The 45,875-nt window shown below is 70.7% G+C and carries 40 protein-coding genes, 1 pseudogene and 1 riboswitch; of the genes and pseudogenes, 28 read left to right on the top strand and 13 right to left on the bottom strand.

Annotated elements, in window-relative coordinates; genetic code table 11:
• Nucleotides 1-232: 232 nt before the first annotated feature.
• From ABZY45_RS34335 to ABZY45_RS34380, 10 genes are all read left to right on the top strand, one after another.
• Nucleotides 233-841, top strand: a complete 609-nt coding sequence (locus ABZY45_RS34335; RefSeq protein WP_145812420.1) for a CDP-alcohol phosphatidyltransferase family protein — start codon at nucleotides 233-235, stop codon at nucleotides 839-841.
• A gap of 109 nt (nucleotides 842-950) precedes the next feature.
• A complete protein-coding gene (locus tag ABZY45_RS34340) occupies nucleotides 951-3,446 on the top strand; it encodes a mannose-1-phosphate guanyltransferase (protein ID WP_356746175.1) in 2,496 nt (831 codons plus the stop codon).
• Nucleotides 3,447-3,604: 158 nt separating this feature from the next.
• On the top strand, nucleotides 3,605-4,465 hold the full coding sequence (locus ABZY45_RS34345) for a DUF881 domain-containing protein (RefSeq protein WP_356746176.1): 861 nt from the start codon (nucleotides 3,605-3,607) through the stop codon (nucleotides 4,463-4,465).
• Nucleotides 4,462-4,794, top strand: coding sequence for a small basic family protein (locus ABZY45_RS34350; RefSeq protein ID WP_003970459.1), 333 nt, complete (start codon nucleotides 4,462-4,464; stop codon nucleotides 4,792-4,794). The genes ABZY45_RS34345 and ABZY45_RS34350 overlap by 4 nt, the downstream gene beginning before the upstream one ends.
• A 5-nt stretch (nucleotides 4,795-4,799) precedes the next feature.
• Nucleotides 4,800-5,624, top strand: a complete 825-nt coding sequence (locus tag ABZY45_RS34355; RefSeq protein ID WP_356746177.1) for a DUF881 domain-containing protein — start codon at nucleotides 4,800-4,802, stop codon at nucleotides 5,622-5,624.
• A 190-nt stretch (nucleotides 5,625-5,814) separates the two neighbouring features.
• A complete protein-coding gene (locus ABZY45_RS34360; RefSeq protein ID WP_356746178.1) occupies nucleotides 5,815-6,603 on the top strand; it encodes an FHA domain-containing protein in 789 nt (262 codons plus the stop codon).
• A 17-nt stretch (nucleotides 6,604-6,620) separates the two neighbouring features.
• Nucleotides 6,621-7,367 (top strand): MerR family transcriptional regulator, encoded by a 747-nt coding sequence (locus ABZY45_RS34365; RefSeq protein WP_356746179.1) that lies wholly within the window; start codon nucleotides 6,621-6,623, stop codon nucleotides 7,365-7,367.
• A gap of 53 nt (nucleotides 7,368-7,420) precedes the next feature.
• The gene (locus ABZY45_RS34370; protein ID WP_006123076.1) at nucleotides 7,421-7,894 is read left to right on the top strand and encodes a bifunctional nuclease family protein; all 474 of its coding nucleotides are present in this window, start codon (nucleotides 7,421-7,423) and stop codon (nucleotides 7,892-7,894) included.
• Nucleotides 7,895-8,062: 168 nt separating this feature from the next.
• Entirely contained in the window at nucleotides 8,063-8,680 is a 618-nt protein-coding gene (locus tag ABZY45_RS34375; protein WP_356746180.1) for a MerR family transcriptional regulator, read from the top strand.
• A 75-nt stretch (nucleotides 8,681-8,755) separates the two neighbouring features.
• On the top strand, nucleotides 8,756-10,216 hold the full coding sequence (locus tag ABZY45_RS34380) for a DNA polymerase IV (protein WP_356746181.1): 1,461 nt from the start codon (nucleotides 8,756-8,758) through the stop codon (nucleotides 10,214-10,216).
• Here ABZY45_RS34380 and ABZY45_RS34385 read toward each other — a convergent pair.
• Nucleotides 10,138-10,509: a PRC-barrel domain-containing protein gene (locus ABZY45_RS34385; protein WP_356746182.1), complete on the bottom strand. Its 372-nt coding sequence runs from the start codon at nucleotides 10,507-10,509 to the stop codon at nucleotides 10,138-10,140. The genes ABZY45_RS34380 and ABZY45_RS34385 overlap by 79 nt on opposite strands.
• A gap of 133 nt (nucleotides 10,510-10,642) precedes the next feature.
• A riboswitch (glycine riboswitch) is annotated at nucleotides 10,643-10,738 on the top strand.
• Between the two features lie 194 nt (nucleotides 10,739-10,932).
• On the opposite strand from ABZY45_RS34385, the gene gcvP reads away from it, so the two are divergent.
• On the top strand, nucleotides 10,933-13,818 hold the full coding sequence (gene gcvP, locus ABZY45_RS34390; RefSeq protein ID WP_356746183.1) for an aminomethyl-transferring glycine dehydrogenase: 2,886 nt from the start codon (nucleotides 10,933-10,935) through the stop codon (nucleotides 13,816-13,818).
• A 73-nt stretch (nucleotides 13,819-13,891) separates the two neighbouring features.
• Here gcvP and ABZY45_RS34395 read toward each other — a convergent pair whose 3' ends face one another.
• Nucleotides 13,892-14,098 (bottom strand): DUF5999 family protein, encoded by a 207-nt coding sequence (locus tag ABZY45_RS34395; protein WP_103759919.1) that lies wholly within the window; start codon nucleotides 14,096-14,098, stop codon nucleotides 13,892-13,894.
• Between the two features lie 288 nt (nucleotides 14,099-14,386).
• Nucleotides 14,387-14,983: a hypothetical protein gene (locus ABZY45_RS34400; protein ID WP_356746184.1), complete on the bottom strand. Its 597-nt coding sequence runs from the start codon at nucleotides 14,981-14,983 to the stop codon at nucleotides 14,387-14,389.
• Between the two features lie 491 nt (nucleotides 14,984-15,474).
• Here ABZY45_RS34400 and ABZY45_RS34405 point away from each other — a divergent pair, with 491 nt between their 5' ends.
• A complete protein-coding gene (locus ABZY45_RS34405) occupies nucleotides 15,475-16,980 on the top strand; it encodes a glutamate-cysteine ligase family protein (RefSeq protein ID WP_356746185.1) in 1,506 nt (501 codons plus the stop codon).
• A 93-nt stretch (nucleotides 16,981-17,073) separates the two neighbouring features.
• The gene (locus ABZY45_RS34410; RefSeq protein WP_356746186.1) at nucleotides 17,074-17,853 is read left to right on the top strand and encodes a type II CAAX endopeptidase family protein; all 780 of its coding nucleotides are present in this window, start codon (nucleotides 17,074-17,076) and stop codon (nucleotides 17,851-17,853) included.
• A gap of 28 nt (nucleotides 17,854-17,881) precedes the next feature.
• On the opposite strand, the gene ABZY45_RS34415 is transcribed toward ABZY45_RS34410, so the two are convergent.
• A complete protein-coding gene (locus ABZY45_RS34415) occupies nucleotides 17,882-18,703 on the bottom strand; it encodes a PhzF family phenazine biosynthesis protein (RefSeq protein ID WP_356746187.1) in 822 nt (273 codons plus the stop codon).
• Nucleotides 18,704-18,798: 95 nt separating this feature from the next.
• On the bottom strand, nucleotides 18,799-19,260 hold the full coding sequence (locus tag ABZY45_RS34420; RefSeq protein ID WP_356746188.1) for a helix-turn-helix domain-containing protein: 462 nt from the start codon (nucleotides 19,258-19,260) through the stop codon (nucleotides 18,799-18,801).
• Between the two features lie 85 nt (nucleotides 19,261-19,345).
• On the opposite strand from ABZY45_RS34420, the gene ABZY45_RS34425 reads away from it, so the two are divergent.
• From ABZY45_RS34425 to ABZY45_RS34440, 4 genes are all read left to right on the top strand, one after another.
• A complete protein-coding gene (locus ABZY45_RS34425; protein ID WP_356746208.1) occupies nucleotides 19,346-20,545 on the top strand; it encodes an MFS transporter in 1,200 nt (399 codons plus the stop codon).
• A gap of 186 nt (nucleotides 20,546-20,731) precedes the next feature.
• A complete protein-coding gene (locus ABZY45_RS34430; protein WP_356746189.1) occupies nucleotides 20,732-21,334 on the top strand; it encodes a PadR family transcriptional regulator in 603 nt (200 codons plus the stop codon).
• Between the two features lie 200 nt (nucleotides 21,335-21,534).
• A complete protein-coding gene (locus ABZY45_RS34435) occupies nucleotides 21,535-22,077 on the top strand; it encodes a peptidase (RefSeq protein ID WP_356746190.1) in 543 nt (180 codons plus the stop codon).
• 66 nt (nucleotides 22,078-22,143) lie between these two features.
• Complete coding sequence (locus tag ABZY45_RS34440) at nucleotides 22,144-23,151, top strand: EamA family transporter (RefSeq protein ID WP_356746191.1); 1,008 nt, start codon at nucleotides 22,144-22,146, stop codon at nucleotides 23,149-23,151.
• Nucleotides 23,152-23,179: 28 nt separating this feature from the next.
• Here the strand turns inward: ABZY45_RS34440 and ABZY45_RS34445 are convergent, their stop codons facing one another.
• Nucleotides 23,180-23,878 (bottom strand): pyridoxamine 5'-phosphate oxidase family protein, encoded by a 699-nt coding sequence (locus tag ABZY45_RS34445; protein WP_356746192.1) that lies wholly within the window; start codon nucleotides 23,876-23,878, stop codon nucleotides 23,180-23,182.
• A gap of 35 nt (nucleotides 23,879-23,913) precedes the next feature.
• Between ABZY45_RS34445 and ABZY45_RS34450 the strand changes: the two genes are divergently transcribed.
• Entirely contained in the window at nucleotides 23,914-25,245 is a 1,332-nt protein-coding gene (locus ABZY45_RS34450) for an aminotransferase class I/II-fold pyridoxal phosphate-dependent enzyme (RefSeq protein ID WP_356746193.1), read from the top strand.
• On the opposite strand, the gene ABZY45_RS34455 is transcribed toward ABZY45_RS34450, so the two are convergent.
• Complete coding sequence (locus tag ABZY45_RS34455) at nucleotides 25,236-26,288, bottom strand: DMT family transporter (protein ID WP_356746194.1); 1,053 nt, start codon at nucleotides 26,286-26,288, stop codon at nucleotides 25,236-25,238. The two genes, ABZY45_RS34450 and ABZY45_RS34455, sit on opposite strands and share 10 nt — an antisense overlap.
• Nucleotides 26,289-26,295: 7 nt before the next feature.
• Here ABZY45_RS34455 and ABZY45_RS34460 point away from each other — a divergent pair, with 7 nt between their 5' ends.
• Entirely contained in the window at nucleotides 26,296-27,225 is a 930-nt protein-coding gene (locus tag ABZY45_RS34460) for a LysR family transcriptional regulator (RefSeq protein ID WP_356746195.1), read from the top strand.
• An 8-nt stretch (nucleotides 27,226-27,233) separates the two neighbouring features.
• On the opposite strand, the gene ABZY45_RS34465 is transcribed toward ABZY45_RS34460, so the two are convergent.
• The 4 genes from ABZY45_RS34465 to ABZY45_RS34480 form a co-directional block, all read right to left on the bottom strand.
• On the bottom strand, nucleotides 27,234-27,722 hold the full coding sequence (locus ABZY45_RS34465) for a pyridoxamine 5'-phosphate oxidase family protein (RefSeq protein WP_356746196.1): 489 nt from the start codon (nucleotides 27,720-27,722) through the stop codon (nucleotides 27,234-27,236).
• Nucleotides 27,723-27,809: 87 nt separating this feature from the next.
• Complete coding sequence (locus ABZY45_RS34470; RefSeq protein WP_356746197.1) at nucleotides 27,810-28,265, bottom strand: Rieske (2Fe-2S) protein; 456 nt, start codon at nucleotides 28,263-28,265, stop codon at nucleotides 27,810-27,812.
• 62 nt (nucleotides 28,266-28,327) lie between these two features.
• Nucleotides 28,328-29,599, bottom strand: a complete 1,272-nt coding sequence (locus ABZY45_RS34475; RefSeq protein ID WP_356746198.1) for an SGNH/GDSL hydrolase family protein — start codon at nucleotides 29,597-29,599, stop codon at nucleotides 28,328-28,330.
• Between the two features lie 420 nt (nucleotides 29,600-30,019).
• Nucleotides 30,020-31,105 (bottom strand): ArsR family transcriptional regulator, encoded by a 1,086-nt coding sequence (locus ABZY45_RS34480; protein WP_356746199.1) that lies wholly within the window; start codon nucleotides 31,103-31,105, stop codon nucleotides 30,020-30,022.
• An 838-nt stretch (nucleotides 31,106-31,943) separates the two neighbouring features.
• On the opposite strand from ABZY45_RS34480, the gene ABZY45_RS34485 reads away from it, so the two are divergent.
• The 3 genes from ABZY45_RS34485 to ABZY45_RS34495 all read left to right on the top strand — a co-directional run bounded on the left by ABZY45_RS34485 (nucleotide 31,944) and on the right by ABZY45_RS34495 (nucleotide 34,077).
• A complete protein-coding gene (locus ABZY45_RS34485; RefSeq protein ID WP_356746200.1) occupies nucleotides 31,944-32,282 on the top strand; it encodes a hypothetical protein in 339 nt (112 codons plus the stop codon).
• 233 nt (nucleotides 32,283-32,515) lie between these two features.
• A complete protein-coding gene (locus tag ABZY45_RS34490) occupies nucleotides 32,516-32,965 on the top strand; it encodes a universal stress protein (protein WP_356746201.1) in 450 nt (149 codons plus the stop codon).
• A 50-nt stretch (nucleotides 32,966-33,015) separates the two neighbouring features.
• Nucleotides 33,016-34,077 carry an adenylate/guanylate cyclase domain-containing protein gene (locus ABZY45_RS34495; RefSeq protein ID WP_356746209.1) on the top strand — a complete coding sequence of 354 codons (1,062 nt, stop codon included), beginning with the start codon at nucleotides 33,016-33,018 and terminating at the stop codon, nucleotides 34,075-34,077.
• Nucleotides 34,078-34,248: 171 nt separating this feature from the next.
• On the opposite strand, the gene ABZY45_RS34500 is transcribed toward ABZY45_RS34495, so the two are convergent.
• A complete protein-coding gene (locus tag ABZY45_RS34500) occupies nucleotides 34,249-34,623 on the bottom strand; it encodes a VOC family protein (protein WP_356746202.1) in 375 nt (124 codons plus the stop codon).
• A 254-nt stretch (nucleotides 34,624-34,877) separates the two neighbouring features.
• Here ABZY45_RS34500 and ABZY45_RS34505 point away from each other — a divergent pair, with 254 nt between their 5' ends.
• Nucleotides 34,878-35,381 (top strand): DinB family protein, encoded by a 504-nt coding sequence (locus ABZY45_RS34505; RefSeq protein WP_356746203.1) that lies wholly within the window; start codon nucleotides 34,878-34,880, stop codon nucleotides 35,379-35,381.
• Nucleotides 35,382-35,759: 378 nt separating this feature from the next.
• Here the strand turns inward: ABZY45_RS34505 and ABZY45_RS34510 are convergent.
• A pseudogene (locus ABZY45_RS34510) lies at nucleotides 35,760-35,883 on the bottom strand (DNA cytosine methyltransferase); the annotation flags it as partial.
• A gap of 282 nt (nucleotides 35,884-36,165) precedes the next feature.
• Between ABZY45_RS34510 and ABZY45_RS34515 the strand changes: the two are divergent.
• From ABZY45_RS34515 to ABZY45_RS34535, 5 genes are all read left to right on the top strand, one after another.
• Nucleotides 36,166-37,725 (top strand): AMP-binding protein, encoded by a 1,560-nt coding sequence (locus ABZY45_RS34515; RefSeq protein WP_356746204.1) that lies wholly within the window; start codon nucleotides 36,166-36,168, stop codon nucleotides 37,723-37,725.
• Nucleotides 37,722-38,975 (top strand): type III PLP-dependent enzyme, encoded by a 1,254-nt coding sequence (locus ABZY45_RS34520; protein ID WP_356746205.1) that lies wholly within the window; start codon nucleotides 37,722-37,724, stop codon nucleotides 38,973-38,975. The genes ABZY45_RS34515 and ABZY45_RS34520 overlap by 4 nt, the downstream gene beginning before the upstream one ends.
• Nucleotides 38,968-39,480 (top strand): cobalamin-dependent protein, encoded by a 513-nt coding sequence (locus ABZY45_RS34525; RefSeq protein WP_356746206.1) that lies wholly within the window; start codon nucleotides 38,968-38,970, stop codon nucleotides 39,478-39,480. Before ABZY45_RS34520 ends, ABZY45_RS34525 begins: the two co-directional genes overlap by 8 nt.
• Nucleotides 39,481-39,518: 38 nt before the next feature.
• Nucleotides 39,519-40,820, top strand: coding sequence for a methylaspartate mutase (locus ABZY45_RS34530; RefSeq protein ID WP_356746210.1), 1,302 nt, complete (start codon nucleotides 39,519-39,521; stop codon nucleotides 40,818-40,820).
• A gap of 502 nt (nucleotides 40,821-41,322) precedes the next feature.
• Nucleotides 41,323-45,875, top strand: a 4,553-nt coding sequence (locus ABZY45_RS34535) for a beta-ketoacyl synthase N-terminal-like domain-containing protein (RefSeq protein WP_356746207.1), incomplete at its 3' end; no start/stop codon positions are given.

Raw genomic sequence — 45,875 nt, forward strand, 5'->3', positions numbered from 1 at the left:
CAGGGGGGACCCTGTGGGAGAGTAGGACGCCGCCGAACAATTATTCCGGGAAAGCCCCGTGCCCTTGTGGCACGGGGCTTTTCTGCGTTCCAGAGCGTTCCAGAGTGTTTCAGGGCGTTCCAGGTCTCAGTCTCCCTCCGTTCTCCGCTCCGTACCCCTGTGCACCGTCGCCCGGAAGCTGAGGGTAAGGTCAGGGGGCATCATTGGCACGTTCTTCACAGGAGGCCCCCGGGTGGAGGTCCAGGAGACTCGAGTTCAGACGGACCGAGTACTCACCATCCCCAACATCCTCAGCATGGCTCGCCTCGTCGGCGTACCGCTCTTCCTGTGGCTGATCCTTCGCCCCGTGTTCGGTGGGCCCAACAGCGATGGCTGGGCCCTGCTGGTTCTGATGCTGAGCGGTGTCAGTGACTACCTCGACGGCAAGCTGGCCCGTAAGTGGAACCAGATCAGCAGTCTCGGCCGGCTCCTGGACCCGGCTGCCGACCGCCTCTACATCCTGTCGACCCTTGTAGGACTGACCTGGCGCGAGATCCTGCCGCTGTGGCTGACCGCCGCGCTCCTGGCCCGTGAGCTGATGCTCCTCGTCATGGTGGCAATCCTGCGGCGCCACGGCTATCCGCCGCCCCAGGTCAACTTCCTCGGGAAAGCTGCAACCTTCAACTTGATGTACGCCTTCCCTCTGTTGCTGCTCAGCGACGGAAGTGGTTGGCTGGCTTCGCTGGGCACCATTTTCGGATGGGCGTTCGCTGGATGGGGTACAACCCTCTATTGGTGGGCAGGGATCCTATACGTGGTCCAGGTCCGCCGTCTGGTCAAGGCGGATGAAGCAGCCGATTAGCTCGTTGACGTGGCGCCGTGCAGAGTCGCCGGCCCGCACCGGATAGTTATGGTGTTGCCCCGACGGGCGAAGTCGGCTGGACCGTCTCTTCGAGGAGGACGTTTCCGACATGAAGGCCGTCGTGATGGCAGGCGGTGAAGGCACCCGCCTTCGCCCCATGACCTCAAGCATGCCCAAGCCGCTCCTGCCCGTGGCCAACAGGCCGATCATGGAGCATGTGCTGAGGCTGCTCAAACGGCATGGGCTCAACGAGACCGTAGTCACCGTTCAGTTCCTTGCCTCTCTCGTCAAGAATTACTTCGGTGACGGCGAAGAACTCGGTATGGAGCTCAGCTATGCCAACGAGGAAAAGCCACTGGGCACCGCGGGAAGCGTGAAGAACGCCGAAGATGCCCTGAAGGACGACACCTTCCTGGTCATTTCCGGCGATGCGCTCACGGACTTCGACCTGACGGACCTCATCGCGTTCCACAAGGAAAAGGGTGCGCTGGTCACGGTGTGCCTCACCCGGGTCCCGAATCCGCTGGAGTTCGGGATCACCATCGTGGACGAGGACGGAAAGGTCGAGCGCTTCCTGGAGAAGCCGACCTGGGGTCAGGTCTTCTCGGACACCGTGAACACGGGCATCTACGTCATGGAGCCCGAGGTCTTCGACTACGTACAGGCCGACACCTCGGTGGACTGGTCCGGCGACGTGTTCCCGCAGCTCATGAAGGACGGCAAGCTGATCTGCGGCTACATCGCGGAAGGCTACTGGGAGGACGTCGGCACGCACGAGAGTTACGTGAAGGCCCAGGCCGACGTGCTGGAGCGCAAGGTCGACGTCGAGCTCGACGGATTCGAGATCTCGCCCGGGGTCTGGGTGGCGGAAGGCGCGGACGTCCATCCCGACGCGATACTGCGAGGGCCTCTCTACATCGGGGACTACGCCAAGATCGAAGCCGGTGCCGAGATTCGGGAACACACGGTCATCGGCTCCAACGTGGTCGTGAAATCCGGTGCCTTCCTGCACCGCGCGGTCGTCCACGACAACGTCTACATCGGCCAGCACAGCAATCTGCGTGGCTGCGTGATCGGTAAGAACACCGACATCATGCGGGCCTCGCGCGTCGAGGACGGCGCCGTCATCGGCGACGAATGTCTGGTCGGTGAGGAATCGATCATTCAGGGCAATGTCCGGGTCTATCCATTCAAGACCATCGAGGCCGGCGCCTTCGTCAACACCTCGGTCATCTGGGAGTCGCGCGGACAGGCGCACCTCTTCGGGGCCCGCGGGGTCTCCGGGATCCTGAACGTCGAGATCACGCCGGAACTCGCCGTCAGACTCGCCGGCGCGTACGCGACGACCCTGAAGAAGGGCGCCACGGTCACGACCGCCCGAGACCACTCCCGGGGTGCGCGCGCCCTGAAGAGAGCGGTCATCTCGGCCCTGCAGGCCAGCGCCATCGACGTCCGTGACCTGGAGAACGTGCCGCTGCCGGTGGCCCGTCAGCAGACCGCGCGGGGGAGCGCCGGAGGCATCATGATCCGGACGTCGCCCGGAGTGCCGGACTCGGTCGACATCATGTTCTTCGACGAACGCGGAGCCGACCTCTCGCAGGCCCGCCAGCGGAAGCTGGACCGCGTCTACGCGCGGCAGGAGTACCGCAGGGCCTTCCCCGGAGAGATCGGCGACCTCCACTTCCCGTCGAGCGTCTTCGACTCCTACACGGGCTCCCTGCTCCGCAACGTCGACACGGCGGGTATCGCGGACGCGGGCCTCAAGGTCGTCGTGGACGCGTCCAACGGCAGCGCCGGGCTCGTCCTGCCCAGCCTGCTCGGACGTCTCGGGGTGGACGCCCTGACGATCAACCCGGGGCTCGACGAGTCCCGGCCGACGGAGTCCGCCGAATCCAGGCGTGCCGGACTCGTCCGGCTCGGCGAGATCGTGTCGTCCGCACGGGCGGCCTTCGGCGTACGGTTCGACCCGGTCGGTGAGCGTCTCTCGCTCGTGGACGAGCGGGGCCGCATCATCGAGGACGACCGGGCCCTGCTGGTCATGCTCGATCTCGTCGCCGCCGAGCGCAGGAGCGGTCGGGTGGCCCTCCCGGTCACGACGACCCGCGTCGCGGAACAGGTCGCGGCGTACCACGGCACCCAGGTGGAGTGGACGACCACGTCACCCGACGACCTGACCCGGGTGGGCCGGGAGGACACGACGATCTTCGGCGGCGACGGCCGCGGCGGCTTCATCGTGCCCGAGTTCAGCAGCGTCTTCGACGGCGCGGCCGCCTTCGTCAGGCTCATCGGCCTGGTGGCCAGGACACAGCTCACTCTGAGCCAGATCGATGCCCGTATCCCGCGCGCCCATGTGCTGCGGCGCGATCTCGCGACCCCGTGGGCGGTCAAGGGGCTCGTCATGCGCAGGGTCGTGGAGGCCGCGGGAGACCGCGACGTGGACACCACCGACGGAGTGCGGGTGGTCGAGACCGACGGCCGCTGGGTGATGGTCCTGCCCGACCCCTCGGAAGCGGTCACCCACCTGTGGGCGGAAGGTCCCGACGACGCCTCTGCTCAGGCACTCCTCGACGAGTGGGCGGCGGTCGTCGACAGCGCGGGCGACTGACCCCGGGACCGCCGGGCCGGGAGCCTGGAATTGGCCGCTCCCGGCCCGGCGGTGGGGCCATTCGGCGGCAGCGGGCATGACGTGCGACGATGTGCGGCATGTCGCAGCCGCCCCCCGATCGGAGTAGCGCCCCGCCGCGTCCTCGCCCCGACGCGTCCATGTCGCTGCTGACCACCGTGATGGAACACAGCCTCGACGAGGGGTACGCCGAGGCCTCGGCCCGTCGCAGATCCGACGGCGGTGCGGGCATGCCACGCACGCTCAGGGCCAAGCTCGGTCTGGCGGCGGGTCTCGTACTGGCCGCGTTCGTGGTGACCCTTGGCGCCGCCGAGGCTCGGGTCGCCGCGCCGGTCGTGGCCAAGGAACGCGAAGAGCTCATCGACCGGGTGAACGCCGAGACCGCCACGGCTGACACGCTCGAAGCGGATGTCGAGAAGCTGCGCAAGGACGTGAACGAACGCCAGCGCAAAGCCCTCGAACGGCACGGAGGCGATCAGGGCGGGCTGGTGGCGCTGCTGTCCGGCGCAACTCCCGTGGAGGGGCCAGGCATCAAGCTGGTCGTGGACGACGCCGAGAACACCGACCAGGGCGGCGGAGGCCCCCGTGAGTCCACCGGCTTCGCGGACACCGGACGGGTACGGGACCGGGACATGCAGCGCGTGGTCAACGGCCTCTGGCAGTCCGGTGCCGAGGCGATCGCCATCAACGGGCAGCGGCTGACGGCCCTCTCGGCGATCCGCGCGGCGGGCGACGCCATACTGGTCGACAACAGGCCGCTCGTGCCGCCGTACACGGTGCTCGCGGTGGGGGACGGGAAGCAGCTCGCCGCCGCGTTCCGGGACAGCGCGGACGGTCAGTATCTCCAGGCGCTGCACGAGAGCTTCGACATCCGCACCAGCATCTCCGAACAGGAGAAGGTGCGCCTGCCGGCCGCCCCCAGCCTGATCGTACGTACAGCAGAGCCTCAGGCCGCGGACACGGACAGTGGTGCGGCAGACACAGGGAAGGGCACATCGTGATCGCCGTACTGGGCCTCGTCGTGGGAGTCGTGGTCGGACTGTTGGTCCGGCCCGAAGTGCCGGCGGTGGTCGAGCCCTACCTGCCGATCGCCGTCGTCGCCGCGCTCGACGCCGTCTTCGGTGGCCTCCGGGCCATGCTCGACGGGATCTTCGTGGACAAGGTCTTCGTGGTGTCCTTCCTCTCCAACGTCGTCGTGGCGGCACTGATCGTCTTCCTCGGCGACAAGCTCGGGGTCGGTGCCCAGCTCTCCACCGGTGTGGTGGTCGTGCTCGGCATCCGGATCTTCTCCAACGCCGCGGCGATCCGCCGGCACGTCTTCCGGGCTTGAGGCCGATGAGCAACGAACAGAACCCGCGCAACGAGGAACCGACCGGGGCGCTCCCGGCCGAGGCACCCACGCCGCCCGCGCCTGCCCCTGCGCCGCCCCCTTCCGGGGGAGTCACGGGCCGACAGCGGCTGCGGGCGGGGCTCTGGCCGCCGAGGGTGAGCAGGGCTCAACTCATCGTGGCGCTCCTGTTGTTCGTCCTGGGCCTCGGGCTGGCCATCCAGGTCAGGTCGAACAGCGACAACAGTGCGCTGCGCGGCGCCCGCCAGGAGGACCTCGTCCGCATCCTCGACGAGCTCGACAACCGCACCGAGCGCCTCGAGGACGAGAAGCAGCGCCTCGACGACCAGCGCACGGAGCTGGAGAACAGCTCGGACCAGGCGGAGGAAGCCCGTAAGCAGACGCTGGAGAAGGAACGCCAGCTCGGTATCCTGGCCGGTACCGTCGCGGCGCACGGCCCGGGGATCACGCTGACCATCAGTGACCCGACCGGTGCCGTCGAGGCGGACATGCTCCTCGACACGATCCAGGAGCTGCGGGCCGCCGGCGCCGAGGCGATCGAGATCAACGGGGTGCGGGTGGTGGCCGACACGTACTTCTCCGGAGACGGGGGAGAGTTGAAGGTGGACGGCAAGAAGATCGAGGCTCCGTACGAGTTCGAGGTCATCGGCAAGCCGCAGGACCTCGAGCCGGCTCTGAACATCCCCGGCGGCGTGGTGCAGACGCTGGAGAAGGAGCAGGCCACGGCGGAGGTGACGCGTGCCGACGACATCGTCGTGGACGCCTTGCGACCGGCGGAGCAGCCTGACTACGCTCGGTCGTCGCCCCAGTGAGGCAGGGGCGCGCAGCGCTCGAAGGACACCGGTTCGAGCTTGCGGGGGGTCGGCGCAACGGATCGGTGACGCGTGGTGGAAACTGTCGGGTGGATACGGACGTTGTGAAGATGTCCGGGTCGGCAGGTGTGTTCATTCAGGGTTCGTCCTGCCCCACGGGCGGGTCTATTTCGGTCAAGGGGAAACGCCCGTGAAGTTGTTTGCGAAGTTGTTCGGAAAGAGTGCTCGCGAGGACAGCAACAGCGCTGCCCGCCATCGCGCCCCGCGTCAGGGTCAGGGCGCCGAGGAGCAGGGCACGGAGCGCCCGCTCTTCCGCGATGAGGTGCCGGGATCCGCCGGCGGGTCCGGCGCGTCGTCTGTTGACCCTGCCGGTGCCGGACGCATAGGTTTCGGGGAACCATCAACCTCAAGTACGGGTGGAGGGTTCGCCCCCGCTCCGGAGGGCTCGTCCATGCCGGTCTGCAGCAGGTGCGGGCATCACAATGCCGAGGCCAGTCGTTTCTGTTCCAACTGCGGCGCGCCGCTGAGGGGCGGAATTCCCGAGCGTGCCTCGGAGACCACCTCGACCATCTCCATCTCCGGCATCGAGGCCTACGAGTCCGAGGTGACAGGGCAGACCGCCCTCCCCTCGCTCTCCCCGGAGGCCCAGGCCGCGGTCGACGCCCTGCCCGCCGGTTCGGCGCTGCTGGTCGTGCGCCGGGGCCCGAACTCCGGCAGCCGGTTCCTGCTGGACAGCGACCTCACGACGGCCGGCCGCCACCCGCAGAGCGACATCTTCCTCGACGACGTGACCGTGTCGCGGCGTCATGTGGAGTTCCGCAGGAATCCGGACGGTAGTTTCACCGTGGGCGACGTCGGCAGCCTCAACGGCACCTACGTCAACCGCGAGCGCATCGATTCCGTCGCGCTGTCCAACGGCGACGAAGTCCAGATCGGCAAGTACCGACTGGTCTTCTACGCGAGCCAGCGGGGCGTGTGACCCCTCAGGGAAGGTCCATGCTGCGAACACCGACAGGCGGTGCCGGTCACGGCACCGCCGCCGCGGGCGAACGCCCGATGAGCATCGGCACGGTGCTCATCCAGCTGCGCGACGAGTTTCCCGAAGTCACCATCTCCAAGATCCGCTTCCTGGAGACGGAGGGGCTCATCGAGCCCCAGCGCACGCCCTCGGGCTACCGGAAGTTCAGTACGGCCGACGTCGAGCGGCTGGCGCAGGTCCTGCGCATGCAGCGGGACCACTATCTGCCGCTCAAGGTCATCCGCGAGCACCTCGAGGCCCTGGCCCGAGGCGAGCAGGCCGCGCTGCCGTCCGACGGCGCGCAGGGCGAGCTTGCCGACGGCCGTTGGGACCAGCCGCAGGGTGGGGGCGCCACAGCGGCCCGTATCGGCCGCCAGGAGCTCCTCGCCGCCGCCGACGTCACCGAGGAGCAGCTCGAGGAGTGGGAGTCGTACGGGCTCCTCGTGCCCGCGTCCGGGGGAAGCTACGACGCCGAGGCGGTGACCGTGGCGCGGCTGGTCGCGGACCTCGGCCGCTTCGGACTGGAACCCCGGCACCTGCGTGCCGTCAAAGCCGCTGCCGAGCGCGAGGCGGGGCTGGTCGAGCAGGTGGTCGCGCCCCTGCGTCGGCACAGGAATCCGCAGACCAGAGCCCATGCGGAGGCCACGGCCAGGGAGCTCGCCGAGCTCTCCGTGCGCCTTCACGCGGCGCTCGTGCAGAGTGCCCTGAAGGTGACCTTCCACTGACCTCGGGGGTGCCCGACTATCCAAACCAGGCGGGCACGTCCTAGGGTTGCTGTGTGAACGAGCTCGACGTTGTGGGTGTCCGGGTGGAAATGCCCTCCAACCAACCGATCGTGCTCCTGCGTGAAGTGGGAGGCGACCGGTACCTCCCTATCTGGATCGGCCCTGGGGAAGCGACCGCGATCGCCTTCGCCCAGCAGGGCATGGCTCCGGCCAGGCCGCTGACCCATGATCTCTTCAAGGATGTGCTCGAGGCTGTCGGCCAGGAGCTCACCGAGGTCCGCATCACGGACCTCAGAGAAGGGGTCTTCTACGCGGAGCTGGTCTTTGCCAGCGGGGTCGAGGTGAGCGCGCGTCCGTCCGACGCCATAGCGCTCGCCCTGCGCACCGGCACGCCGATCTACGGCAGTGACGGGGTGCTCGACGACGCCGGCATCGCGATTCCGGACGAGCAGGAGGACGAGGTGGAGAAGTTCCGCGAATTCCTCGACCAGATCTCGCCGGAGGACTTCGGTACCAACAGCCAGTGACCGCCCCGCAGGGGTGGCGTCAGCGCATCCGGCAAGCCGTTCCCGTAAACCGGTCACGGGAAACCACCCTCAGGGTGATTATCACTCGGCGTGCCGAGTGTGGCGATCGTTGACGCACCCCTGGTGACTGCCTACCTTCGAGATGGCAGGTCAAGGACGGAGGTCGGCGTGAGAAGCAGCGGCGACGGTACGGCTGCGGGTGGGCCTTACCGGCAGCATGGCAGTGCGGCCGACCACTCCATCAGACAGCCGGTTCAGCCGGCGGTGGTGGCAGCGGACGGTATGGCAGCGGCGGCTGACATCGGCTATCGGGGGCCGACAGCATGCGCTGCGGCCGGTATCACCTACCGGCAGCTCGACTACTGGGCGCGGACGGGGCTGGTCGAGCCGAGCGTGCGCCCGGCCTACGGGTCGGGGACGCAACGTCTCTACAGCTTCCGGGACGTGGTCCTCCTCAAGATCGTGAAGCGGTTCCTGGACACGGGGGTCGCTCTGCAGAACATCCGCACCACAGTCCAGCACCTCCGGGCACGCGGATTCACCGATCTCGAGCGCATGACCCTGATGAGTGACGGGGCCACGGTCTACGAGTGCTCCTCGCCCGACGAGGTCGTGAATCTTCTCCAGGGGGGCCAAGGCGTCTTCGGTATCGCCGTGGGCGTCGTGTGGCGAGATGTCGACGCCGCGCTCTCCCAGCTCCACGGAGAGCGGATCGACACCGGCGAGACTCTCGTCGGGCACAATCCCGCCGACGAACTGGCACGGCGCCGCAACCGCGCGGGCTGAGCCGGCCATGCCCTCCGCCCCGGCGAACGCGTCGGGCGGAGCGGTTGTCAGTGGCGTAGGGCAGCATCTGTCCGTGTGAGAGCCGCGCCCACGATTCTGCATCTGGACATGGATGCCTTCTACGCCTCTGCCGAGCAGGCGGCGAAGCCCAGCCTGCGCGGTAAGCCGGTGGTGGTCGGCGGCCTGGGGATGCGCGGGGTCGTCGCAACCGCCTCGTACGAGGCCCGCCGTCTCGGCGTCCATTCGGCGATGCCGATGGCCCAGGCGCGGCGGCTGGCGCCCAATGCGGCCTACCTCGTCCCGCGGTTCGCTCTCTACCGGGCGGTCAGCGACCAGGTGATGGAGCTGCTCGCGCGGCTGTCACCGCTCGTCGAGCCACTCAGCCTGGACGAGGCGTTCGTGGACCTGGAGGCCGGCGGGGTGGCGGACGACTCCGCGTCCGCCCGTGCGATCGGGCAGCAGCTGCGTACGGTGATCAGGGCCGTCACCGGGCTCAGTGGCTCCGTCGGGCTCGCCGGGTCCAAGATGCTGGCCAAGATCGCCTCCGAGGAGGCGAAGCCGGACGGGCTGCTGCTCATCGAACCGGGAACCGAGCGGGAGCTCCTCGCGCCCATGTCCGTGCGCACCCTCCCCGGGGTGGGGCCCGCCACCGGCGACCACCTCCGCCGCGCCGGCATGACCGTCGTCGACGACCTCGCACAGGCGGGCGAGGCGGAGCTCGTGCGCCTGCTGGGCAAGGCGCACGGCGTGGCCTTGCACCGGATGGCCCAGGGCCACGACGACCGGCCCGTCGTCGCGGAACGGGACGCCAAGTCCGTTTCTGTCGAGGACACCTTCGACGTGGACCTGCACGACCGTGTGCGCGTCAGGAGCGAGGTGGAGCGGCTGGCGGAGCGCTGCGTGGGACGGCTGAGGGGCGCGGGGCGCTCGGGGCGCACCGTCGTCCTCAAGGTGCGCCGCTACGACTTCTCCACGCTCACACGGTCCGAGACCCTGCGCGGCCCCACGGACGACCCCACGGTCGTCAAGGAGGCCGCGGCGAGGCTCCTGGAGGGCGTCGACACCACCGGGGGAGTGCGGTTGCTCGGAGTCGGCGTCACGGGACTGGCGGACTTCACGCAGGAAGACCTCTTCGCTCAGGCCGCGGAGGCGGAGCACGCCGCAGAGGAGGCAGCGGCTGAAGCCACGGCCGATGCCACCCCTGACGCGCTGCCCGTCCCGGCGGCGGAGACGGTCGAGGGGGGTGCCGAACAGCCTGCCGTCCGGCGCTGGTCCGCCGGGCACGACGTCCGGCACGAGATCCACGGCCACGGATGGGTCCAGGGCAGCGGCGTGGGCCGGGTGACGGTGCGATTCGAGGAACCGTGGTCGCCGCCCGGCCGCGTGCGGACGTTCCGCATCGACGATCCGCAGCTGGAGCCGGTGGATCCCCTGCCCCTGGTGCGGGAGCCGCCCGACTACTCCTCCTGGCCGGCCAGCCTGCCGAAGTCCCGGTCCGGGACCGGCCCGGCCGACGGGGCGGAGTCCAGCCCGTAATGGCGGTAGAGCTGCAGTTCCTGTTCGGGCGAGAGGTGACGGCCGACCCCGAAGTCGGGCGCGTCCTTGATCAGGGCCCGGTCGAAGGGGATCAGCAGCGCGCCGTCGACGAACTCGCTCGGCTCCAGCGGGACGAACGCGTCCCTGGTGAAGAGACCGGTGCGCACGGCGGCCCACTCCGGTACTCCGGTGGCGTCGTCGAGATACACCTCGTCCACCGTCCCGATCTTGGCACCTCGACGGTCGAAGGCCTTGCGGCCGATCAGGCTGCGCGGATCGATGTCGGTCTGCACGGTGCCTCCCACTGGTCACAACTGCATCAGGGTGGTCGCAAGCGCTCCACAGGCTCTACGAAAGGCCAGATCCGGGGCATCGGCCACTCGAGACGGCCCTCTCCTGCCCCGCTGGTAGTCTGGAACCGGCTGCTGACCCCGTGCGGGAGAGTCCTCCGGAGCGATCCGGAGGCGCCGAAGGAGCAACTCCTCCCCGGAATCTCTCAGGCCCCCGTACCGCACGGACGAGGTCACTCTGGAAAGCAGGGCGGAATCCGTGCGGCACGCGCCGCGGCGGGCGCCGCCCTCACCGACGGTGAAAGCCGGCACGCCCCCCGGGCGCGCCGGTGAAGCTCTCAGGTCGAGATGACAGATGGGGAGGCCGTACGGGCAGCCACGCCGTGGCGCCCCTCGCAGGTCGTGGCAGACCAGGAGGCCTCCATCATGACCCCCCGTCGCACTCCGCTCTCCCAGCTGGAGCAGGGCATCCCCTTCGAGCAGCGCCACATCGGTCCCGATGCCGAGGCTCAGGCGAAGATGCTCGCCCAGGTCGGTTACGGCTCCCTCGACGAGCTGACCGCCGCCGCCGTGCCCGACGTGATCAGGAGCACCGAGGCGCTGAACCTCCCGGAGGCGCGTACCGAGGCCGAGGTCCTGGCCGAGCTGCGCAGCCTCGCCGACCGTAACCAGGTACTGACCCCGATGATCGGGCTCGGCTACTACGGCACGTTCACGCCGCCGGTGATCCTGCGCAACGTCATGGAGAACCCCGCCTGGTACACGGCCTACACCCCGTACCAGCCCGAGATCTCCCAGGGGCGGCTCGAGGCCCTCCTGAACTTCCAGACCATGGTCGCCGACCTCACCGGCCTGCCGACCTCGGGAGCCTCGCTTCTCGACGAGGGCACGGCAGCGGCCGAGGCGATGGCCCTGGCACGGCGTGTCGGCAAGGTGAAGGACGGTGTCTTCCTGGTCGACGCCGACACGCTGCCGCAGACGGTCGCCGTGATCGAGACCCGCGCCGAGCCGACCGGGGTCGAGGTCGTCGTCGCCGATCTCACCGACGGCATCCCGGCCGAGGTCGCCGAGCGGGGTGTCTTCGGCGTGCTGCTCCAGTACCCCGGGGCCTCGGGCGCGGTCCGCGACATCAAGCCCGTCATCGAGCAGGCGCACGAACTGGGCGCGATCGTGTCCGTCGCCGCCGACCTCCTGGCCCTGACGCTGCTCACCTCGCCCGGCGAGCTGGGCGCGGACATCGCCGTAGGAACCACGCAGCGCTTCGGTGTCCCGATGGGCTTCGGCGGACCGCACGCCGGCTTCATGGCGGTGCGCGAGAAGTTCGCCCGCAGCCTGCCCGGCCGCCTCGTCGGCGTCTCCGTCGACGCGGACGGCAACAAGGCCTACCGCCTGGCCCTGCAGACCCGTGAGCAGCACATCCGGCGCGAGAAGGCCACCAGCAACATCTGCACCGCCCAGGTGCTGCTCGCCGTCATGGCCGGGATGTACGCCGTCTACCACGGGCCGGACGGACTGCGGACCATCGCCCGGCGCACGCACCGCTTCGCCGCCATCCTGGCCGAGGGGCTGCGGTCCTCCGGTCTCGACGTCGTGCACGGCGCCTACTTCGACACCCTCACCGTCCGCGTGCCGGGTGGCGCGGCCGACGTGGTCACCGGGGCGCGGGAGCGTGGGGTCAACCTCCGGCTGGTCGACGCCGACCACGTCTCCGTGGCCTGCGACGAGACCACCACCCGCGCGTGTGTCGCCGCCGTCTGGGCCGCTTTCGGCGCCGACGGTGACATCGAGGTGCTGGACGCCGAGACGGCCGACGCGCTGCCCGAGGGACTGCTGCGGACCGACGCCGTCCTCACCCACCCGGTCTTCCACCAGCACCGCTCCGAGACGGCGATGCTGCGCTACCTGCGCCGGCTCGCCGACCGTGACTACGCGCTGGACCGCGGCATGATCCCGCTCGGCTCCTGCACCATGAAGCTCAACGCCACCGCCGAGATGGAGTCGATCACCTGGCCCGAGTTCGGCGCGCTGCACCCCTTCGCGCCCGCCGAGCAGGCACAGGGCTTCCTCACCCTCATCCGGGAGCTGGAGGAGCGCCTCGCCGAGGTCACCGGCTACGACGCCGTCTCGATCCAGCCCAACGCGGGCTCGCAGGGCGAGTTCGCCGGTCTTCTGGCCGTGCGTGCGTACCACCGGGCCAACGGGGACCACGCCCGTACGGTCTGCCTGATCCCGTCCTCCGCGCACGGCACCAACGCGGCGAGCGCCGTGATGGCCGGCATGAAGGTCGTCGTCGTGAAGACCGCCGAGGACGGGGAGGTCGACATAGAGGACCTCCGGGCCAAGATCGCGCAGCACCGCGACGAGCTCGCCGTCCTGATGATCACCTACCCGTCCACGCACGGTGTCTTCGAGGAGCACGTCGCCGACATCTGCGGCGAGGTGCACGACGCGGGCGGCCAGGTGTACGTGGACGGCGCCAACCTCAACGCCCTCGTCGGCCTCGCGAAGCCGGGTCACTTCGGCGGCGACGTCTCCCACCTCAACCTGCACAAGACCTTCTGCATCCCGCACGGCGGCGGTGGCCCGGGTGTGGGCCCGGTCGGCGTACGCGCGCACCTGGCGCCCTACCTTCCCAACCACCCGCTCCAGCCCGCCGCGGGACCGGAGACCGGTGTCGGCCCGATCTCGGCCGCTCCGTGGGGCTCGGCCGGCATCCTGCCCATCTCGTGGGCGTACGTACGCCTGATGGGGGGCGAAGGCCTCAAGCGTGCGACGCAGGTCGCCGTGCTCGCGGCCAACTACATCGCCAAGCGCCTGGAACCGCACTTCCCGATCCTGTACAACGGCCCGGCCGGTCTGGTCGCGCACGAGTGCATCGTGGACCTGCGGCCGATCTCCAAGGCGACCGGCGTCAGCATCGACGACATCGCCAAGCGGCTGATCGACTACGGCTTCCACTCGCCGACCATGTCGTTCCCGGTGGCGGGCACGCTGATGATCGAGCCGACGGAGAGCGAGGACCTCGCGGAGCTCGACCGGTTCTGCGACACGATGATCGCCATTCGCGGCGAGATCGACAAGGTCGCCTCCGGAACCTGGAGCGCGGACGACAACCCGCTGCGCAACGCCCCGCACACGGCGGCCGCGCTCGGTGGCGACTGGGCCCACGCCTACACCCGCGAAGAGGCGGTCTTCCCGGCCGGCGTCACGCCTTCGGACAAGTACTGGCCGCCGGTGCGCCGGATCGACGGCGCGTTCGGTGACCGCAACCTGGTCTGCTCCTGCCCGCCGCTGGAGGAGTACGACCAGTAGGAGGGGCACGGACACGCGTCGGGGCCGGTTCGGAGAACTCTCCGGGCCGGCCCCCTTGTTCCGTCGGCCGCGCTCAGGCGGCCTTCATCACCTGACCGCTCTTCAGCGGCCGGTGAGGGGCGATGATCTGCCCGTCCGGGAGCAGCTCACCGGTGTCCTCGAAGAGCAGGACGCCGTTGCACAGCAGACTCCAGCCCTGTTCCGGGTGGTGGGCCATCAGGCGTGCGGCCTCCCGGTCGTTGGAGTCGGCGGTCGGGCAGGGTGGCTGGTGCTGGCACATGGGTGGGTTCTTTCGCTGCGTCGATTCGAGTGTCCTGCGGCTGGACGAGGTGTTCATGGCCGCCCCCGTATCAAGTCGGTCCGTTCCAGTGTTGCCCCACGGGCGTCGATCCGCAGGGATTTCGCAGCAGCTGCTGTTCTCCTCCCATGACGCATCACCCGGCCGGGCGGTTCGATCCAACTGAACTGTCCGTTCGGATGGTTCGGGGTGGCCTGACCGGACTAGTCCGCACGGGGCAGACGGGCGCCCCCGCCGTACAGCTCGGCGGGGGCGCCTGAAGGGCGGCTCTCAGGCCGGCGACCCGAGGAGGCCCGGGAGGGGAGCCGGCGTGACACGCAGTGTCATGACGGGGAGCAGATCCGCGACGTGGTGCGGACGGTGAGCCGTGATGCCCGGCGGGGCGGGGGCCAGGGGCACCAGTACGTCGGTCGGCGCGAGGGTGCCGCCACCGGCGTCCGCGCCGGTGTCGTGGTGCAGCCACAGTGTGAGCATGTACAGCTCAGGAATGGACAGCAGGCGCGGCTGGTAGTCCACGGCCGCCGACTCCGCCTGGCGCACGGCCAGTTCGGTGGAGGCGAGGTAAGGGCCCTCGAAGAAGTGAGAGAACGTCCAGCCGTCGGCGGTCAGCATGGTGTCCGCCGCGGCGACGGCGCGCTCGCCGTTGCGGATCAGGAAGCGCCAGCCGGCGAGGCGGGTGCGTGGAGCGGCCTCGTCGGGCACGATCCGGTCCAGTACGTGGACGGGAAGCGGGAGTTCGGGGCTCAGGGATCCCTGGACGGACCTGAGTGCGGGCGTGTGGGCCTCGCGGACTGCGGTGGGAGAACCGAGTGCCGCGAGAACGCTGCGCAGTGCGGGCGCGGGGGCCGGGGAAACATGCAGCGGCATAGTGGGTCGCCTCTCACTTCGGAGACACGGTGGTGCATGGGCGGGTGCAGACGGCGCTGTCGGCGTGCGGGGCCAGAGGAAGGCCGGTGACGGGCGGAACGGGCCGGTGCGTCAACTCTCTGCCTCGTTCGCAGAGTTTATACGACAAATGTTCACACGATGTTTCGGCTAGCCGACCCGCATATTGCGCGCAAGGCTGATTCGGGCCCTTGAATTGCGGCATTTCTGGGGCTTCGGGCCGGCCTGCGACCCTGCCGTCAGGTATTTTCCCTTTGCGGCGGTAGGCTGAAACCCATCGGTGTTTCTACCACGCAACCCCGCCGCGGCGAGCGCATATGCCCATGCCTTCGGAATGTGCCTCCGGCGTCAGACACCAGCCTACTTGCTGTCCGGGGCCCGTGTGGGCGTTACGGATCATCTCGACGGGGCATTATCGATCGTGATACGAGCGGCCTGTGCCGCGGGCCGCCCACGCGAGGAGGGACCCTTCGATGGGCGAGAAGGTCGTGGCGGGTGCCTTTGCCCCGTCCGATCGGCAGGCGTACCGCGAGAAGCTCACCCAGTGCCTGGCCGGGCTGGAGAGGCTCCTGTCGGAGCGGAGGTTCGATCGGCCCAGGAATCTCATGGGGCTGGAGATCGAGCTGAATCTCGCGGGTTCGGACGGCATGCCGAGGATGCGGAATGCTGAGGTGCTCCAGCGCATCGCCAGCCGGGATTTCCAGACGGAACTCGGGATGTTCAATCTGGAAGTAAACATTCTTCCCCACCGGCTGAGCGGCAGAGTTTTCGATCAGCTCGCCGAGGAGTTGCGGACCGGACTCGCATATGCCCACCGCAAGGCCGCGGAAGTCGACTCCGGGATCGTCATGATCGGCATCCTGCCGACCCTTGGGCGTGACGATCTGGTCTCGGCGAACCTGTCGGACGTGGATCGATACACCCTCCTCAACGATCAAATGGCAGCGGCCCGAGGCGAGGAATTCCTCCTCGATATCGAAGGCGTGGAGCGATTGGTCTCCACCTCTTCCTCCATTGCCCCCGAATCCGCCTGCACCTCCGTGCAGTTGCATCTGCAGGTGACTCCGGACCGGTTCTCGGACGTCTGGAACGCCGCCCAGGCCATCGCGTCCGTGCAGATCGCCCTCGGCGCCAACTCGCCCTTCCTGTTCGGCAAGGAGCTCTGGCGGGAGTCGAGGCCACCGCTCTTCCAGCAGGCCACGGACGTGCGCCCGCCCGAGCTCGCGAACCAGGGGGTACGCCCGAGGACCTGGTTCGGGGAGCGCTGGATCAGCTCGGCGTACGAACTGTTCGAGGAGAATCTGCGCTACTACCCGCCCCTGCTGCCGATCTGTGACGACGAGGAGCCGCTGCGGGTCCTCGACGAAGGCGGGGTGCCCACCCTGGCCGAGCTCGTCCTGCACAACGGAACGGTCTACCGGTGGAACAGGCCGGTGTACGGCCTCGCCGACGGCGTGCCCCACCTGCGGGTCGAGAACCGGGTCCTGCCCGCCGGGCCGACGGTCGTCGACGTGATCGCCAATGCCGCCTTCTACTACGGGCTGGTGCGCGCGCTCGCCGACGAGTCGCGGCCGGTGTGGAGCAAACTGCCCTTCGAGGCCGCCGCCGAGAACTTCGACACCGCGTGCCGGCACGGAATCGACGCCGAGCTCCTCTGGCCACGCCCCGGCCGGGCCGGGGGTGTGGCGCGGGTGCCCGCCGTCAAGCTCGTACGGGACGAACTGCTGCCGCTCGCGGCGGCAGGGCTCGATGCCTGGAACATCGAGCCGTCCGACCGCGACCGTTATCTCGGGGTCATCGAGGAACGGTGCCGGCTCCGGACGAACGGAGCCTCCTGGCAGGTCGACACCTACCACCGCGCCCTGGAGGCCGGTCTGGAGCGGGAGGGGGCCCTCGCGGCCACCACGCGGCGGTACGGGGAGCTGATGCAGGCGGGCGAACCGGTGCACACCTGGCCGGTCGGCTTCCCCGCCCCCTGAGGGGTGGAGCCGCCCGGTGTGCCGCCGCCCGTACGCCTTCGGGCAAGCTATGACACGTAGCTGACGAAAGGTGTACAGGTGGAGGCGGGGCGCGTGGCTGAATCCATTCCTCACGAGGTGGTCTCCCGGCGGACTCTCCGCTCGGAGACGCTGCTCGTGCTGGCCCTCTCGCTCGGGGCCAGTGGAGTGTCCGCGCTGATCAGCTTCATCGGGTCGCTGACGAAGCCAGGGGGCCTCAAGGACCAGGCCGCGACGCTGAACGGGTCGTACGCCCCCGGGAGGCCGTGGCTGGACCTGGCCTGGCAGATGTTCGGCATCGCGTCCGCTCTGGTGCCGGTCGCCCTCGTGGCCCACCTGCTCATCCGGGAAGGGGCCGGCCTGCGCACCCTGGGCCTGGACCGCACCAGGCCCTGGCCGGACCTCGGCCGGGGCACCCTGGTCGCGGCGGGGATCGGCAGTGCGGGGCTGGCGTTCTACCTGGTGGCGCGAGCCTGGGGATTCAACCTGACGGTAGTGCCGGAGTCGCTGCCCGACGTGTGGTGGAAGTTCCCCGTACTGATCCTCTCGGCGGTGCAGAACTCCCTCGTGGAGGAGGTCATCGTCGTCGGCTATCTGCTGCGGCGGCTGGGTCAGTTGGGGTGGACACCGATGGCCGCACTGGTCGCGAGTTCGGTGCTGCGCGGCTCGTACCACCTCTACCAGGGGATCGGCGGCTTCATCGGGAACATGGTCATGGGCGTCGTCTTCGTGCTGCTGTACCGGCGCTGGGGGCGGGTCGGGCCGCTGGTCGTCGCGCATGCCCTGCTCGACATCGGAGCCTTCGTCGGTTACGCCTTGCTGGCGGGGAGGGTGGACTGGCTTCCCACCCCCTGAGTCCAGGGCGGCCCAGGACCCGCCGTGTTCAGAGTCCGGTCAGCAGTTCACCGTCGAGGACCGTCACGGCGCTGCCGGTCAGCAGCGTGCGCCCACCCCGCAGCGAGGTGCGGACCAGGCCCGAGCGGGCGGATGCCTGAAGCCCCGTGAGGTCGTCGCGGCCCCACCTTGCCGACCAGAACGGCGCCAGCGCTGTGTGGGCGCTGCCGGTCACGGGGTCCTCGTCGATGCCGACCGCAGGGAAGAAGCCGCGCGAGACGAAGTCGTAGCCGCTTGCGGGGTCCTCGGCCGCCGCCGTGGCGATGACGCCCCGCCGGGAGCAGTCGGTGAGAGCGCGGAAGTCCGGGCGCAGGGCGCGTACGGCCGCTTCGTCTGCCAGCTCCACCAGCAGGTCGCCGACCTGCTCACCTGTGTCGTGGACGGAGAGGGGCGACGCGCCCAGCGCTTCGGCCAGTCCGGCGGGGGCGGCCACCGGCGTCAGCGGTGCCGTCGGGAAGTCCAGCGTCAGGCTGCCGTCCTCATGGGCGGTGGTGCGCAGGATGCCGGAGCGGCTGGCGAAGCGCACCGTCGCGCCCGTGACTCCTGTGGTGTGCAGGACGTGGGCGGTGGCGAGCGTCGCGTGCCCGCAGAGGTCGACCTCGGTGGCCGGGGTGAACCAGCGCAGCGCCCAGTCGGCGTCCCCGCCCGGCGGCAGAGGGTGGGCGTAGGCGGTCTCGGAGAGGTTCAGCTCGGAGGCGAGCAGCTGGAGGCGGTCCGCCCCGGGAAAGGGCCCGGAGTCCAGGATCACGACTCCGGCGGGGTTGCCTGTGAAGGGGCGGCTGGTGAACGCGTCGACGATGCGGATCTTCATGGCCCGACCGTAGGCCGACGGTTCCGTGCGGGTCCAAGGCCAATTCCGCACAGGCGGCTCTGGCTTCTCCGGTGCGGCTGAGGGCTGCTCGCCCCTCAGTCGGAGGTCTTGCGCACCTGAGTGGTGTCAGCGTCGATGCGGGCGCCCTCGGCGTCCACCGGTACGAGGTCCGGGACGGGGGTGCCGTGCCGGTCGACGAGGGTGGAGTGGGCCTCGCCCGGTGCGAAGGCGTGCCGTTCCCCCCATTGCCGCAGGGTGAGGACGACGGGGAAGAGGGCGTGGCCGGCGGCGGTGAGCACGTACTCCTGACGGCGGCCCGACGGTGCGGTGCGCTGGGCGAGGAGCCCGTGAGCGGTGAGCTTGCGGAGGCGGTCGGTGAGGATGTTGCGGGCGATGCCGGTCCTCCGCTGGAACTCGGTGAACGATCGCGCTCCGTCCATCGCGTCGCGGACGACGAGAAGGCTCCACCGGTCGCCGACGAGGTCGAGCGTGCGGGCGACGGGGCATTCGGGGTCGGTCCAGTCAGGGCTCGGAGCGTCCATGGCGGTGGGTGACATGACACCTCCCAATGAGTTGCGGATTGAAACCATCATGCCGTACGGTCAATTTGGTTGCAATATGCTACTGATTGGATCGAAGGCGATGGACGTATGGCGGCGATTGCTGCTCGCGGTGGTGTGTGGGGTCGCTGTGGCCGGCGTCTATGCCGCGCAGCCGGTTCTGGTGCCGATGGGCCGAGATCTCGGCGTGCCGGCGGAACAGGCCGGGTGGATCGTCGCGACCGGCCAGTTCGGCTATCTGGCAGGACTGGTACTCCTCGTGCCGCTCGGGGACGTCGTCGACACGCGACGGCTCATCGCCGTGCACATGGCGATCACGGGGGCGGGCGCGGTTCTCACCGCCTCGGCATCTGCCGGGTGGGTGGCGTTCGTGGGGCTCGGCCTGTCCGGGGTGTTCGCGGTCGTCGTGCAGATCGCGGTGGCCTACGCGGCCTCGCTCTCGCCGCCTGCCGAACGCGGACGGAACATCGGAGTCGTCACCTCGGGCGTCGTGGTCGGCATCCTGGGCGCACGCGTCGTCACCGGTGCGCTCGCCGACGTGTGGGGCTGGCGGAGCGTCTACGCCGCGCTCGCGTTCCTGTCGTTCGGACTCGCGGCCCTCGTTCTCGTGATGCTGCCGTCGCGGGCGCGCCCCGGCGCACCTGTGACGTACGGGCAGGTCGTCGTCTCGCTCTGCGGGCTGTTCGGGCGCAGCGCCTTCCTGACGCGCGGGCTCGTCGCCTTCTTTCTCTTCGCGTCGTTCGGGACGCTGTGGAGCGGGTTGTCCCTGCCACTGGCGGACGCGCCGTGGGAGCTGAGTGAGGGGCAGATCGGGCTGTTCGGTATCGCCGGACTCGCCGGGGCGCTCGGCGCGGCACGCGCGGGGCGCTGGGCGGACGCGGGGCGGGCGGCCTCGGTCGCCGGGCCCGCACTCATCCTCCTGGTCCTCTCGTGGGCGGCGATCGCGCGGCTGCCGTGGTCGCTGTGGCTCCTCGTCGCCGGAATCGTGGTGCTCGACCTCGCGGTCCAGGTGGTACACGTGGGCAACCAGCACCTGCTCACCGCGGCGCACCCGGATCGCGTCAGCAGTGTCATCGGCGGCTACATGGTCTTCTACTCGCTCGGCTCCGCCCTCGGCGCAGCCGCGACCACGGCCGTGTTCGCGACGTACGGCTGGGCGGGCTCCAGCCTCCTCGGGGCCGGATTCGCGGCCTGCGCGCTGGCTGTCCAGGTCATCGGCGGCGCGCGCCTGGGCGGGAAGGCGTTCGTGCGGGAGGACGCGCGAGGCTCCGTCCGAGGGTGATGCGCGGTGCGGGTGTGCTGGTCGTGCGCACCGATTTCTGGTGGCGGGTGATCAGGGTCGCTCTGGGGGGCCGTGGGCCAAGAGGTGGCAGGGCTTGCTGCGAGATAGTTTCCGATATATCGTTGAAGCATCGCGACAGATCATAGACAGGTGTTGCGACCTGATGACGAAGAGAGGGGCGCAGTCATGCGTTCACATGGACACGATCACGGATACGGCCCCGGACGCCGGGGTGCAGGCAGGGGCGGATTCGAGGGCGGCAGGGCCGCGTTCGGTCCGTTCGGGCCGCCCTTCGGTGGTGGGCCCTTCGGCGGCGGAGGCGGTCGGGGCCGGGGCGGCGGCAGGGGGAGGGCCAGGCGCGGTGACGTACGCGCGTCGATCCTCGCTCTGCTGAAGGACCGCTCGATGCACGGGTACGAGATGATCCAGGAGATCGGCGAGCGCAGCGGAGGGGCCTGGCGGCCCAGCCCCGGCTCGGTGTACCCCACGCTCCAGCTGCTGGAGGACGAGGGTCTGATCGTCAGCGCGAGCGAGGGCGGCAAGAAGCTGTTCACGCTGACCGAGACGGGGCGCACGGAAGCCGAATCCGGCTCCGAGGCTCCCTGGGAGGAAGCCGGTCGCGGTGTCGACTGGGAAGGTGTGAACGAGATCCGGCAGGCCGGCTTCGGCCTGATGGAGGCGTACGGCCAGGTCTGGAAGACCGGGTCCGCCGAGCAGCGGCAGAAGGCGCTCGCGGTCATCAACGACGCCCGCAAGAAGCTGTACCTGATCCTCGCCGATGAGCAGTGAGCCGTGTGGCTCGCGACGTACCGAAGAAGGGCCCCGGAACTCGGGGCCCTTCTTCGTTCGGTGTGGACGACGTGCTCCCCGCGGGGGTGGCGTCTCATCCGCAAGGATGAGGGGATGCTCCACCGTGCCCGCCTTTCGCGGGAGGGCGGATGCGCCGTACCGGGGATGTTTTCGCTCCCCGGGGCTGATGGGGTGGAGACGTGCAATTCCGGACGTCAGCAATCACGGGGCAGGCCTCGCCGCACCCGCCGTGGGCCGGTGCCGGGCTGAGTGACGCGATGGCCGCCGTGGTGGGCGGTGCGCGACGGCGTGCGGTGCGTGACGGAGACCGTCATGTCGACACGGCCCATCTCCTCCACTCCCTGGTCGAGTCGGACCCGGAGGTCCGGGGAGCCTTCGACGGCGGGCCGCAACTGGCCAGGGTGCTCGGCTATCTCGTGCAGCGCAGCATCGGATACGGGCTGCGCTGGCAGGGCACGCAGGAAGGAGCGGGAGCGCTCCCGGCGATACGGGGCCCGGGCGCCGAAGGGCTGTCGCCGTCGGCGGCCGTGGCTCTGGAGTGCGCGGCCCGGGCCGCCGCGCGGCGCGGGGAGCCCCGTGCCGATGGCCTCGATCTGCTGGCCGAGCTGGTCGCTGATCCGCGCTGCCGCGCTGTGGAAGTGCTGGAGCGGGCCGGGGGGGTCACCGCCCGGCTGGCTGCCCGCGCGGCGGATCGGTCGGCGGTCCCGGACGCACGAGGGTGATCATGAACACGCCGCGTCAGGTGTGACGGGGGTGACGCTGCTGACGGCTGCTGCCATGATGTGCCGATGCACGCGTCTCAGGGGAGAAGTACCGGGCTGGGTTTGGCCCTTGTCTCGGCCTTCGCATTCGGTGGTTCAGGAGTTGCGGCCAAGCCGCTGATCGAGGCGGGGCTCGCCCCTCTGCACGTGGTGTGGCTGCGTGTGGCGGGAGCCGCCCTCGTCATGTTGCCCGTCGCCTGGCGGCATCGGCGCCTCGTGCGGGAACGGCCGGTTCTGCTGGCCGGCTTCGGGCTGTTCGCCGTGGCCGGCGTCCAGGCCTTCTACTTCGCCTCGCTCTCCCGCATTCCCGTGGGTGTGGCGCTCCTCATCGAGTACCTCGCTCCCGCTCTCGTCCTCGGCTGGGTCCGCTTCGTACAGCGGCGGCCCGTCACTCGTGCCGCCGCGGTGGGAGTGGTGCTCGCGGTCGGTGGCCTCGCGTGCGTCGTCGAGGTGTGGGCCGGCCTGAGCTTCGACGCCTTCGGACTGCTGCTCGCCCTCGGGGCGGCCTGCTGCCAGGTGGGCTACTTCGTCCTGTCGGACCAGGGGGCGGGGGACAGCGGCGCGGGCGGCGGCGAGCCTCCGCATCCCGTCGGCGTGATCGCGTACGGGCTGCTCATCGGCGCCGCCGTGCTCACCGTCGTCGCCAGGCCCTGGGGCATGGACTGGGCGCTGCTCGGAGGGCGCGCGGACATGGGCGGGCACGGCGTCCCCGCGTGGATGCTGCTCGTCTGGATCGTGCTGCTCGCGACCGTGCTCGCCTATGTCACCGGTGTGGTCTCGGTCCGTCTGCTGTCGCCGCAGGTCGCGGGCGTCGTCGCCTGTCTGGAGGCGGTCATCGCGACCGTGCTCGCCTGGGTCCTGCTCGGTGAGCACCTGTCGGCGCCGCAGCTCCTGGGGGGTGGCCTCGTACTGGTCGGCGCCTTCATCGCGCAGTCCTCCGCGCCCAAGCCGCCGTCGGGACCGGTGGCATCGGGACCCGGCGTGACTGTGGCCGGGACGCCGGAGGCGCACGAGCCGGCGGGCGGCGGCCGGTAGCCGGGGGACGCCGCCCCAAGCCGACGGGTCAGAGCGCGCTGAGGTAGTCCGGCACCTGGACGGCGGGGTCCAGGTCGTCGGACGGTACCGGCGCCGCGTATCCGGGAGCCAGGGGAACGACGCCTGCCCAGTACGGCAGGGCGAGGTCCTCGGGGGCGTCGTTCGGGCCGCCGGTGCGGATCTTGGCGGAGACCTCGTCGAGGTCCAGGCGGATCACGGCCGTCGCCGCGAGTTCCTTTTCGTCGGCCGGACGCGAGTCCTTCGACCGGCCCGCCACCACCTGGTCGACGATGGCGTCGAGCGCGATGCGCCTCTCCTCCGGATCCGTCACCGTGCGGGCGGTCCCGTGGACCACCACGGAGCGGTAGTTCATCGAGTGGTGGAAGGCGGACCTGGCCAGTACCAGGCCGTCGACGTGCGTCACCGTGAGGCACACGGCGAGACCAGGATCCCCGGCGCCCGTGGCGCGCAAGGGGCGCGAGCCCGTGGAGCCGTGGACGTACAGGCTCTCTCCGACCCTGCCGAAGAGCGTGGGCAGGACGACGGGCGCGCCGTCGCGGATGAAGCCCAGGTGGCAGAGGTAGGCCTCGTCGAGTATCGAGTGCACCGTCTCCTTGTCGTAGGAGGCGCGAGCCTTGGAGCGGGTCGGAACCGTGCGCTCGGTAGGTGTGTAGGCGGCAGCGGACCCGGAAGGGGCGGTGCTGTCGGGGGTGGCGGTGTCCGGCATTGCGTCCTCCATTGCACTAGTGCATAATGATGTTTGTGCTAGGAGAGTATCGGATCGGCGGGCGGCGTGCATCGGACATTGCCGCGAGTGTGGAGCGCGGGGTCGCCTCGGGCGACCTCGCCCCGGGGCATGTGCTGCCTCCCATGCGGGAGTTGGCGGCGAGCCTCGGTGTCAATCCGAATACGGTGGCCGCCGCATATCGCACGCTGCGGGAGCGCGGGGTCATCGAGACGGCGGGGCGGCGAGGGAGCAGGGTCCGCCCGCGCCCGGCGAGTACGTCGCGCGGCTCGCTCCGGGTGGAGGCTCCGCCGGGTGTTCGTGATCTGGGTGACGGCAACCCCGACCCCTCCCTGCTGCCCGCGCTCGGAGAGGCTCTCGCCGTCGCGGCCGAGGACTACGCCCGTACGCCGAGGCTCTACGGGGACGCCGCGGTGGATCCCCGCCTCGAGGAGCTCGCGCGTGCCGGGCTGGACTCCGACGGGGTGCCGGCGGGGCGCGTCGCAATGACGTCCGGATCCCTCGACGCGATCGAGCGTGTGCTGACGGCGCACCTGCGACCGGGGGACGCGGTCGCCGTCGAGGACCCTGGGTGGGGTGCGCTGCTGGACCTCGTACCGGCGCTCGGGATGCATGCCGTTCCGGTGGCACTGGACGAGGACGGTCCGCTGCCGGACGCGGTGGGGCGTGCTCTGGACGCGGGGGCCAGGGCGCTGGTGATCACCGGCCGGGCGCAGAATCCCACGGGCGCGACGGTGGGGAGCGGTAGGGCGCAGGAGCTGCGCTCGGTCCTCGCCGCGCACCCCGGAGTGCTGCTGATCGAGGACGACCACGGCCACGCCATCGTCGACCTGCCGGTGCACCCGCTGGCGGGGGCCACGGAGCACTGGGCCTTCGTGCGCTCCGTCTCCAAGGCGTACGGCCCCGATCTGCGGCTGGCCGTGCTCACGGGCGACGCGCTGACCGTGGACCGGGTGACGGGGCGCCAGCGCCTCGGGCCCGGCTGGGTCAGCGGGCTGCTTCAGCGGACCGTGGCGCACCTGTGGGAGTCGGGGGCGGTGGACACGGCGGCGGTGGCCCGGTCCTACGGCGAGCGCCGGGACGCGCTCGTGCGGGCTCTGGCGGAGCGGGGGATCGAGGCGTACGGGCGCACCGGGATGAACGTGTGGGTGCCCGTGAGCGACGAGACCGGGGCGGTGGCCAGGCTGCTGCACGCCGGTTGGGCCGTGGCCCCGGGTGCGCGCTTCCGGCTGACGTCCCCGCAGGGCGTACGCCTGACCGTGTCGTCGCTGACGGCCGCCGACATCGGACCCCTGGCGGACGCGGGGGCGGAGGCGGCGCGGCCCGCCCGGCCGGTCAGTTACGGCTGAGGGGCCGGCCGCTGCCTACGTGGGAGGGTTTTCCCTGGCGTGGACCGGCTCTGGGTGAGCGCGGCGCCCGCGAGGACCACCAGGGCGCCCACCGGGGTGTTCCAGCTCAGTTGCTCGCCGAGCAGCGTCACTCCGGCCGCCGTCGCGATGACGGGGATGAAGTAGGTGACCATCTGCGCGGTCGTCGGGCCGACCTCCTCGACGAGGCCGTACTGGAGAAGGACGGCCAGCCCGGTCCCCAGCGCCCCCAGGGCGACCACGGCGAGGGTGGGCAGCAGCGGGAAGTGCTCCGGCGCGGTGGTGAAGACCGGCAGGACCAGAGCCAGTTGGACCGTGCCCAGAAACAGCTGACTGCCGGTCAGGGCCAGCGTGGAGGCGCCGGTGCCCGCCAGGGTGCGGCGGACGTAGATCCAGCCGACGGGATAGCTGAGCGAGGCGAGCAGCGCCATGGCCGTACCGGTCGCGTCGAGCCCCGAGAAGCCCTGCCAGGCGCCCAGCACCGTCAGTACGCCGATGAAGCCCAGGCCCAGTCCGGCGACGCGGCGGCGGGTGGGCCGGTCCTCGGACAGGGCGACCAGGGACAGCGCCATGCCCCACAGGGGCGAGGTCGCGTTGCAGATCCCGGCGAGGGTGGACGGGATGGTCAGCTCGGCGTACGCGAAGAGCGAGAACGGCAGGGCGTTGAGGAAGAACGCTGCGACGAACAGGTGGCCCCAGGTCCGTGCGGAGCGCGGCAGCCGCTCGCGGCGCACCGCCATGGCGACGGCGAGCACGGCCGTGCCGAACAGCAGGCGGCCGAAGGTCACCTGGAAGGGTGCGTAGCCGTGGGTTCCCACCTTGATCAGCAGGAAGCTGAATCCCCAGATGAGTGACAGGGCGACGAAGCGCAGGCGCCAGTCCAGGGCGCGTCGCGGATTCAGGGGGTGGGGGGAGGTGTCGGCGGACCGCAGGATGTCCGGTGCGGAGGGGGCGCTCATGGGCCAACCATGACGACTCGCATTGCGTAGGACAAGTGAGATTTCATGGACGTATTCGCGTAGCATCGCTTACATGTTGAATCTGGAGCGCCTGCGCACGCTGGATGCCCTGGCCCGGCACGGTTCCGTGAGCGCGGCTGCCGACGGGCTCCACGTCACGACCTCGGCCGTCTCCCAGCAGATGTCCAAACTGGAACGCGAGGTCGGTCAGCAGCTGCTGGCCAGGAACGGCCGGGGGATCCGCCTCACCGATGCCGGGCGGCTCCTCGCGGACCACGCCGCGAAGATCCTCTCCCAGGTGCAGATCGCGCAGTCCGACATCGAGGCGCAGCGCGGCCAGGTGGTGGGCGAGGTCAGGCTCGCGGCCTTCCCGACAGCCGCCCGGGGGCTGTTCCCCGCCGCGCTGACCACCCTCCGCGCGGAGCACCCCGAGCTCAAGGTGCGCTCCACGGAGCTGGAGCCGGAGATGGGCATCCGCGCGGTGCTGCGCGGCGACACCGACCTCGCCGTCGTGCTGGAGTGGAGCAACAAACGTCTTCCGACCCCCGGCGGCCTCGCCAAGGCCGAACTCCTCGAGGACGCACCGGACATCGCCATGCCCGCCGGTCATCCCCTGGCCGCCCGGGCCGAGGTGGACCTGGAGGACTTCGCCGACGACGACTGGGTCTCCTGGCCTGAGGGCGAATTCTGTTACGACTGGCTGATGTTCACCTTGCGGTCCAAGGGCATCGAACCTCGCATCGCGCACCTCGCCGGCGAGCACCACACTCAGCTCGCCCTGATCGCAGCGGGCTTCGGCGTCTGCGTGGCGCCGCGGCTGGGGCGCGGACCGGTGCCCGACGGGGTCCGGCTGGTGCCCGTACGCCAGCGGATGCGGCGTCATGTGCACGCGGTGTGGCGGACGGACGCGGACCGGCGGCCCTCGATCCGGGCGGCCGTGGCCGCCCTGCGCGCAGCCGGGAGGTCCCTGCACGAGCCGGTTCCTTCGGAGTCCTCCGGCTGACGCGGCTGTCAGCCCGGCTGAGCCTGGCCGTTCGGTGCGGACAGCTTGCGGAAGTCCCAGGACGTGACGGCCTCGGGGGTGAGCCGGAGCCAGCCGTGCCGCGCGTCGTGCGGCAACGAGTCCAGGCCGAAGTACTTCGACGCGAACAGACGCTCCGGCGCTTCGAGTTCGGGGAGGTGCTCGCCCGTGCGCGGAATCTCGCCGACGAAGGAGACCTCGCCCGACAGCTCCACGCCCCGCAGTTCGCCGTACTCCACGCCGTCGTCCACCACCACGGCGACCCGAGGGTCACGCCGCAGCTGGGACCAGCGCAGGCTACGGGTGAGGGAGTAGAGCCAGAGGGAGGTGCCGTCCCAGACGAACCAGAGCGCGCCGACATGGGGCCGGCCCTCGGGGGAGACCGTGGCAACCCGGCAGGTGCGCTGCACCTGGAGATAGGCGTCCCGTTCCGCGTCGGTCATCATGATCCGACGGCCACGGCGCTGGGCAACGCTCACGGGACGCCCCTCTCGTGCGGTTCGGCCGGTTCCCGGAATCATGGATGCTTCGCAGCGATCACGCAACGGTCCCGGCCCTGCCCGCTCTCACACCAGCGTGATGGAATCACCCTCCACCCGGATCTGCTTCTCCGGCAGCGGCATGGTCGCGGGGCCACCCGTCGCCTCACCGGTCGCCGCGTCGAACGTACTGTTGTGACAGGGGCAGTTGATGACGCCGTCGGCGATCCCCTTCACCGCGCAGCCCTGGTGCGTGCACTTCGACGAGAACGCCTTGAACGTGCCGGCCGTGGGCTGCGTCACCACGACACCCTGGTCGGCGAAGACCACACCACCGCCCTCGGGGATGTCGGCCGTCCTCGCGAGCACCCCTCCACCGCCGTTCGCGCCGTCACCCTCATCGGCGGGCTGCACGGTGTCCGAGCCTTCCTGGTCCTGCGAGCCGCCGCACGCGGTGAGAGCGGCGGCCACGCCCACCGCGCCGACCGCCGCGACGACGGTGCGACGCCGGAAATGTGCCTGGCTCTCCTGCGATGCGCTCATGCCTGCTTTCCCTTCGTCGACTACGACCTCGGGTGAGGATACGGACCGGCGGGGCCGTGCGTTCAGAGGCGGACGGGCTTGCCGTCGCCCCGGCCGAGCAGCATGTCGAGGTCGACGGCATCGGCCATCGCGCGGGTACCGGCGTCACCGGGATGCAGACCGTCCCCGCTGTCGTAGGCCGGGTCCATCCGGTGCGGGTCCTCCGCCGAAGCGGTGGCCGCGGCGAAGTCGACCACGCCGTCGAACGCACCGGAGTGCCGGATCCAGTCGTTGACCGTGATCCAGGTGGCCTGGCGCTCCGGGGTCCAGACGAACGAACCCCGGAAGGGCAGCAGGGTGCCGCCGTACACCGGGACGCCCTGGGCGTGGACCTTGTCGATGAACGTCCGGTACCCGGCGATGATGTCCTCGGCAGGGGCGTCGAAGCCGATGTCGTTGATGCCCTCCTGCAGGATGACGGCGCGCACTCCGCTCTGGCCGAGCGCGTCGCGTTCCACCCGTGAGACGCCTGACGGGCCGTAGTACGGTTCGCCGTCCCGGTCCGCGATCAGGCGGTTTCCTCCCAGGCCGGCGTTGACGACGGCGAGCGACGGGCCGTGCCTGCTCTGGAGCCGGCGCGCGAGGTGGTCCGGATAGCGCTGGTTGGCGTTGCCCGTGGTGCTCGCGGTGTCGGTGATGGAGTCGCCGAACGTCACCACGGTGCCGGCCGTCCGGGCGCTCCCGCGTACGTCGACGCCGCTCACCAGCATCCAGCAGGGGGTGTCCGCGTAACGGGCGCCCGAGACGTCGAGGGTCTCGTCACCCTCGGCGAGGTAGTTGCCCTGGGCGGTGAACGGGTGGTTCGTCACCGGGCCTGTCGCCTCGTCCACGTGCACACTGACCAGCAGGCTGGACAGGGCCCGGAGCCGCATCGGCAGAGGGTCGCTGAAGAGGTCCCGGCCGGCCGGGACCGTCGCGGCGGCCCGGCCGGCGAACGTCAGCGTGCGCAAGGTGCCCGGCACGGCCGAAGCGCCTGACTCCTGGAGTGCGACGGTGACGTGACCGACGCTGAGCGGGCGCGTACCGAAGGTGTTGGCGAGCCGGACCCGGACGCGGTCACCGCCGGCGCTGACGAACAGGACGTTGCGGACCGTCCTGTTCTGCAAGCCGCTTCCGGCGGGGCAGTTGTTACCGGGGATCTCACTGCCGGCCACCTGGCTGGCGCCCCAGGCGGTGACCCACCTTCCACCTGAGGTGTGCGCGGCGGCGGGCTGCGGGACGCTGACGAGCGTCAGGGCGAGGGCGCTCATGGCCGCCAGGCAGAACCGTGCGGCGGCGGAGGTGCGTAATCGCATCGGGGGACTCCTTGGAGGGTGTCGGAGGGCGCGGCGGGGCCTCGGATGCGTTCTGGCAACGTTGTCATGTGGTGCGAGAGCGCCCGTTTGCGTTTGCTGTGATGAATGAGACCGGACCCGGGGCGGGCGCACAAGGTGCCGTTCGAGTCACCCGGGAGGGGCGTGGTTCCCCGTCGCCGACGCGAGGGCCCGGCGGCGTACGGTCGGCATCGATGGACCTCCGGTTGCGGGACGCAACGGTGGAGCCGCGTGACGTCGTCCAGCGGGCCCGGACGACGCGACGGCGTCCTGGTGGGCCGCAAGTCACGGCCTCCCGCTGGGCCCGCACGGACTCGGCCTGCCCGCGTGAGCCCACCGGGAAGACGGTCAGTCCGCCTCTGCCGGACGGCCGGTCGTCCTTGTACGCCGGTAGGCCGGTGATCATCGGCCAGTGCCAGTGCCAGTGCCAGTGCCAGTGCCCCTGCCCCCGGCTGCGCCCGGGGCGCGCTCGTCGGCCGTACGCATGGCCGCACGGAGCACGCCCGCCCCCACGTGAGTGAGCGTGTGCAGGACGGTCGGTCCGTTCCGGACGCTGGTGACGAGGCCGGCGTCGCGCAGCGCGGTGGCGTGCCTGCTGGCGGAGGATGCCGAGACACCGGCGGCGCGGGCGATCTCGCCGGTCGTGGCCCCCGAGGATGCGGCGTACAGGGCGACCGCCCGGGCGCGCCCGAGCAGGCTGGTCAAGGGCCGGCCGGGAGCGGCGAAGCCGTTCGCGTCACCCAGCCCCATGGTCCGGTGGTCGGGCTCGTGGAGCAGTGAGTACCAGAGCACGGGCGGCAGTTCGGGATCGGCGAAGGCGACTGGCTCGCCCCAGTTGAAGTAGGAAGGGACAAGGGTGATCCCGCGGCCGTTCAGATGCAGGTCCCGGTCCGCGGCCTGCGTCGGGTAGGCGGCCTCCAGCACGGGAGGCCGCCAGTGCATCATGGGGCCGAGACTCGCGAGCATGCCTTCCACTCCGCCGTCCAGGATCCCGCGGCAGCGCACGGCCCGCTCGGCCTCGATCCGCGCCTGCACCTGCTCCCCGAAGGGGGCGACGGCGGCCTCGTGGTAGGCGCGCAGCATGCCCACGAACTCCTTGCGCGCGTCCAGCCGGGCCAGTTGCCCGGCCCACGGCGGAGCTCCGACCGTCCGGTCGAGGACGGTCATCTCCTCCAGTACTCGCTGGGGAGGCGTGGCCAGGATCGACTCCAGCCCGGCCTCGAACCCGTCCCTGGCATGGACCGGAGTCAGAAAGTCCGGAAAATACGCCGCCCTGGGATACAGAGGCAGGAGGACGGACAGTACAAGTCGCTCCAGTCCTTTGTCGCGCAGCCTCTGCCGCGCCGTTCGATACCACCCTGCGTAGGCCCACCGGCCTTTCCTCGACTGCAGTCGGTGCAGGCTGGCAGCGATCTCCCACAGTGGATCGGGAGCGGCGGCAAGCCTGGTTCTGCCCAGGTCGGCGTCACTGAAATGAATGCGGAGCATCGCGTCTCCCCCGTAGAGCTCAGCTTTTTCTCTCAGTTACAACAGCATGGCCCAGCCCACGGTGTGGCGGCAATCGTGGAGGGTGCGGATCAAGTCTTTCTCCGCGTAACCGAATTCGGGATTCCGTTCGGCCTGGGCTCACGCATGCGGCATGGTGTCGAGGGGGCAGAGCTCCCGAAGGCCGGTCCGGCCGGCCCGCACGGCCGTGCGGGGGGGACCCGGGCCGTTCCCCTGCGCGGCCACCCCGAAGGGGCTGCGAGGTCGTTGTCCCCGCCCGTTGCCCACGGGAAGCGGGCCACCCGGGCTCAGCGCATTACCCTGATTCGGAGCCCACACATCAGGACGTGGTCGCCCGATGCCGCAATCCTTCGGAGGTCTTCGGCCGGGCATGGAAACCTTGGACGGGCGGCGCGTAATTCATTGCACGGGGAAAGGGGCGATCATTCGCCTCGGGCTCGTAGAACGGTCTTCCGAAAGGTGATCGCCTCGATGTTCCGGGACCATTGCTGCGAGGCCGAGCGCATCCTTCGCAACTTCCTGGCCTGCCCGCACGGCCTCATTTACGAGGGACGCAGTTACGAATGGGGCGAGGTCGACAGGGGTGCTCCCATCGATGTGGGAGAACGCGAACCCGGCCGGAGCGCGGCTTTCTCGATCCAGGAAATGCTGGGTACCCAGGACGAGCCGTCGGCCGCAATGCGTACCTCGATGGGGAAGCTCATTCGCCATCCGCAGTACGAACGGATGTCGGCCGTGCAGACGTGGCTGCTGTCGGCGGCCCGTGGATTGCCGCGTGTCCTCATGCCGTCCGTCCGACTCTCCGGGCAGCATCGACCGGATGAACCCCCCTGCGGATCCGGAGCGGACCCCGGACGGCCGATACGTGGTCATCAACCACCGCCGGTGGCGTGCGACGGATCCCGAGATTCCCGAAGACGTCGCCTCCCGCCTACGGCACCACCTCATGTCGGCGCGTCGCGCGGTGGCCGCCGCGCGACGCGCCGCCGACCCGGAAGCCGAGGGCCGGGCGCGGAATCAGGTCCACACCGCGAAGGTGGCCCTGGGCGAGCGGGGTACCCCCTGGTGGGAGCAGTCGCCGGACGAGCGCCGTGAACGCTGGGAGAGCGGGGTGCGTCAGCTCGATCGCGCGGAGCGGGAGGAGGGGCCCACCAGGTGAGACGTACGCCTTCCGGGCCGAGTCGAGCCTGCTGGGCGTGATTCCCAGGGTCGTGCGGCCGGGCCGCTGGGCGCGATTCTCGGGAACCGTCGGCACCCGCCGGTCGCTGTCCAATGACGGCGGTGCGGACACATGCTGCCCATACGCGCCGCCTCGTACGCCCCCTTGCCCTCCGCCCGCCGCCCCCTCTAGCTTACTCTGCGGTAAGTTTACTCTCTGGTAAGGAGGTTGTCGTGGCTGCCTACCGGACAGTCATGGTCGGCACGGACGGCTCGGAGTCGTCGTACTCCGCGGTCGAGGGGGCCGCAAGGCTCGCCGCCGCCTGTGGGGCCGAACTGGTCATCGCCTGCGCGTATTTACCAATGCGCGGTCCTGAACTCGCCCGCGCCCAGGACCAGTTGGGGGCAGAGGCATTTCAGGTCGTGGGCTCGGCGCCAGCCGAGGCGACTCTGCGTACGGCTGCGGAGCGCGCCCGTGCTCAGGGGGCGGACGCCATACGGTCGACCGCGGTGGAAGGCGAGCCGGTCCCTGCGCTCGTGACGCTCGCCCGGGAGTGTGCGGCAGACCTCGTGGTGGTCGGGAACAGGGGACTGCGCTCGCTCGCCGGCCGCATTCTCGGCTCCGTACCCGCGGACATCGCCAGAAGAGCGGGTATCGACGTGCTGATCGTGCACACCACGTGAGTGCGGCGGGGCAGGCGGACGGGGCGGCGGAGCCGCCCGGCGCCGACGAACTGCGGCGTACCGTCGAGGCCGTGCTGCTCGGAGGAGACCGCGTCTGGACGAGGCGGGACATCGGCGAGCGGTCCGGGGTGAGCCCCGAGCGCACGGTACAGATCTGGCGCGCGCTCGGGTTCCCGGTGGTGGACGACGACGCCCGGGTCTTCACCGACGCCGATGTCGACGCGCTGCGCGCGGGGGAACGGCTCGTCGCAGCGGGTCTCATCACCGAGGAGAACGAGACGGCGATGGCGCGGGCCCTCGGGCATCATCTGTCCCGGCTCGCCGAATGGCAGGTGCACACGCTCTGGGCCTGGCTCAACCGCGAGTCCGGCTCCGCCACCGGTGGCGAGGCGCTGGTGGAACATGCCGCGGCTCTGCTGCCGGAGATGGAGCTGCTGCAACGGCATGTGTGGCGCCGCCATCTCGCCGCGAACGCGGGACGCGTACTCGCGGAGGGGGAGGAGGACGCCCGTACGGCACCGGGGCAGGGGGCGGCCCAGGGAGGCGGCGGGCCGGAACATGTCGCGGCCGGGGGGCCCTTCGCGCCGCGCGAGGCTGCCGACGTACGGGAGCGCGCGGTGGGCTTCACCGACATGGTCGGCTACACCCGGATGACGCGTGGTCTGGATGGCTCCGAACTGGTGCGGATCATCGACCGGTTCGAGAGTCTGACGGGTGACGTGGTCGCCGAAGGCGGGGGCCGGGTGGTGAAGACGATCGGCGACGAGGTCCTCTTCGTCTGCGAGTCCGCTCCCGAAGCGGCTGACACGGCCCTGGAACTCACTGCCCGGGCCGCGGCGGAACAGAGCTTGCCCCAGGTGCGGACAGGAGTCGCGCACGGCCCCATGCTGAGCCGCTTCGGCGACGTCTACGGGGCCACGGTCAACATCGCGGCCAGGCTCACCGCGGTCGCCCGCCCAGGCACGGTGCTGGTGGACACGGCGCTCGCGGGCGAACTGGCAGGCCTGGCCCGGTACGAACTCAAGGCGCTCCGTCCTGTGTCGGTGCGTGGGTACAGCAGACTGCGACCGGTGCTTCTGCGGTCGCGTGAGGGCCGTGGGGCGGCGTCGTAGCGGAAGGCACGGCCAGTGGGCAGGGGGCCCGCGCGCGGTCGGGCCGCAGCTCGTCACTCGACTCGCGCAGTGCTGTCCCTCTGCGTGTCGCTGCCGTGGGGCGCTTGCCCGCTGCCCTGTGCTGCCTGCCTGCCTGCCTGCGGCGGCGGAGCTGTCGGCCCGCTCGGCCGGTCAGGCGCCCGGGAGGAAGAGGCAGAACGGGTGGCCGTGGGGGTCGCGGAGCACGCGGACGTCCTCCTGCGGCTGGTACGCCTCCAGCGTCGCCCCCAGAGCACAGGCGCGCGCGGTCTCGGTGCCCAGGTCGTCGACTTCCACATCCAGATGCGCCTGCATCTGCTGGGTGCCCGGCGCCTGCGGCCACACCGGGGGAGTGTGGTCCGTCTCCAACTGGAAACTGAGGCCGGGCCGTTCGTGTTCGGGAGCCCGCAACCGGACCCACTCCGGAGACCGCTCGACCTCCTGCCAGCCCAGCAGCGCACGGTAGAAGTCGGCCAGCGCGGGCGGATCGGGTGTGCCGAGGACAAAGGCTCCGAGCGATGTCGTCATGACCCCACTGTGCCCTGCCGCTCCGCCGCCATGCATCCTGGCGCGGCGGGGCGCTGGCCTGAGGGAGGCTGCCGCACCCGATTCGACGCGGCCCGGCCCTCACCGGACGCCTCTCCGGCAGCGCACTAGAGTCAACGCGCAGCCCGCGCCGGACGGGAGGCGCCGAGCTGCTGCCCGAAGCTTGAGGCCCCGGACGTGCAAGGGATGACGGGAAATGGCTGTTGAGGCAGGAACCGATCATCTACGTTTCCGCCATGACGACTTCGGAGCCCCGCACCGACCTCCGGCCGCCCGGCCTGAACGCCGACGAGAAGACCACTTTGCTGACCTTCCTCGACTACCTCCGCGAGGCCGTCCTCGCGAAGGCGGACGGCGCCCCGGAGCCCGCGGTCCGTACGGCCGGCGTCCCTTCCGGGACCAGCCTGCTCCGACTGATCAAGCACCTGACCGCCGTAGAGCTCAACTGGTTCGTCTGGGCCTACGCGGGCGCCGGCCGCGAGCGCTGGGACGACGAGGGTGTGGTGTCTGCCGATGACACCGTGTCGGACCTGGCCGACGCCTATCGTGAGGCGATCGCCCGCGCCAACGAGGTCGCTCTCGCCTGCACCGATCTGGACCGCCCCGGCGCACGCTCCCTTCGCGAGACCGCGCCTCCGTCGATGCGCTGGGTGCTGGTCCACATGATCGAGGAGACCGCCCGGCACGCTGGGCATGCGGACATCCTCCGCGAGCAGATCGACGGCTCGGTCGGACGGTGACGCGCGCGCGTTCCGTAGGCCCGTGATCCACGGGCGGGTACCGGTTCGCTCGCCCGTGGGTCTCCGGATCCCCCTGAGGCCTTGACCGAGCGGTTCCCCGGGCTCGACGGCACGGCCCGGCACCCACAGATCTCCGGGGAGCGGCGCCGCACGGACTGAAGTTGTCCGCCGGATGGTCCTGCGCTGAGGCCGAGAGCGTCGGGCAGGCTTCGGCCGAGCCCCCGCCCCGTGCGTTGAACCGGGCACGTCGCTCGTAGTAACACTGCGCGCCGGCCGGGCCGAGAACAGTCAGGTGGTCGCAGGCGCTGAGGGTCGAAATGCCGGCGGTGGGGCGCTGCTCGTTGGATCACCTTCGGCCATCGGCCGCAGAGCGAAGCTGTCGCGGGCGCTCGTAAGGGTTTTGAGCGGTCCGGAGGGGAAAGGGGCCGGGGCCCCTGCCGGCGCACACCTTCGGCGCCGGCCCGTCGGGGTCTCCCCAACGGAGCGCCGTGCCCATGGACATCACTGCGCACGGCAGGCCCACCACGTGCGGATACGTGCCTTTCGACCGTCGTGATCCCCTCGTATTCGGTGCTTCACCGTGCTTCTTCGTGTGGCAGTCACCCAGGGGTGATTAAGGGCGGCTAGGGGTGTGGAGCGCGGCTCGAATATCTCTACGGTTTGCCCGTCGCCAGTTTTCGGGGCTATGAGACGGGGTCTGGAAATGGACAGCCATGCGCACGTGGGCGGCAGCCGGTCGGCGGGCACTGCCACGGATATCGAAAGTGCGGACGAGATACCAGCAGTGGGCGAAGCCGGGGAGACGGCCGGTTTCCCTGGTGGTGAATTCGTCCATGAACTGCTCGACAAAGCCGTAGCCGCCACCCCTCACGCTCCGGCTGTCCGGGACGCGGACGAGCGGTGGAGCTACGCAGAGCTGGACGAGGCGAGCCACGCCGTGGCCGTATGGCTGGAGCGGCGCGGTCTCGGTGCGGGGGACCGGCTCGTCGTCCAGCTGCCCACCGGCCGGGAACTCGCGGCGATGTTCTACGGCGCCTCCCGCCGCGGAGTCATCTTCGTGCCGCTCAACCCCGCGATGAAGCCGTTCCATCTGCGGTCCGTGGTGGCGAACTGTCGTCCGGCGCTGTTCGTCACGGATCACGACGGCGACGCCCGCGCGGGCGAACTCACCCTCCCCGCCGAGGGCGACGCCCCCGCCGGCCCGGTGCCCCGCACCACGTTCGAGGAGATCTGGCCGCAGATCGCCGCCCTGTGTGGCAACGGAGAGCGCGCAGCTCCCGTCCCGCTGCGGTCCGAGGACCCGGCAGCGCTCATCTACACCTCGGGCAGCACCGCCGCACCGAAGGCGGTGATCTGCCCGCACGCCCAGGTCACCTTCGCCACCCGGGCTCTGGTGAGCTCCCTCGGCTACCGCGCGGACGACGTGGTGTTCTGCCGCTTCCCGATGTCCTGGGACTACGGCCTGTACAAGGTCCTGATGAGCTGCGCCGTCGGCAGCGAGATCGTGCTCGCCGACCGCGCGGAGGACCTGCTCCTGCTGCGACGGATGCGCGAGGTCGGCGCGACCGTGGTGCCCACCGTGCCCTCCCTCGCCAGCATGATCATCAAGCTGGGGCGCCGAGCCGGTGGTCAGGTGCCCCCGGTCCGGATGTTCACCAACACCGGAGCCGCGTTGCCGTCCTCGGTGATCGCCGAGCTGCGGGAGCTCTTCCCCGGTACACGGGTCGTCCGGCAGTACGGCCAGACCGAGGCCAAGCGGATCACCGTGATGCCGCCCGAGGAGGACCAGGAGCGCCCCGACGCGGTCGGCCTGCCCCTGCCCGGCACCCGGGTGCTGATCCTGGACGAACAGGGCCGTCCGGTGCCGGTCGGCGAGACCGGCGAGATCGTGGCCGAGGGCGGCCACGTGATGCCCGGCTACTGGGGTGCCCCCGAACTGAGTGCACGGACCTTCCGGCGCGACGCGGAGTCCGGTCAACTGCGGCTGCACACCGGCGACTACGGCAGCCTCGACGCCGACGGCTACCTCTACTTCCGCGGCCGGCGTGACGACATGTTCAAGCGCAAGGGTTTCCGCATGAGCACGCTGGAGATCGAAGCCGCCGCCATGGACATCCCCGGTATCCGGGCCGCTGCCGCGGTCCCGCCCGGCGAGCGGCACGATCTCGCCCTCTTCGTGGAGACGGAACTCGACCCCAGGGTCGTCATCAAGGAACTCGCGGTCCGCCTGGAGCCGGCCAAGGTGCCGGCGATCTGCCGTGCGCTGGCCGAGTTCCCGCTGACCCAGCACGGCAAGAACGCCCGACAGGAACTGGCCAGGCTGCTCGACGGGAGAGAGAAGTGAACGCCCTCACCGGTCCGGATCCGGAGGATCTGGCCAAACGTTACGGCACCCCCCTGTACGTCTACGACCTGGAGAAGGTCCGGGCCGCCCGCCACGATCTCTTCCAGTCACTGCCGGAGGGTTTCGAGGTCTACTACGCCTTCAAGGCGAACCCGCACGTCGATCTCGTACGCGCCCTGCGCGAGGGCGACGGCCCCTCCTGCCGCGCCGAGATCAGCTCCACCGGCGAACTCGCCGCAGCTCTCGAAGCGGGCTACGCGGGTAGAGACGTCCTCTACACCGGGCCCGGCAAGACCCACGAGGAACTGCGTACCGCCCTGGCGAGCGGCGTACGGCTGTTCTCCGCCGAGTCGCTCGGCGACCTGCGGCACATCGGCGAGGCCGCCCGCGAGACCGGTGTGACCGCCGACTGCCTGCTGCGTATCAACAGCGCCACCGGGTCGGCCGGCACGGGCATCCGGATGACCGGCAAGCCCACCCAGTTCGGCATCGACAGCGAGACCGTCCCGGAGCTGGCGGAGCAGCTGCGGGACGTGCCGGGAACCGACATCGTCGGCCTGCACCTGTTCTCCCAGAGCAACGCGGCCGACGAGGAGGCGCTGCTCGGGGAGTTCCGGCACACCATCACCGCCGCGGCCCAGATCCAGGAACAACTGGGCGTGCCCCTGCGGCTGCTGGACATCGGCGGAGGCTTCTCCGTGCCATACGCCACGGCCGGCGAACGCGCCCGCTACCCGGGCCTGGCCGCCGGTCTCGCCGAGTCGCTGGACGAGGCGTTCCCCGCCTGGCGCGCGGACAGTCCCAAGGTCGCCGTCGAGTCCGGCCGTTACCTGGTCGGCGACAGCGGCACGCTGGTCGCGGGCGTCAGCAACGTGAAGGTCAGCCGCGGTCAGAAGTTCGTCATCCTGGACACCGGGATCAACAGCTTCGGTGGGATGTCGGGCCTCGGCCGGCTGCTGCCGGTCACGGTCCAGGTCGCCGTCGGCGCCGAGACCGAACGCGCCACCCTGGCAGGGCCTCTGTGCACCCCCGGTGATCTTCTCGGCCGGCAGGTCGAGGTACCGCTGCTCACCGAGGGCGACGTCGTCACCGTGCCCAACGCGGGCGCCTACGGGCCGACCGCCAGCCTGCTGATGTTCCTGGGACGCCCGGCGCCCACCGAAGTCGTGCTCGACCGGGACGGGGTGGTCTCGGTGACGCGCATCGAACATGTCCGCCGCAGCCGCGCAGAGGAGCCGACGGATGTCTGAGGGGGCGGCGGTGGCCCCCGCCGAACGCACACTGCCCGCGCAGGGAGGCAAGGGCACCGTCGTCGTCACCACGGTCGCCTCCGACTCCCACACCTGGAACCTGGTCTACCTCCAGCTGCTCATCGAGGAACTCGGCTACCGGGTGATCAACCTGGGCCCGTGCGTGCCCGACGACCTGCTGGTGCGTGAGTGCCTGGAGACCGCCCCGGACCTGCTGGTCGTCAGCTCGGTCAACGGCCACGGTCATCAGGAGGGGATGCGGATGATCCGCCGGCTGCGCGAGCAGCCCGAACTCGCCGCGACCCCCGCCGTCATCGGCGGCAAGCTCGGCATCACCGACGAGGCCGACGCGCTCTCCGAGCAGCTCTCGGAGGCCGGTTTCGACGCCGTGTTCCCCGACGACGCCGACCCGGTGATCGCCTTCCGCTCCTTCGTCGAGGTCCTGGAGAGCTCCGCCCGGACCGCCGGGAACCGGGCCCTGCCCGGGCCCCGGATCACCGCGTGAAGCCAGCCCGGCGGCCGACGCGCTCCCGCCCCGTGCCGATGGGACAGTCCGGCCGGCAGTCCGCCGACTTCGGTGCCTTCGTACGGGAGCACGGGGCGGGCGGCCGGCTCGTGGTGCAGCCCCGCATGGGGTTCGGCGACCCGGCCCGCATGCGGGCCGGGCTCCTCGCCACCCGCCGCGCCGACGCCCACACCGTGGGCACCATCACCCTGGACAGCCACACCCGCGTCGGACATCTGCAGGCCGTCGAGGAGGCGCTGCGCGCCGGCTTCGACCTCAACGGCTACCCGGTGGTCAGCCACCCCGCCGAGACGACCGAACGCGTCCTGGACGGCATCCGCGGCCCTGACTTCCCCGTACAGGTACGGCACGGCTCCGCCCTTCCCCGGGACATCTTCGCCGCCATCGCCGCTCTCGGCCTGACCGCCACCGAGGGCGGCCCCGTCTCCTACTGCCTCCCCTACGGGCGCACCCCGCTCGCCGAGGCGGTCCGGGAATGGACCGAGTGCAGCGAACTGTTCGCCGAACTCAGCGGCAGCGGCGCCGAACCGCACATCGAGACGTTCGGCGGATGCATGCTGGGCCAGCTCTGCCCACCCAGCCAACTGGTCGCCCTCAGCCTCCTGGAGGCGATGTTCTTCGTCCAGCACGGGGTACGCAGCGTCTCCCTCAGCTACGCCCAGCAGACCCATCTCGGCCAGGACCAGGAAGCGGTCGCCGCACTGCGCCGCCTGTGCCGGGAGCACCTGCGCACCGACGACTGGCACGTGGTCGTGTACGCCTACATGGGGGTCTACCCGCAGACCGACGGCGGCGCGCTGCGGCTGCTCGGCCAGGCCGCCGAACTCGCCGTCAGCACGGGCAGCGAACGCCTCATCGTGAAGACCGTCGCGGAAGCCCGGCGCATCCCCACGATCCTCGAGAACGTCCAGGCGCTCGAGTACGCCGCCGACGTGGCCGAACGCATCCCGCGGCCCCCTGTCGGCCCCGGCCCGCCGGCGGAGGCCGACTCCCAGACGTACCAGGAGGCCCGGGCCTTGGTGGAAGCGGTGCTGTGCCTCCACCCCGACATCGGAACCGCCCTGATGCGCGCCTTCCAGCACGGCTACCTCGACATCCCCTACTGCGTGCACCCCGACAACTGCGGTCGCACGCGCAGCTACCTGGACAGCGGAGGCCGACTGCGCTGGGCGGACATCGGATCCCTGCCGCTGGGACACCTGGTGACCGGTCTGCGTACGGGACGTGTCACGGCGCCGGGGCTGCTCGGCGATCTCTCCTACGTACGCAGCACCTTCGACGCATCTGGCGTCGCGCCCGTTCTCCTCGACGGCACGTGACCGTCCAGGAGGGCAGCAGGCTGAGGGCCCGGGGCGATCCGATGCGGGAAATGCGGCCGTGCGTATGACGGCGGTCGCGATATCCGCGGGGCTCCGTCGCGCCCGGCAATGGCCCGCACCGCCGGAAGAGGCCCATTACCGGGCGCCACCCCCGGCAACCGGGGTCACTAGGGGTGTCAGCCGCAACCCCACCCCCTTACGTTGGCGATATCCGGTCGGAATATCCGGACCGGACCGTCGGTCACGGCAGCGATGGCAACTGCTTCGACAAATGATGTGACAGCAGATCTAGAACCGCCATGACGAAGAACGAATCCGAAGACACGATTTCCGTAATGGCCGGCACACCGTAACAAGGCCGGGTGTAGGCATATTCGCGCGCCGTCGACCGCGCGCGAACCAGTGATGACCGTGGAGTGCGCTGATGACCGAGCCCGGTTCTTTTTCCTCTTCTTCCGACAAGGCGAATGCGTCACACGCCGAAGCGGGTGACCATTCCGAATTGGTCCGCCGGCTCGAGCCGCTTCCGGTCGCCGAGCAGACGCGCCAGCTGACCGACCTGATCTGCCGCGAAGCCGTGGCGGTGCTCCGGAGGCTGAGACCGGACGAGAAGCGGGTGGCTGTCGACGCGCGCCGCCCGTTCCGCGAACAGGGCCTGGACTCCCTCGGCCTGGTCGCCCTCCACACCGGGGTCAACACCGCGACAGGACTCGCCCTGCCGCCCACGGTCGGCTTCGACCATCCCACCCCCGCGCTCCTCGCCGAGCACCTGCGGACCGAGGCCCTCGGGCTGCCCGCCACCGCCGCTGCCCTCGACCACCCGGCCGCCCGCCCCGTGGACGACGACGACCCCATCGTCGTCATCGGCGTCGCCTGCCGTTTCCCCGGCGGCGTCACCAGCCCCGAACTGCTGTGGCAGCTGCTCCAGGAGGGCGGAGAGGTACTCGGCGAGTTCCCCCGCAACCGCGGCTGGGACGTCGACGGGCTGTACGACCCCGATCCCCAGGCGCAGGGCAAGAGCTACGTCAAGCACGGCGGCTTCCTCGCCGACGCCACCGACTTCGACGCGGACTTCTTCGGGATCAGCCCTCGCGAGGCGCTGGCCATGGACCCCCAGCAGCGGCTGATGATGGAGACCACCTGGGAGGTGCTGGAGCGCTCCGGCATCGACCCGCACCGCCTGCGCGGTACGCGCACCGGCGTCTTCGTCGGAGCCGAGGTCCATGAGTACGGCGTCCGTGTGCACGAGGCCCCTGACGGCCTCGACGGCTATCTGATGACCGGAAACGCCCCCAGCCTGGCGTCAGGGCGCGTCGCCTACACCTTCGGGTTCGAAGGCCCGGCGATCACCGTCGACACCGCCTGCTCCGGTTCCATCGTCTCCCTGCACCTCGCCGCACAGGCACTGCGCCGCGACGAGTGCTCCCTCGCCATCGTCGGCGGCGTCACCGTGATGGGCAGCCCCGGCATGTTCACCGCGTTCAGCCGCCAGCGCGGACTGGCCCCCGACGGGCGCGTCAAGGCCTTCGCCTCCGCCGCCGACGGCACCGGCTTCTCCGAAGGCATCGGCCTGCTGGCCGTCGAGCGGCTCTCCGACGCCCGCCGCCACGGCCACCAGGTACTCGCCGTCGTCCGCGCGACCGCGGTCAACCAGGACGGCGCCAGCAACGGCCTCACCGCGCCCAACGGCCTGTCGCAGCAGCGGCTGATCCGCGACGCCCTGGCCACCGCCGGACTGACCGCCGCCGACGTCGACGCCGTCGACGCGCACGGCACCGGCACCACCCTCGGAGACCCGATCGAGGCCCAGGCGATCATCGCCACGTACGGGCAGGGGCGCCAGGAGGGCAGCCCGCTGTGGCTGGGCTCGGTCAAGTCCAACCTCGGCCACACCCAGGCCGCGGGTGGCGTGGCGAGCATCATCAAGATGATCCTCGCGATGCGGCACGAGGTGCTTCCCAAGACGCTCCACGTCGACGAGCCGTCCCCGCACATCCGCTGGGAAGCGGGCGACGTCCGGCTGCTCACCGAACCGGTGGAGTGGCGCACCGGCGAACGCCCCCGCCGCGCCGGTGTCTCCGCGTTCGGTATCAGCGGCACCAACGCCCACGTCATCCTGGAGGAACCCGCTGACGAGGAGACCGCTGACGAGGAGGCCACTGCGGCTCTCGACTCCGGCTCCGCGGAAACCACCGGCGCCGCCACCGACAGCAACCGCGAGGACGCCCCCGGCACCGACGCGCCGGAGACCGCCCCCGGGCTGCTTCCGCTGTCGCTCTCCGCCCACAGCGAGCCCGCGCTGCGCGCCCAGGCCGGCCAGCTCCGCACGCACCTCGACGCGCACCCCGGCACTCCGCTGCCGCACCTCGGACACTCCCTGGCGACCACGCGTGCCGCGCTCAGCCTCAGGGCCGTCGTCACCGTCAGCGACCACGCCGGGCTCGACAGCGCGCTGCGCGCCCTCGCCGAGAACACCGACCACCCCGACGTGGTGCGTGGCGAACCCGCCACCGGCCGGCTCGCGTTCCTCTTCACCGGCCAGGGCAGCCAGCGCGCCGCCATGGGACGTGAACTGTACGAGCGGTACCCGGTGTTCGCCGACGCCCTGGACGAGGCCATCGGCCATCTCGACGTCCAGCTGGAGAAGTCCCTCTGGGACATCCTCTTCGCCGACGAGGGCACCGAGGACGCCGCCCTGCTGAACCAGACCCAGTACGCCCAGACCGGTCTCTTCGCGCTGGAGACCGCGCTGTTCCGGCTGCTGGAGTCCTGGGGCGTACGGCCCGACTACCTCGCCGGGCACTCCCTGGGCGAGCTGTCCGCCGCGCACGCCGCCGGTGTCCTCTCCCTGGAGGACGCCGCGACCCTGGTCGCCGCGCGGGCTCGTCTGATGCAGGAACTGCCCGCGGGCGGGGCCATGGTCGCGGTCCAGGCCACCGAGGCGGCGGTCGTCGCGGCCCTGGCGGACGGCGACGGCACGGTGTCCCTCGCCGCCGTCAACGGCCCGAACTCCGTCGTCGTCTCCGGCGCCGAGCAGGCCACCCTCGCCCTGGCCGAGCGCCTTGCCGCAGGGGGTGCCAAGACCAAGCGGCTGCGCGTCTCCCACGCCTTCCACTCGCCCCTCATGGAACCGATGCTGGACGAGTTCCGGGAGATCGCGCGACTGCTGGAGTACCGCGCACCCCTCGTTCCCGTCGTCTCCAACGTCACGGGCGAGATCGCCACCAGCGCCGAACTCTGCGACCCCGAGTACTGGGTGGGCCACGTCCGCAGGGCCGTCCGCTTCGCCGACGGAATCGACACCCTCGCCGCCGCCGGGGTCACCACCTTCCTGGAGCTGGGCCCTGACGCCGTACTCACCGCCATGGCGCAGGAAGCACTGACCGACGCCGGTGACACCACGTCCGCCGACGACGCGCCCGCCTTCCACTGCGTGCTGCGCCGCGGCCACGACGAGCAGCGGGAACTGCTCACCGCGCTCGGCGCCGTCCACGTCCGCGGCTTCGACGTGGAGTGGGGCGCCGCCTGCGCACCGGACGGCGCACCCCGCGTGGAGCTGCCCACGTACGCCTTCCAGCGCCGGCGCTACTGGCTCACCCGTGGCATCACCGACTCCGGCGACCCCACGGGCCTCGGTCAGGTGGCCGCCCGCCACCCGCTGCTCGGCGCCGTAATCAGCCGCGCGGGCGAGGACGGCATCATCCTCACCGGCCGCGTCTCGCTGCGCTCCCACCCCTGGCTCGCCGACCACGCCATCGCGGGCACGGTCCTGCTGCCCGGCACGGCCTTCGTCGAACTGGCCGTCCGTGCCGGTGATCAGGTGGGCTGCGACGCCATCGAGGAACTGACCCTCGCCGCCCCGCTCACGGTCCCCGCCGACGGCACCGGCGTCGCCCTGCAGATCCAGGTCGCCGCCCCCGACGGCGGCGGACGCCGCGCCATCACGTTCTTCTCGAGGCCCGAGGACGCCACCGACGACGAGCCGTGGTCCCAGCACGCCGACGGGCTGCTCGCCCCCCTCGGCGCCCCCGCCGCCGACCGTGCCGGTTTCGGTCTCGCCGAGTGGCCCCCGAGCGGCGCCGAGCCCGTCGACCTCACCGGTCTCTATGAGGACATGGCCACGAAGGGCTACGGCTACGGCCCGACCTTCCAAGGTCTCCGCGCGGTCTGGCGCCACAACGGCGAGGTCTATGCCGAGGTCGTCCTTCCCGAGGGCGCCCACGGTGACGCCGGCGCATTCGCGCTCCACCCCGCGCTGCTCGACGCGGCCCTGCACGCCACCGACTTCACCGGGGACGGAACCGCGGACGACGTCACCCGTCTGCCCTTCGCCTGGCACGGCGTGACGCTGTACGCCACCGGTGCGTCCGCCGTGCGGGTCCGTATCGCCGCCACCGGGACCGACTCCGTCCTGCTGCATCTGGCCGACAGCACGGGCGCACCCGTGGCCGTCGTCGACGGCTATCTTGTGCGTGCCGTCGACACCGCGCGGCTCGCCGCCGCCACGCGCACCGACACCCTGAAGCGCATCAACTGGGTGGAGACGAGCGCTGGTTCACACGCCGACGTACAGAACTGGGCGATCGCCGGAGCGGACCCGCTGGGGCTGGCCGACACCCTCGGCGTTCCCGTCCACCCCGGACTCACCGAGCTCGGCGATGCGGCCGACGGCGGCGCGACCGTGCCGGACGTCATCCTGATCACCCACCGTACGCAGGCCACGGCCACCCACGCGGACCCGCCGGCGGCCACGCGTACGGCCCTCGTCCAGCTCCTCGGCACCGTCAAGAGCTTCCTCACCGACGAGCGGTTCGCCGACTCGCGGCTGGTGCTGCTCACTCAGGGCGCCGTCGCCGCCACGGATGACGACACCCCGCCCGCCCTCGACACCGCCCCCTTGTGGGGTCTGGTGCGGGCTGCTGAGGCGGAGAACCCCGGCCGGTTCGTGCTGGTGGACCGAGACGGTGCCGATGCGTCGGCTGCCGTGCTGTCTGCGGCGCTGGGGACGGGTGAGCCTGAGCTGGCGTTGCGTGGTGGTTCGGTGTTGGTGCCGCG

The organism is Streptomyces sp. NPDC006516, assembly GCF_040611875.1.
In the GTDB taxonomy this organism is placed as follows: Bacteria; Actinomycetota; Actinomycetes; order Streptomycetales; family Streptomycetaceae; genus Streptomyces.

What these genes read in the sequence shown, in the direction of transcription:
- ABZY45_RS34415 (WP_356746187.1), bottom strand. Translation starts at nt 18,703, where the DNA reads ATGAAGATCCGCATCGTCGACGCGTTCACCAGCCGCCCCTTCACAGGC.
- ABZY45_RS34525 (WP_356746206.1), top strand. Translation starts at nt 38,968, where the DNA reads ATGTCTGAGGGGGCGGCGGTGGCCCCCGCCGAACGCACACTGCCCGCG.
- ABZY45_RS34400 (WP_356746184.1), bottom strand. Translation starts at nt 14,983, where the DNA reads ATGCCGCTGCATGTTTCCCCGGCCCCCGCGCCCGCACTGCGCAGCGTT.
- ABZY45_RS34365 (WP_356746179.1), top strand. Translation starts at nt 6,621, where the DNA reads ATGCTGCGAACACCGACAGGCGGTGCCGGTCACGGCACCGCCGCCGCG.
- ABZY45_RS34420 (WP_356746188.1), bottom strand. Translation starts at nt 19,260, where the DNA reads ATGTCACCCACCGCCATGGACGCTCCGAGCCCTGACTGGACCGACCCC.
- ABZY45_RS34445 (WP_356746192.1), bottom strand. Translation starts at nt 23,878, where the DNA reads ATGCCGGACACCGCCACCCCCGACAGCACCGCCCCTTCCGGGTCCGCT.
- ABZY45_RS34475 (WP_356746198.1), bottom strand. Translation starts at nt 29,599, where the DNA reads ATGCGATTACGCACCTCCGCCGCCGCACGGTTCTGCCTGGCGGCCATG.
- ABZY45_RS34470 (WP_356746197.1), bottom strand. Translation starts at nt 28,265, where the DNA reads ATGAGCGCATCGCAGGAGAGCCAGGCACATTTCCGGCGTCGCACCGTC.
- ABZY45_RS34395 (WP_103759919.1), bottom strand. Translation starts at nt 14,098, where the DNA reads ATGTGCCAGCACCAGCCACCCTGCCCGACCGCCGACTCCAACGACCGG.
- ABZY45_RS34460 (WP_356746195.1), top strand. Translation starts at nt 26,296, where the DNA reads ATGTTGAATCTGGAGCGCCTGCGCACGCTGGATGCCCTGGCCCGGCAC.
- ABZY45_RS34405 (WP_356746185.1), top strand. Translation starts at nt 15,475, where the DNA reads ATGGGCGAGAAGGTCGTGGCGGGTGCCTTTGCCCCGTCCGATCGGCAG.
- ABZY45_RS34500 (WP_356746202.1), bottom strand. Translation starts at nt 34,623, where the DNA reads ATGACGACATCGCTCGGAGCCTTTGTCCTCGGCACACCCGATCCGCCC.
- ABZY45_RS34485 (WP_356746200.1), top strand. Translation starts at nt 31,944, where the DNA reads ATGAACCCCCCTGCGGATCCGGAGCGGACCCCGGACGGCCGATACGTG.
- ABZY45_RS34455 (WP_356746194.1), bottom strand. Translation starts at nt 26,288, where the DNA reads ATGCTACGCGAATACGTCCATGAAATCTCACTTGTCCTACGCAATGCG.
- ABZY45_RS34355 (WP_356746177.1), top strand. Translation starts at nt 4,800, where the DNA reads ATGAGCAACGAACAGAACCCGCGCAACGAGGAACCGACCGGGGCGCTC.
- ABZY45_RS34480 (WP_356746199.1), bottom strand. Translation starts at nt 31,105, where the DNA reads ATGCTCCGCATTCATTTCAGTGACGCCGACCTGGGCAGAACCAGGCTT.
- ABZY45_RS34440 (WP_356746191.1), top strand. Translation starts at nt 22,144, where the DNA reads ATGCACGCGTCTCAGGGGAGAAGTACCGGGCTGGGTTTGGCCCTTGTC.
- ABZY45_RS34425 (WP_356746208.1), top strand. Translation starts at nt 19,346, where the DNA reads ATGGACGTATGGCGGCGATTGCTGCTCGCGGTGGTGTGTGGGGTCGCT.
- ABZY45_RS34345 (WP_356746176.1), top strand. Translation starts at nt 3,605, where the DNA reads ATGTCGCTGCTGACCACCGTGATGGAACACAGCCTCGACGAGGGGTAC.
- ABZY45_RS34530 (WP_356746210.1), top strand. Translation starts at nt 39,519, where the DNA reads ATGGGACAGTCCGGCCGGCAGTCCGCCGACTTCGGTGCCTTCGTACGG.
- ABZY45_RS34340 (WP_356746175.1), top strand. Translation starts at nt 951, where the DNA reads ATGAAGGCCGTCGTGATGGCAGGCGGTGAAGGCACCCGCCTTCGCCCC.
- ABZY45_RS34505 (WP_356746203.1), top strand. Translation starts at nt 34,878, where the DNA reads ATGACGACTTCGGAGCCCCGCACCGACCTCCGGCCGCCCGGCCTGAAC.
- ABZY45_RS34430 (WP_356746189.1), top strand. Translation starts at nt 20,732, where the DNA reads ATGCGTTCACATGGACACGATCACGGATACGGCCCCGGACGCCGGGGT.
- gcvP (WP_356746183.1), top strand. Translation starts at nt 10,933, where the DNA reads ATGACCCCCCGTCGCACTCCGCTCTCCCAGCTGGAGCAGGGCATCCCC.